This window comes from Streptomyces sp. NPDC045022, from assembly GCF_056432605.1.
In genome coordinates, this window is the sequence record NZ_JBWKIR010000001.1 from 1 (window position 1) to 54,304 (window position 54,304).

The window sequence follows — 54,304 nt, forward strand, 5'->3', positions numbered from 1 at the left end:
GCCGCTCAAACGGGCCGAGCACCGCAACCGGACACCACCCGCACGGAACACCGTGACCATCACCCGACAAGGCACAACCTAAGTCACCGGCATTGGGCCTAGCCGGAACCCCGCCTCGCGCAGGGCGGCGACCGGGTCCCGGGACAGGTGACAGCCGCCGTTCAGCACGGGCCACAGGGTGCGGTCCAGGGCCTGCTGGGTCAGCGTCATCGCCCGGCCGCCGCCCCGCCCGTGCTCGAAGAACCGCACCTCGCCACCCGGCCGGAGCACCCGCCGTACCTCGCCCAGCGCCCGCGCCACGTCCCGCACGCTGCACAGCACCAGCGACAGCACGGCCGCGTCGAAGGCCTCGCTCTTGACGGGCAGTGCCTCCGCCGCACCCGGCGCCACGTCCACCGGCACCTGGGCCCGCAGCGCGGACTCCAGCGCCAACTGCCGCAAGCGCGGCTCCGGTTCGATCGCGACCACCTCCGCGACAGCGCCGGGATAGTGCCCGAAGTTCAGCCCGTTGCCCGCGCCGATCTCGATGACCCGCCCGGACAGCCCGGCGAGCAGCCGCTCACGCACCCCGGCCATGCCCAGCCGGGTCTCGGCACCGACGCTGAGCCGGGCGTAGTAACGCGCGAACAGCGGGTGGTGGACGGGACCGCGCGCCACCGTGCCGGAACCGGTCGACAACAACCGCATGGCAGCCTCCCCGCACCGTTCGAACCTACGGTGATTGTCCCCCGTACGGCCCCGCCGAACGCCTCCCGCGAGGAAGTCGGGCGGCTGCGCGGCCGGCACAGGGCTCCCGGGACCGGTCAGTCGCCCGTGACCTCGACAGGATCCGGGGCCGGCGGACAGGTGGCGGGCGCCTTCCACCCGGGGCGGCAGAAGCCTTGGCACGCTCTGCCGCGCCAGGCCGGACAGGTGTCAGGGCGCCTCCCGGACACGGAACGCCTCCGCGTCCCAGGTTCCGTCCAGCCGCGGCGCCAGCCAACTCGGCGCCGCCGCGCGGAAGCCGGCCGGAGGCAGTGCCCCGGCCCCGGCGGGCAGCGCGCCGAGCAGCGGGGCGTCGGCGACCTCCGGGAGGTCGGCGACATTGCAGCGCGAGGCGAGGTCCGGGTCGCCGGGCCAGCTGCCGATCACCACACCCGCCAACTCCAGGTCGCGCCGCCGTAGTTCGCGGGCCGTCAGTTCGGTGGCGTTCAGGGTGCCCAGGCCGGCCGGGGCGACGACCAGTACCGGCGCGTTCAGCAACCGGGCAGTGTCGGCCAGCGTGCCGCCCGCCGCGTCGAACCGGACGAGCAGCCCGCCCGCCCCCTCGACCAGCACCAGATCGTGCTCGGTGGCCAGCTTGGCGGCCCGGTCGGCCACCTCGTGCGGGTGCACCGGCGCCATGCCCGCCCGCCTGGCCGCCGTACCCGGCGCCAAGGGCTCGGGATAGCGGGCCAGTTCGGTGGCCGTGACCGGCCCCGCGAGCCGTGCGACCTCGTCCGCGTCTCCGCGCTCGTCCGGTCGTACCCCTGTCTGGGCGGCCTTCAGTACCGCCACCGAGCGCCCGGCCGCCAGGGCCGCGGCGGCGACGGCGGCGGTGGTGACGGTCTTGCCGACCTCCGTGCCCGTCCCCGTGATCACCAGTACCGGCATCTCATCCCTCCCGCGCCGCGGCGCACACCGCGCGCGCGATCCGTGCCACGTCCTCGTCCGAGGTGACGTACGGCGGCATCGTGTAGATCAGGTCGCGGAAGGGGCGCAGCCACACGCCCGCCCGTACGGCCGCCCGGGTCGCGGCGGCCATGTCGACCTCGTGGTCGAGCTGGACGACCCCGATGGCGCCCAGCACGCGGACGTCCCGCACCCCGGGCAGGTCCGCGGCCGGCGCCAGCCCCTCGCGCAGCCCGGCCTCGATCCGCTTGACCTCCGACAGCCAGTCCTGGCCCAGCAGCAGGCCCAGGGAGGCGCAGGCCACGGCCGCCGCCAGCGGGTTGCCCATGAACGTCGGGCCGTGCGCGAGCACCGGCACGGCGCCCCGCGAGATGCCGTCGGCGACCCGCGCGGTGCACAAGGTGGCCGCCATCGTCAGATAGCCGCCGGTCAGCGCCTTGCCCACGCACATCACGTCAGGGGTGACGGCCGCGTGGTCCGCCGCGAAGAGCGCGCCGGTGCGGCCGAAGCCGGTGGCGATCTCGTCGAACACCAGAAGTACGTCGTGCGCGTCACACGCCTCGCGCAGCACCCGCAGATAGGCGGGGGAGTGGAAGCGCATGCCGCCCGCGCCCTGGACCACCGGCTCCACGATCACCGCGGCCAGCTCGTCCGCGTGCCGTGCGATCAGCTCGCGCAGATGCTCCGCGTACGACTCCTCGAACTGCGCCGGCGGCGCGTCCGCGAAGACCTGGCGCGGAAGCACGCCGGTCCACAGCTCGTGCATCCCGCCCTCGGGGTCGCACACCGACATCGGGTTCCAGGTGTCGCCGTGGTACCCGCCACGCCAGGTCAGGAGCCGCCGCTTGCCCGGCCGGCCGAGCGAGCGCCAGTACTGGAGGCACATCTTCACGGCGACCTCGACCGACACCGACCCCGAGTCGGTCAGGAAGACGTGCTCCAGGCCGTCGGGCGAGATGTCGACAAGGAGTTTCGCGAGCCGTACGGCGGGCTCGTGCGTGAGCCCGCCGAACATCACGTGGCTCATCCGGCCCAGCTGCTCGCGCGCCGCCTCGTCGAGGACCGGGTGCTGGTAGCCGTGGATGGCCGACCACCACGACGACATCCCGTCGACCAGCTCGCCCGAGCCGTCCGCGAGCCGCAGCCGGACCCCGCTCGCCGACTCCACGACGAGCGGTTCGACGCGTCCGGGCATCGGCCCGTAGGGATGCCAGACGTGCCGCCGGTCCAGCTCCAGCAGCTCCGGCACGCTCAGGGGGGCCAGGTCAGGCATTGGGGGCGAGGTCCGTTCCGGCGCCCCGGCGGCGGACGGCGACGAGATCGGGGCGCGCCTCCTGCGCGGCAGACGCGGACGGCACGGCCGCCGTACCGCACACCCCGCCACCGGCGTGGGACCCGCACCCGGCCTCGGCGTGCGAGCCGCAGCCCGCCTCCGCGTGAGACCCGCATCCGGCGCTTTCGTGCGACCCGCACCCGCCGCCCGCGGCGGCCGTGGCCCGGTGCTCCGGCAGCGTGATCTGCCCGGCGCCCTCCACCTCGAACCCGGCGTCCGCGATCATCTCCAGGTCGGCCTTGCCGGCCTGGCCCTCGCTGGTCAGGTAGTCGCCGAGGAAGATGGAGTTGGCCAGGTGCAGCGCGAGTGGCTGCATCGTGCGCAGATGGACTTCACGGCCGCCCGCGATGCGGACCTCCACGTCCGGGCAGACGAAGCGGACCATCGCGAGGATGCGCAGGCAGCGCTGCGGGGTGAGGTTCCATTCCTTGGCGAGCGGGGTGCCCTCGAACGGGATCAGGAAGTTCACCGGCACCGAGTCCGGGTCCAGTTCGCGCAGCGAGTAGACGACGTCGACCAGGTCCTCGTCGCTCTCGCCCATGCCCGCGATCAGACCGGAGCAGGCGGACAGACCGGCCGCGTGCGCCTTGTGCACCGTGTCCACCCGGTCGGCGTACGTGTGGGTGGTCGTGATGTCCCCGTACGTTCCCTCGGACGTGTTGAGGTTGTGGTTGTAGGCGTCCGCGCCCGCCTCGCGCAGCCGTTCGGCCTGGCCGTCGGAGAGCAGACCGAGGCAGGCGCACACCTCGACGCCCTCGTTCTGCTCCTTGATCGCCTTGATGGTGTCCGACACCCGGTCCACGTCCCGGTCCGTCGGGCCGCGCCCACTGGCGACCAGGCAGACGCGTTTGGCGCCTCCCGCCAGACCGGCGGCGGCCGCCTCGGAGGCCTCGTCGGGCTTGAGCCAGGTGTACTTCAGGATCTCGGCCTTGGAGCCCAGCCGCTGGGAGCAGTAGGAGCAGTCCTCGGGGCACAGCCCGGACTTGAGGTTGACCAGATAGTTGAGTTTCACCCGGCGCCCGAACCAGTGGCGGCGTACCTTTCCGGCCGCGGCCACCACATCGAGCAGGTCGTCGTCGGAGGTGGCCAGAACGGCGAGTGCTTCCTCGCGGGTCGGCAGCTCGCGCCGAAGCCCCTTGTCCACCAGCGTGTTCAGCAGGTCCATGAGGTCCGATCCTGTCCTACGGGACGCCTTGGGGCCAAGGTGAGATCGCACAACGGAGACCGTTCACCGTGTGGGTATTGCCACACCCTGGGTGGCCGGCCGTGCCGCTAGGGTCTGTCCGCTACCTACAAAAGCACCGGAGGACCCATGGCGTTCGGCTGGATCGACGAGCAGGCCGAGGCGCGCCGCCGCGCCGGACTCGTGCGTACCCTGCGCCCGCGCCCCGCCGACTCGCCGCTGCTGGACCTGGCGAGCAATGACTACCTGGGCCTCGCGCACCACCCGGAGATCACCGAAGGGGCGGCGCGGGCCGCCCGGACCTGGGGTGGCGGCTCCACCGGCTCCCGGCTGGTCACCGGCACCACCGAGCTGCACACCGAGCTGGAGCGCGAGCTGGCCGCCTTCTGCGGCTTCGAGGCCGCCCTGGTCTTCTCCTCCGGTTACGCCGCCAACCTGGCCGCGGTCACCGCGCTCGGCCCGCACGGCTCCCTGATCGTCTCCGACGCGGGCAACCACGCCTCGCTCATCGACGGCTGCCGGCTCGCCCGGGGTGACGTCCAGGTCGTCGGCCACGCCGACCCCCAGGCGGTGCGCAAGGCCCTGGCCACGCACGAGGAAGCGGCGATCGTCGTCTCCGACACGGTCTTCTCGGTCGACGGGGACATGGCACCGCTGGCCGCCTTGGCCGAGGCGTGCCGCGAGCACGGCGCGGGCCTGGTCGTGGACGACGCCCACGGTCTCGGCGTGCTGGGCGACGGCGGCCGGGGCGCGCCGTACGCGGCCGGGCTGGCGGGCGCCGACGACGTGGTCGTCACGGCCACTCTGTCGAAGTCGCTGGGCAGCCAGGGCGGTGTGGTGCTCGGCCCGGCCCGGGTGATCGACCATCTGGTCAACGCGGCCCGGACGTTCATCTTCGACACGGGTCTGGCTCCGGCGGCGGCCGGGGCCGCCCTGGCCGCGCTGCGGCTGCTCGTGCGCGAACCGCAGCGGGCGGCGCGGGCCCGTGAGGTGGCCGCGGAGCTGCACGCACGGCTGACCGCCGCGGGTCTGGAGGCGGTGCGTCCGGACGCCGCGGTGGTCTCCGTGCGGGCTCCGTCCCCGGAGCAGGCGGTGCGCTGGGCGGCCGACTGCCGTACGGCGGGGCTGGCCGTGGGCTGCTTCCGTCCCCCTTCCGTGCCCGACGGCATCTCACGGTTGAGGCTGACCGCCCGTGCGGACCTCTCCGGGGCCGAGATCGAACGCGCTGTACATGTGATCGGCGAGACGCGACCATGAGTCGGCGTGACACGGCCGTGTCGAGATTTGACCGGATCTGGTCAGTGATCGGTCGGGTGGGAGGGGAGCGTGGTCACCGCAGCGCGGTCACGAACCCCGCCCAGCTCTCCGGGGAGAAGAGCAGCGCGGGTCCGGCCGGGGCCTTCGAGTCGCGCACGGCGAGCAGTCCGGCCGAGGGTCCGGAGTGCGGCCGGGCCGTCTCCACACAGTTGTTGGCTCCCGTGCTGTAGCTGCTGCGCAGCCAGTGCACGTCGTGCAGGTCGGTACTGGCAGGGACGTTCCGAGGCAGTGCTGACATGGTGCCTCCTTACGCGCCGTCACCTATTCCGGCGATGTAGTCCAACGAGTCATGGGGTGAAAGGGCGTGCAGCTGAAGAGTGGTGAAGGCCTCGGAGTAGGCCAACAGGTCTTCTTTCCGTTCGAGGTAGAGGCTACTCGTCAACTGGTCGAGAACAACCACATCTAGATCAGAAGTGCTCGGAAATGAGAAGATAACGAAAGGTCCGGTGAGGCCGACATGCGCTCCGGCGGTGTACGGCAGCACCTGGAGCCGTACTTGGGGCAGCCGGGCGGCCTCCAGCAGCCGCTCCAGCTGCCGGGCCATCACCTCGGGACCGCCGACCTCACGCCGCAGCACCGCCTCGTCGAGCACGGCGCACAGCCGCAGCGGCGGGTTCGAACGCAGCACGTCCTGCCTGGCCAGCCGCACCTCGACCAGCGCGTCCAGGCGTTCCTCGTCCAGATCCTTCACGGCCGCCCGGGTCACCGCGCGGGCGTACTCGGCCGTCTGCAGCAGGCCGGGCACGACCGTGGTCTCCAGGGTGCGCATCGCGCTCGCCTGCGACTCCAGGCTGATGAAATCCCGGTACGTGGGGGGCAGTACCCCACGATAGGCGTGCCACCAGCGGTCCTGGCCACCCGCGTCCTCGGACCCCGCCAGCATCAGCAGCAACTCGCGCAGGTGCCCGTCCCGCACCCCGTAGGCGTCCAGCAGTAACCGCAGGTCGGCCGGTTTCACCCCGCTGGCGCCGGTCTCGATGCGGCTCACCTTCGACTGGTGCCAGCCGACCAGCTGGGCCGCCTCGCCGCTCGTGAGCCCGGTTCCGGTACGCAGCGTGCGCAGTTCGGCGCCCAGTTTGCGACGGCGCACCGCCGGCCCGTTCTGCATGGGCTGCTCCCTACTCCTTCCGGGCCGCCCCAACACGGTCTCGCGTCGCAGAGTTCACCGCATCGAGCGACAGATATATGCACATCTTGGTGGATCGCTCCCCGTGACCGGCCCGGTGATGGCAGTCTGGCGACGAAGCACCAGTCCGGGACCGTACTCGAACCTTCCGCTCCATGTCGGACTGCGGCCCCGTGGGAAAGGGACGACGTCGCCATGGCAGACCATCTGGAAGCATCCGTCACTCTGCCGAGCGATCCCGCCTCGGTCTCCGCTGCCCGCACCTACGTGGTGGGGACCCTCGCGGAGTGGGGCCTGCCGTCGGACACCGAGGTGGCCGACACCGTGCGGCTCATCGTCTCCGAACTCGCCACGAACGCCGTACAGCACACCTTCGGACAGTCACCCACCTTCACGGTCGACCTCGCGCTGGACCGCGACGAACACCTGCGCATCGGTGTCACGGACAGTCATCCCCGCTTCCCCAAGAGACTGCCCGCCGCCGTCCAGCAGGACAACGGGCGCGGCATGGTCATCATCCGCTTTCTCACCGCGGAGTGCGGCGGCAGACTCCGCGTCCGCCCCACCCGCGAGGGCGGCAAGACGGTCTCCATCGAACTGCCCTGGACGATGCCGGCCGAGCCGGTCACGCCGGCGGGGCAGCAGGAGCCGTGACCCCGGACCCGCCTCATGGGTCCTGACCCCGGGTTCCCGTACTCCGCCCCGCCCGGCCGAAGGCTCCCCGCAGCAGGGCCCGGAACGCGTCCGCGGCCGGAGAGGTCTCGGCAGTGCGGTGGGCCACCGAGATCGTGCGGCGCAGACGGCCGTCGGCCAAGGGGCGCACGCCGACCGGTGTGGTCGCGGTGCGCGCCACCATCTCCGGTACGACGGCCACCCCGAGCCCGGCGCTGACGAGCGCGCACACCGCGGCGTACCCGGGACGGCACCAGCAGCGCCGGTGCGGCCCCGGCCCCGGCCGGCAGGGCCTCGAAACTCCCGCCGGGCCGGATGCTGTGGCGCCATGCTGATCAGCGGCTGCCCGGCCGGCTCCGCGAGCGGCAGCCGGGCGGAGGCGCTGCTCAGGGCGTGCCCCGGCGCGGTCACCAGCACCAGTTCCTCTTCCAGGACCGGATCCAGACACACCGCGGACGGCACGGGCACGGGCTCGGCCGGGTGGTAGGTGTGGGGCAGCGCCGGATCCACCTCGCCGGCCGCCACCGCCGTCACCCCGGCCGGTGGATCCCGGCGCCGACTTCCCCGTGGTGGTCCGCAACGCGCTCGTTCCAGGTGGTCGCCCTGCTGGTGGACCGGCTCGGCCGATGGCTGCGCCGGCCCCGGGCCGCCCGTGGGCTCCAGGCGGGCACCGGGGTGGCGCTGACGGTGCGGGGAGCGGCCCTGCTGCTGGAGCCGCTCCTGCCCTGAGGGCCGGTCAGCTGACCCGGCCGTACCAGACGCTCTTGGTCCAGATCTTCTGGAGCCGCACCACGTCACCGGTCCTGGGGGCGTGCCAGATCTTGCCGTGACCGGCGTAGATGCCGACGTGGTAGACGCTGGAACCCGAGTGGAAGAACACCAGATCGCCGGCCTTGCGGCTCCGGGCGGAGATGTGGTGCGTCTTGTTGTACTGCTGAGCGGCGGTGCGCGGCAGTTTCTTGCCCGCCTTCTTGAACGAGTAGAGCGTCAGCCCAGAGCAGTCGAACCGGCGCGGCCCGGTGGCCCCGTAGCTGTACGGAGCGCCCTTCTTGGAGGCCGCGATCTGCAGTGCTTTCGTGGCCGTGGCCGCGGCCGAGGCGTCGGTGGCGAGACCCGGTACCGCGATCGAGCCGCCCACGGCGGCGAGGGTGAGTGCCGAGGCCGTGCCGGCCCGGGCCATCAGTGACGGGACGCGATTGAGCGCAGTCATGCGCAACCCTTCGTCAGCCGCCTGTGAAGGATGACCTGTCGGATTCGGGCTGGCGAAGTTGCCCGGCCGCGTTGCCGCGGCTTCACCCCAAGGGCTGCTCGGAACGTCCGGCCGTCTGCGACGAGCAGACGAACATCCGTACCGGCGACCCGCCTTGCCTGGGTCCTCCACTCCTGCCGATCCACTCCTGTCGACCGGGCATCCGGGCGGCGGCAGGACTCGGCGTCCGCCCGGATCGCCCCGCCGCTGTGGCGGGGGCTTGTCGTCAGTCAGGGATCTTCACTCACCGCTGTCCGAAAATCCCAATGAAACCGGGGTTTTGTGGCGTTACTCACCACTCACCCGTTCGGGTGGACAGTGCTGTGTTCGAGGCGCCGTCAGGTCCCGGGCGTAGCCCCGGACCTGGGGCGGAATGCCTCTTGGTGCGCCATGGACGGTCCTCGCGCGCAAGTCGGGAGGCCCGGAAATCGATCTGGATGTACACCGGTCGGCGGTACGCCGTTCGGGCCGTTTCAACTACGGCCCGAACGACGCGTCGACGCCGTGGCCCGTGCCGGGCCGGACGCGTGTCCCGGTCAGCCGACGCAGTCGGGCGGGAGCACGACGCGCGCAGTACGGCGTTCACCGTCCAGCACCCGCAAGGCCCGTGCCAGCGTGTCCCCGTGCAGCTCCGTCTCGCCCCGCTGATGCATCAGCACGAGGGCGTCGCGCAACTCCGCCGCCTTGCGCACCAGAGCCTGCGCCGCGCGCAGCCCGCGGTAGGTGTCCCCGTCCCGGGCCGGGTTGATCCTGCCGAGCAGGTCGACCGCCTCCAGGTATCGGTCGATCAACTCACCCTCGGCGCGCGTCAGCGCGGGCAGCGGCGGCAGTTCCGGCGGCAGCATCCCGGGCTCACCCGCCATCCGGGGCGCCCGACATGGTCCGGCGGCTGGGCACGACGCCGTCCACCAGGCCGTAGGCCAGCGCTCCGGGCGCGTCCAGGACCAAGTCCCGCTCCAGGTCCCGGTGCACCTGCTCCGCCGTGCGCCCCGTGTGCCGTACGAGCATCTGTTCCGTCAGCGCGCGGGCGCGGGCCAACTCGTCGGCCTGGATCACCAGGTCACTGGGCTGGCCGCGCACCGGCTCGGGGAGTGCGGGCTGTTCGAGCACCATGCGTGCGCCCGGGAGCGTGAACCGCTTGCCCGGGGTGCCGGCCGCGAGCAGCACCGCGGCGACGGACACGGCCTGTCCCAGGCAGTACGTCGCCACGTCGCAACCGACGTACCGCATCGTGTCGTAGATCGCCGTAAGCGCGTCGAACGAGCCGCCCGGCGAGTTGATGTAGAGCGTGATGTCCCGGTCGGGGGCCGCGTGTTCGAGGTACATGAACTGCGCCGTGACGTCGTTCGCCGCGGCGTCGTCGACCGGCGTCCCCAGGAAGACGACCCGGTCCTCGAAGAGCCTCCCGTAGGGATCGAGCGTGCGCGCACCCGTCCCCGTGCGCTCGGTGAACTCGGGCAGGACATGACGGGCGGACGGTCGGGACATGGACATACCCCTCCTCAAGGCGCGGCCCCCTGTGGGGCTCGACTTCTGTAAAAAATGTACAGGACGTACGTGACGTTATGATGGGGGCATGGCCTACGAGATTCCGGTGACCCAAGCCAGGGCTGAGCTCGCCGACCTGATCAACCGGGTGGTGTACGGCGGTGAGCGCGTCGTCGTGACGCGGCACGGCAAGCCTCTGGTCGCGCTGGTCTCCGCCGCCGATCTGGAGCGGCTCGACGCGCTCGACGAGCCGGCCGAGGAGCAGATCGTCAGCACGGTGTCGGGGGTCCGTGAGACCGGTTCCGCCAATGAACAGCGCCGGTTCGGGATCGCGGCCGAGCATCGCGGGCCCGGCGCGTCGTGAGCCGGTCCGGTATGCGGGCGGCCATCGCACGGTCATGAGTGGATCAAGGTCTGGTTAACGTCGCTGAAACTCCGGCGTTCTAGCCTGCCGATCCATGCCACCAGGGGTTATTTCTGCCCGGGTTGACGATGATCCCGGGGATTTGTCTGCGTGTTACACCTATCCCCGTCGCGGTGGCTGCGGCAACCGGACCCCGCACGGTCCGGAGCAAGGACGGTGAGGTGGGACGTGCAACTGACCCCGCACGAGCAGGAGAGGCTGCTGATCCATGTGGCGGCCGACGTGGCCGAGAAGCGCAGGGCCCGCGGGCTGAGGCTCAACCACCCGGAAGCGGTCGCCCTCATCACGTCGCACATCCTCGAGGGCGCCCGGGACGGCCGTACCGTCGCCGAACTGATGTCCTCCGGTCGCAAGATCCTCACCAGGGACGACGTCATGGACGGGGTCCCGGAGATGATCCACGACGTCCAGGTGGAGGCCACCTTCCCGGACGGCACCAAGCTCGTCACCGTCCACGAGCCGATCATCTGAGGGGCCCGCGATGATTCCCGGAGAGATCCTGTTCGCTGACGACCCCGTCCTGTGCAACGAGGACCGCGAGGTCACCCGCCTGACCGTCCTCAACGCCGCCGACCGGCCCGTCCAGGTCGGCTCCCACTACCACTTCGCCGAGGCCAACCCCGGCCTGCGGTTCGACCGCGCCGCCGCACGCGGCAAGCGGCTGAACGTCGCCGCCGGTACCGCAGTCCGCTTCGAGCCCGGCATCCCCGCCGACGTCGAACTCGTGCCCCTCGCCGGCGCCCGGATCGTGCCGGGCCTGCGCGCAGAGACCGGAGGCGCTCTCGATGCCTGAGATCTCCCGCGCCGCCTACGCCGACCTGTTCGGCCCGACCACCGGTGACCGTATCCGGCTCGCCGACACCGATCTGCTGATCGAGATCGAGGAGGACCGCTCCGGCGGCCCCGGGGCCTCCGGCGACGAGGCCGTCTTCGGCGGCGGCAAGGTCATCCGCGAGTCCATGGGCCAGTCCCGGGCCACCCGGGCCGAGGGCACCCCCGACACCGTGATCACCGGTGTCGTCATCGTCGACCACTGGGGCATCGTCAAGGCCGACGTCGGCATCCGCGACGGCCGGATCACCGCCCTCGGCAAGGCCGGCAACCCCGACACCATGGACGGCGTCCACCCCGACCTGGTCATCGGACCGGAAACCGAGATCGTCGCGGGCAACGGGCGGATCCTCACCGCCGGCGCCATCGACGCGCACGTCCACTTCATCTGCCCCCAGGTCGCCGACGAGGCGTTGGCCTCCGGCATCACCACCCTGGTCGGCGGCGGCACCGGCCCCGCCGAAGGATCCAAGGCGACCACCGTGACGCCCGGCCCCTGGCACCTGGCCCGCATGCTGGAGGCGATGGAGGCCTACCCGGTCAACGTCGGCCTCCTCGGCAAGGGCAACACCGTCTCGCACGAGGCGATGCTCTCCCAGATCCGCGGCGGCGCCGTGGGCCTCAAGCTGCACGAGGACTGGGGCTCCACCCCGGCCGTCATCGACGCCGCGCTCACCGTCGCCGACCGCACCGGCATCCAGGTCGCCATCCACACGGACACCCTCAACGAGGCGGGGTTCGTCGGCGACACCCTCGCCGCGATCGCGGGCCGGGGCATCCACTCGTACCACACCGAGGGTGCGGGCGGCGGGCACGCGCCGGACATCATGACCGTGGTCGCCCAACCGAACGTGCTGCCCAGCTCCACCAATCCGACCCGGCCGTTCACCGTCAACACCGCCGAGGAACACCTCGACATGCTGATGGTGTGCCACCACCTCAACCCGGCGGTCCCGGAGGACCTCGCGTTCGCCGAGTCCCGCATCCGGCCGTCCACCATCGGCGCGGAGGACATCCTCCACGACCTCGGCGCGATCTCGATCATCTCCTCCGACTCCCAGGCCATGGGCCGCGTCGGGGAGGTCGTCCTGCGCACCTGGCAGACGGCCCATGTGATGAAACGCCGCCGCGGGGCACTGCCGGGCGACGGCCGGGCGGACAACCACCGGGTACGGCGCTATGTCGCCAAGTACACGATCAACCCGGCGCTCGCCCAGGGCCTCGCCGCCGAGACCGGCTCCGTCGAGCCCGGCAAGCTGGCCGACCTGGTGCTGTGGGAGCCCGCGTTCTTCGGGGTCAAACCGCTCCTCGTCATCAAGGGCGGGCAGATCGCGTACGCGCAGATGGGCGACGCCAACGCCTCCATCCCCACCCCGCAGCCGATCCTGCCCCGCCCCATGTACGGTGCGATCGGCCGGGCCCCGGCCGCCAACTCCGTCAACTTCGTGGCACACGCGGCGATCGAGGACGGGCTGCCGGAGCGGCTGCGGCTGGGCAAGCGGTTCGTGGCGATCGAGTCGACGCGCGCGGTCACCAAGGCCGACATGCGGGAGAACGACGCCCGGCCGGACGTCCGGATCGACCCCGACAGCTTCGCCGTGCACATCGACGGCGAGCTGGTGGAGGCGGCTCCGGCCGCCGAACTGCCCATGGCCCAGCGTTACTTCCTCTTCTGATGTCCAGGGCAGCACTGCTCGTCCTGGCCGACGGCCGTTTCCCCGCCGGAGGGCACGCGCACTCCGGCGGGGCGGAGGCCGCCGTCAAGGCGGGCCGCATCACGTCCGCCGCGAGCCTGGAGGACTTCTGCCGGGGCCGGTTGCACACCACCGGTCTGGTCGCGGCGGCGCTGGCGGCGGCGGCCGTACTCGGCTTCGACCCGCGCGAGTTGGACGCGGCGGCGGATGCCCGTACGCCATCGCCCGCACTGCGGGCCGCCGCGCGCCGGCTCGGGCGGCAGCTGATGCGGGCGGCACGGGCGAGCTGGCCTTCGGCCGAACTCGACGTCGTGGCACGGGAATTCCCCAAGGGAGTGCACCAGCCGGTCGTCCTCGGCCTCGCCGCCCGGGCGGCCGGGCTGGGGCCCGAGGACGCGGCCTACTGCGCGGTGTACGAGAGTGTGAGCGGGCCGGCCACGGCCACGGTCCGCCTGCTCAGCCTCGACCCGTTCGACGCGACCGGCGTACTGGCCCGGCTGGCGCCGGAGCTGGACCGGGTGGCGGATGCGGCGGTCGAGGCGGCCCGCGGAACGCTCGATGGGGGAGCCGACGCCCTGCCCGCCGCGTCGGGGCCCCTGCTCGAGGTCGGTGCCGAGTGGCATGCGGCCTGGCCCGTGCGGCTGTTCGCGTCGTAGATACGCCCACCCACCCGTCCGACCCGGTCGGACGCGAAGTTCTCGATACCGGAGCCGTACATGCACCTCGACCACACCCACCCCGGTCCCGCCGCCCTCAGCGCGGACGCCCACCGGCCCGACGGAAACCGGCGGGCCCTGCGCATCGGCCTCGGCGGGCCGGTCGGATCGGGCAAGACCGCCACCGTCGCCGCGCTCTGCCGGGCGCTGCGCGAACACCTGTCCCTCGCGGTCGTCACCAACGACATCTACACCCGTGAGGACGCCGAGTTCCTGCTCCGGGAGGCCGTCCTGCCGCCCGAGCGGATCACCGCCGTGGAGACCGGCGCCTGCCCGCACACCGCGATCCGGGACGACATCTCCGCCAACCTCGAAGCCGTCGAGGACCTGGAGGACGCGGTCGGCCCGCTGGACCTGATCCTCGTCGAGTCCGGCGGCGACAACCTGACCGCGACCTTCTCGAGAGGGCTCGTGGACGCGCAGATCTTCGTGATCGACGTGGCCGGCGGCGACGACATCCCACGCAAGGGCGGGCCCGGCGTCACCACCGCCGACCTGCTCGTCGTCAACAAGACCGACCTCGCCCCGTACGTCGGCTCCGACCTCGCCCGGATGGCCGCCGACGCCAAGGCGCAGCGAGCGGAACTCCCGGTCGTCTTCCAGTCGTTGCGCGGCGGCACCGGGGTCGCCGACGTGGCCGCGTGGGTGCGTCAGCGGCTCGCCGCGTGGACGGCATGACGGCCACCGGCGTCCGGGCCGGCGCGCGGATCGTCGCCCGCGCCGACGGACGCGGCGGTACGGCGCTGCCCGTGCTGGACGGCGAGGGGCCGCTGGCACTGCGCCGCACCCGGGCGACCGGCGCCGAGGCGAAGGTCATGGTCGTCGGCGCGATGAGCGGCCCGCTCGGCGGCGACCGCTTCACGCTGGCCGCGCGGGTGGAGGAAGGTGCTCGGCTGCACGTCGGCTCGGCCGCCGCCACCATCGCGCTGCCGGGCCAGGCCAAGGGCGAGGCCCGCTACGACGTACGGCTCGACGTGGCCGACGGCGCCGAACTGCACTGGCTGCCGGAGCAGTTGATCTCGGCCGGCGGCAGCGACCTGTACGTCACCACGCGGGCCGAACTCGGTGCCGGGGCGCGGCTCGTGCTGCGCGAGGAGCAGGTGCTCGGGCGGACCGGGGAGGAACCCGGGCGGCTCACCAGCCGGATGACCGTACGGGTCGCCGGACGGACCGTGCTGGACCAGGCGCTGGCCTGCGGACCCGGCGCGCCAGGGGGCTGGGACGGTCCCGCCGTGCTGGCCGGTCACCGTGCTGTGGGCCAACTGGTCGTCGCTCGGCCCGAGTTCGCCGAGCAACCGGCTGCCGCCCGGATGCTGGGGGAGTGTGCCGCACTGATGCCGCTCGCCGGGCCCGCCGTCCTGGTCAGCGCGGTGGCCCCCGACGCGTTGCGGCTTCGGCGGCTGCTGGACGAGGCGCTGGCACTGCTCGGCCGGTGAACCTCGCCCCGTTCAGCGGGACATGATCGTCCGGTTATCGGATTGGTAAAGAAGGGTGGCGCCCCCTGTTCCCGGACAGCTCACAGCCGAGAGGATCCCCGCCTGACCACTCGCAGCGAAATACGGGGAGGGGCCCCCTTGAGGGAGAACAGACCGAAGAGCCGTCTGCTGGCGCTCGGTTCGGCCGGAGCACTCGTCACCGCCACCCTGATCGCCGGCGCGCTGGCCGCGCCCGCGGCCGGCGCCGACAGCCGGTACGGCCAGGACCGGGAGGCCAAGGGCGCCGCGACAGCCGCCGCCCGGGCCGCCAAGGCCGGCATCCACTGGCAGGACTGCCCGGCCGACTGGGGGCTGGAGAAGCCCATCCAGTGCGGCTGGGTCAGCGTGCCGCTCGACTACGCCCACCCCTACGGCAAGCAGATCAAGCTCGCCGTGGACCGCATCGGCAACACCGGTACCAAGAAGGAGCGTCAGGGCGCGCTCATCTACAACCCGGGCGGCCCCGGCGGCTCCGGCCTGCGCTTCCCGCGCCGGGTCACCACCAAGAACGCCATCTGGGCGAACGTCGCCAAGGCCTACGACTTCGTCGGCTTCGACCCGCGCGGCGTCGGCCACTCGGCGCCCATCTCCTGCGTCGACCCGCAGGAGTTCGTCAAGGCGCCCAAGGCCGACCCGGTGCCCGACACCGAGGCCGACAAGAGCGCGCAGCGCAAGCTGGCCCGTGAGTACGCGGAAGGATGCGCCGAGCGCAGCGGCGCGATGCTGCCGCACATGACCACGCCGAACACCGCCCGCGACCTCGACGTCATCCGCGCCGCGCTGGGCGAGAAGAAGCTCAACTACCTCGGCGTCTCCTACGGCACCTACCTCGGCGCCGTCTACGGCACCCTCTTCCCGGGCCACCTGCGCCGCATGATCGTCGACAGCGTGGTCAACCCCTCGCGGGAGAAGATCTGGTACCAGGCCAACCTGGACCAGGACGTCGCCTTCGAGGGCCGCTGGAAGGACTGGGAGGACTGGGTCGCCGCGAACGACGCCGCCTTCCACCTCGGCACCACCCGCGCCGCCGTCCAGGCCAAGTGGCTCCAGCTGCGCGCCACCGCCAAGAAGAACCCCATCGGCGGAGTCGCCGGCCCGGCCGAGCTGATCTCCTTCTTCCAGAGCGCGCCGTACTACGACTCCTCGTGGGTGCCGGTCGCTGCGGCCTTCAGCAAGTACTACGCCGGTGACCCCCAGCCGCTCATCGACGCGGCCACCCCGGACCTCACGGACACCGCGGGCAACGCGGCGGCGGAGAACAGCAACGCGGTCTACACGGCCGTCGAGTGCACCGACGCCAAGTGGCCCACCAGCTGGCGCAAGTGGGACCGGGACAACACCCGGCTCAACACGAACTACCCGTTCATGACCTGGGCCAACGCCTGGATGAACCTGCCGTGCGCCACCTGGCCGGCCAAGCAGCGGACCCCGGTCGAGGTCAAGACCCACAAGGGCCTGCCGAAGGTGCTGATCGTGCAGTCCACCCGGGACGCCGCCACCCCGTACGACGGCGCCGTCGAACTGCACAAGCGCTTCAAGGGCTCCCGCCTGATCACCGAGAAGGACGCGGGCTCTCACGGCGTGACCGGCCTGGTCAACCCCTGCATCAACCAGCGCGTCGACGCCTACCTGCTCGACGGCGAGCTGGACGGCAAGGACGTGACCTGCGGCCCGCACGCCACACCCCAGCCGTAACCCTCCGGTACGGCGACGAGGGGCGGCCGGACTTCCGGCCGCCCCTCGCTCATGCCCGCAGCCAGGCGTCCTCCGCCGCGTAGTCGAACAGGTCGCCGTAGGCCCGGACCATCTTCGGGTACGCCGCCCGCCAGTCCCCTCCGGCAAGCTGCCGTTCGATCCACGCGACGGTCTCCGGCAGTGACTCGGCGTACCGGACCACCGGGCGGTAGCCCAGCTCGCGCTCCGCCGCCGACATGTCGACGACGACCGGGTGCGGCACCGACCACGGGGTCTCGCCCACCCGGGGTGCCGGGGGAGGGCCGTCGACCAGCACCGTCTCGTTCTCCACGCCCATCACGGCGTCGATCGCCGCGGCGATCCCGGCGACCGTGGGCGCCTCGGCGTCGCAGGCGTTCAGGACCCGCGAGCCGGGGCGCGCGGCCGCCAGGCGGATCAGTTCCGCGATGTTGTGCGCACTCGCCGGATGGAAACGGCTCTCGCCGCGGTAGGCGAGCACGCGCCTGCCCCGCCCGTCCAGGTTCCGCTTGACGAAGTACAGCTCGCGCGGGCTGCGGCAGTACGGCCCGTGGACCGCGCCCGCCCGCAGCAGGGTGGCCGGGAACCGGTCGCCCGCGGCGAGGAGCGCACGCTCCAGAGCGACCTTGCGGGTGCTGTACGTGGCCTCGCCGGGGGCCACTGTCGGCTGGGTCTCCGGCACGGGCACCGGGTACTCGGGGAAGCCGTCCGGCTGGTCCTGGGTGTCGAAGCCGCGGCCCTTGCCGTCCTCGTACACCGACACACTGGAGACCACGACGGCCGATCCGACCCGGTCGGCGAGAGAGGTCAACTGCCGGGCGTGTTCCGGTCCGTAGGCGACGATGTCGACCAGCACGTCACATCCGTCGCCCACCACCTCCGCCAGGGCCCGCCCGTCCTCCCGGTCGAGCCGCACCGCCCGCACCTCCGCGGGCCAGCTCTCGTCCCGGCCCCCGCCGTGCGAGGCGGCCGTCACCTCCCAGCCGTCCCGCGCCAGCGCGTTCACCGCCGGACGCCCGATCTGCCCGGTCGCTCCGATCACCACAGCACGCTTCATGCCGCGACCGTACGGCCACCGGGGTGCCCCCGCCACGGTGTTCTGCTGCCGGCAGAGGAGGTCACCCGAGGGGTGCCCGCGGGAACCTGCGCCCCTTCCCGACCTTCTCCGCCGCCTGCCGTTCCTTGACGACGGCCGCGTACTCGTCGACGTACTCCTGCTCGGACAGTGTCAGGATCGCGTAGATGATCTCGTCGGTGACGGCCCGCAGGACCGCCTTCTCGCTCTCCATCCCGGCGTAGCGGGAGAAGTCGAGTGCCTTGCCGAAGCGGATGGTGACCGGGTGGATCCGCGGGAGCTTCCTGCCGGGCGGCTGCGCCTCGAACGTCCCGATCATCGCGCAGGGCACGACCGGCACCCCCGCCTTCAACGCCATCACGGCGACGCCCACCTTGCCTTTGTACAGCCGGCCGTCATGCGAGCGGGTGCCCTCCGGATAGATGCCCAGCAACTCGCCCTTGCCCAGCACCCCGAGGCCCTCGCGGATCGCGTCCTGCCCCGCTTCCTTGCCGGAGCGGTCCACCGGGATCTGCCCGGCGCTGCGGAAGAAGAACGCGGTGAGCCGTCCCTTGACGCCCCCTCCGGTGAAGTACTCCGCCTTGGCGAGGAAGGTGATGCGTCGCTTCAGCATCGCCGGCATCAGGAAGTGGTCGGAGAAGGACAGATGGTTGCCGGCGACGATCGCGGGACCCTCGGCGGGAACGTTGTCGAGGCCTTCGATCCGGGGCCGGAAGAACAGTCTGAGCAGGGGGCCCAGCAGCACGTACTTGAGCAGGTAGTAGAACACGGCTCGCTCCTCACGTAACCAGCTTCCCCGCGGGACCGGCTTTTCCCCGGGGCAGGGTAAGGACCACGGAAACGGACTGATGCGCACTGTGGTCATCTGTAGCCACGTTCAGCCGGTCTCATGCTGACCCCGTACCGACGGTTAGTCAGGCGTGGACGCCGCACCTGGGCAGCCGGAGAGCGGCGGCCGCTGTTCGGGGCGCCCCAGGATCGCAACGGCTACCTGCACGGTGCCGCACCCGACGCCGGCTTCACGGCTGTCGCTCCTCTGCCGCGGCGATCCCAACTGTGCTCGCTTACCACCCGAGCCTGCTGAGGCCACCTGAGCGTGGTCCCGGCTCTTCGGGCGACAGGGGCGAGCCGCCTACTGCTCGGGCGCGGGTTGCTCTCCGGAGCCTCGGACGATCAGGCGGGTCGGGACGGTGATCGTGCGGGCCCGCGAGCGGTCGCCGTCGAGGCGGGCCAGGGCGGTGGCGGCGGCAGAGCGGCCGATTTCCTCGGGATCCTGGGCCACGACGGTCAGGGCCGGTTCCAGCGCCTCGGCGAGCGATACGTCGTCGAAGGCGACGAGGGCCACGTCCTTGCGCTTGCTGCGGGCGAGCTCGGCGACGATTCCGAGCGCCATGATGTTGTTGCCGGCGAACAGGGCGGTGGGGGGATCGGCCAGGTCGAGCAGCTTCGACGCCGCGGCCTCGGCCCCCTGCTGGTCGTGCGCGCCGACGACGAGCGAGCGGTCGTAGGGGAGGTCCGCTTCCCGCAGGGCCTCGCGATATCCGGCGAAACGTTCGCGGCGGGTGTAGAGCTTTGTGGGCAGGTCGCCGAGGAAGCCGATGCGCCGGTGCCCGTGGGCGATGAGGTGGGCGACGCCGTCGTGGGCGCCTGCTCGGTTGGAGCTGACGATGCTGTCCGTGGCCAGGCCGACTCCGGGTCGGTCGAGGAAGACCACGGGCAGCCCCGCCGTGCGGTGTGGCTTGAGATGGGAGTGGTCGGCACCGACGGACGGCACGACGATCAGGATGCTCACACGTCGGGCGAGGAACTTGTCCGTCAGCGCGCGTTCCCGGTGGGCGTCGTCTGCGGAGGAGCCCATGAGCAGGGTCAGGCCGCGATCGCGGACCGTGTCCTCGATGGCGCGGGCCACGGCTCCGAAGAAGGGGTTGCCCAGGTCGGGAATGACCAGGCCGACGGTGGTGTCCGGGCCGCCGACGCGGATGTTGCGTGCCATGAGGTTCGGCTGGAAGCCGAGCTTGGCCACTGCGGCGAGAACCTGCTCCCTGGTCTCCGCCGAGACGGGGCCGTCCTCGTTGAGGACGCGGGAGACCGTCTTGGCGCTGACGCCCACTTCGCGGGCGACGTCGGCCAGGGTGGGGCGGCGGTTCGCTGCCATGGGGGAAACATCTCCTGTGCTCGTCGGTTCCGGCCGCGGCCTCGGCCGGAAACTGCGAGAGCTGGGTTGTGTTGTCAGGTGGCCTGGACTCCGGCGGCCTTCGCGGCATCCGAATCCGCGACGACAGTACCTCCGGCTTCGTCCAGGGTGAGGGCGCCGGTCATGATGGCGACGACCTCCGCCATGGAGTAGTCCGACGGCTTGATCAGAGCGGCCCGCCGACCCAGCCGGTGGACGTGGATCCGGTCGGCGATCTCGAAGACATGGGGCATGTTGTGGCTGATCAACACGACCGGCATACCCTTGTCGCGGACGCGGCGGATGAGGTCCAGCACCTGACCGGACTCCTTGACTCCGAGGGCCGCGGTGGGTTCGTCCATGACGACGACACTGCGTGCCCAGGCGACGGAGCGGGCCACCGCCACGGCCTGCCGCTGCCCACCGGAGAGCGTCTCCACCGCCTGCGACAGCGAACGCAGCCCGATCTTCAGGTCGGCCATGTGTTCGGCGGCCTCCTGACGCATGCGCTTCTTGTCGAGCATGCGGAAGACGTTGCCGAGGACGCCCGGGCGGCGCAGCTCGCGCCCGAGGAACATGTTCGAGGCGATGTCCATGGAGGCCGCCACGGCGAGGTCCTGGTACACCGTCTCGATGCCATGGGCGCGTGCGCTCTGCGGGCTGGAGAAGGTGATGGGCTCCCCGTTCAGGCGTATCTCGCCCGCGTCCGGTACCAGAGCCCCGGTAAGGGCCTTGATCAGGCTGGTCTTGCCGGCTCCGTTGTCGCCGATGACGGCGAGCACCTCGCCGGGCAGCAGGTCGAAGTCGGCGCCGTCGATGGCGGTGACGTGGCCATAGCGCTTGACCAGACCGCGGGCCTGCAGGACAGGAGTGGGGGAAGTGGTGGCGGTCATCGGGCCCTCTTCCGGGAGATCTGGTCGACGGTCACCGCGAGGATCACCAGGACGCCGGTGATCAGGGTCTGGTAGATGGAGGCGACGCCCATCAGCTGCAGGCCGTTGCGGAAGACGCCGACGATGAGGACGCCGATGAAGGTGCCCAGGACCGATCCGCGTCCGCCGAAGAGGCTGGTGCCGCCGAGGACCACGGCGGTGATGCTGTCGAGGTTCTCGGTCTGGCCCGCCTGCGGGTCGCCGACTCCGGTGCGCGAGATGAGCAGCAGGGCTGCGATGCCGTACAGCAGTCCGGCCACGGTGTAGATGCCGATGGTCAGGCGGGAGGTGCGGATGCCGTTGAGTCGCGCCGCCTCCTGGCTGTTGCCCAGGGCGTAGACGTGCCGGCCCCAACCGGTGCTGCTCAGCGCGTACGCGAGGAGAAGGAACAGGACGATGGTGACAAGGGAGCCGTAGGTGATGTCGGTGTGGCCGAGCGGGAAGGTCTGCCCGAGGGCCGTCAGTGGCCCGGGCAGGCTGGTGACGGTCTGCTCCCCGGAGTAGATGTGGGTCAGCGCGAAGGCCACGTTGAGCATGCCGAGGGTGACGATGAACGGGGGCAGCGGGATCTTCTGCACCAGCAGCCCGTTGAGCAGGCCGAAGCCGCCGCAGACCGCCAGGCCCAGCGCGACGGCGAGGAGCGGGGGCAGGGTTCCCTCGGCCGCCATCCTGGCCATCATGATGCTGCCGAAGGCCATCACGGCCCCGCACGACAGGTCGATGCCCGCGGTGAGGATGATCAGTGTCTGGCCGATGGCGAGGGTGCCGACGACCATGACCTGCTGCACGATGAGCGAAAAGTTGCCGCCCGTGAGGAACTGGTCGGTCGAGAGCGAGAAGAAGGCACAGGCCAGGAGGAGGGCGACCAACGGGCCGGTGGTTGGCGCCGTGAGCAGTCTGCGGGCCGTGGTCGGCGCTTTGAGCCCGGCGTACGGCGTTGTGGTCGTGGCTGTCATACGGAGTCCTTGTCGGAAGACAGATGTGCTTGTCCGTCCTCGTAGCAGAGTCGGAGGACAAGGAGACGAGGGGGCGGCCGTCCCTGGTCGGGGAGGAGGGGCCGGCCGCCCCGCTGAGGGGGAGAGGCGGAGTCGTACGGTCCTGGGGGGCGGCTCAGCCCCAGCAGTTCTGCAGGCCGAACGCGGTCTCCTTGGACGTGACTCCGGCCTGCGCCTTGGCGGTGATCAGGTTGACGCCCGTGTCGGTGTAACCGGACGCCTTCTTGCCTTTCTTGGCGTACGTCACCACGGCCTTGACGCCCTCGGCGGCCATCTTCAGCGGGTACTGCTGTGAAGTCGCGGCGATCTTCCCGTCCTTGACCGCCTGGGTACCGGTGCAGCCGCCGTCGACCGAGACGATCAGGACGTCCTTCTCCCGGCCCTTGGCCTTCAGTGCGGTGTACGCGCCCAGGGCGGCCGGCTCGTTGATCGTGTAGACGAGGTTGATGCCGGGGTCCTTCTGGAGGCAGTTCTCCATCGCCGTCTGGCCCTTGGCCTGGTCGCCGCCGGTGTCCTGGGCGCAGGCGACGTCCTTGTCGGTGGCGCCGAAACCCTTCAGGAACCCGTTGTGCCGCTGCACGCCCACGGAGACGCCCGGCGCGAGGTCGAGGGTGGCTATCTTCGCCGTCTTGCCCTTCATGGCGGCCTTCGCGTACTCGCCGATCAGCTCGCCGGCGTTGAGGTTGTCGGTGGCGAAGAGGGCGTCGACCGCGCTCTGCGGTTCGGTCGGGGTGTCCAGGGCGATGACCAGGACCCCCTTGGCGCGGGCCTTCTGGACCGCGGGCACGATCGCCTTGGAGTCGCTCGGGGTGATGAGGATGCCCTTCACCCCGGCGGCCACCATGTTCTCGATGGCGGTGACCTGACCGGCGTTGTCACCGTCGAACTTGCCCGCGGCGGTCATCAGTTGGACGCCGTCCGTCTTGGCGGCCTTCTCCGCGCCCTCCTTCATCTTCACGAAGAACGGGTTGGTGTCCGTCTTGGTGATCAGTCCGACCTTGATGCTGCCCGGGCCGGAGCCCGAGGAGCCCGATCCGGAGCCGGAGCCGCAGGCCGTCAGCGTGAGGGCCGCGACGCCTGTGACCGCGGCGGCTCTGAGCAGGGAGGAGGACAGACGAGTGGTGCGAGGCATGATCGACTCCTGTGGGATAGCGAGCGGCACGGTGTTCAGAAACAAGCCGCCCGGTCGTGTCATCGTTGACTTATGTCAACGTTGACACCGCCTGGCGAGGATGATGGACTCCGAATCCCGGCAACGTCAATGCCTTCCACTCGTCACGAATCGGCAACGTCCGTGACTGCCGGCCCGCGTAGCTGATCAGCGGCTGTGCCGCGACGCGCCCTCTGCACCCGTACTTCTCGAGAGAAGAGCAGCCCATGAGCCCGCGCCAGATCACCGTCCTGGGAGAGTGCGTCGCCGACGCCTTCACCGAACCCGCAAGTGCCTTGGACGAACTCACGCTTCGGGTGCTGCCAGGCGGCGGGCCGGCGAATACGGCGGTGGCTCTGGCCCGGCTGGGCACCCCGGCCCGCTTCCTGGCGCGCCTGTCCGCCGACGTCTTCGGGCGCCTGTTCCGGGCCCACCTCGAAGCGTCCGGCGTGGACCTGTCGTACGCCGTCGCGGCCGCCGAGCCCAGCACGCTGGCCGTGGCGGAGCTGGACGCCCAGGGGCAGGCTGCGTTCTCGTTCCACGCGCAGAACACGGCCGACTGGCAGTGGACTTCAGAGGAACTGGCGCGGGTGGATCTGTCTGTGTCGGCCTGTGTGCACACCGGTTCCCTGGCGCTGGTCCGTGAACCCGGCGGGGCGGTGGTGGAGGAGTTCCTGGCGGCGGCCGCACCGCGCGCCACCATCAGCATCGATCCCAACGTCCGGCCGCTGCTGGTCGGCGTCGACGCCTACCGGGAAGGGCTGGCGCACTGGTGCCGCCTCGCCGACATCCTCCGGCTGAGCCAGGACGACCTGGAGCTTCTCCTGCCGGGTACGCCGCCCGAGCAGGCGTGCGACAACTGGCACGCCGCAGGGGCGCGGCTCGTCGTGATCACGCTTGGCGCCGACGGTGCTCTGGCCTCGCTCGACGGCGAGCGTCTGCACGTGCCGGCTGTGGCCACGCGGGTCGTCGACACGGTCGGCGCGGGGGACTCCTTCACCGCCGGGCTGCTGCACCACCTCGGTGCCCGCGGCCTTCTCGGTGGCCGACTGACCGGCCTCGACCTCGACGCTGTCGCGGAAGCATGCCGGTTCGCCACTCGGGTCGCGGCCCTGACCTGCTCGGTTGCCGGCCCCAACCCGCCATTGCAGAGGCAGTTGGCCGCGGCACAGGAACTCCTGCCGCGACTGACCCCGACCACGGAGGAGATCACATCGTGAGCAAGACCCTGCTCGCCGAGTTCACCGCCCGCGAGGGAGCGGAGGACGAGGTCGCCCGTCTCATCCTGGACTACGCCAAGAAGGTGCGTGAGGAGGACGGCAACCTCGCCTTCGACGTCTACAGCAAGGCGTCCCACCCGCGCGCCTACTGGATCTTCGAGGTGTACCGGGACGAGGACGCGTTCCAAGCCCACCTGAAGGCCCCGTACGGCGGCCCGTTCAACGGGGCACTCGCCCCACTGATCGAGGAGGATGCCTCGGTGCTGACCTTCCTCGATCCGGTGACCTGACGTCCCCGCTCCGGTGACCGACATCGACCGGACCCGCTCCCGAGGGCCCGGTCCTACCTGTGGCCGGTTCACCGGGGCGTCGCGGGCATGAGCGCGCCCGGCGCCCGCGCGCCGGATCCCCGACGAGGGCGCCCGGGCCGTCCCGGCCGTCCGGACGGTGAGCCCCGGACGGTCGGCGACACCCGTTCTCGTACGATGTCCCCCATGCTCAGCACCCCACGGCACGCCCCGCGACCGCCCCAGCGGCGGCACCGCGCGCTGCTCGTGCTGACGGTGCTGGCCGGGCTGCTGGGCATGCACGCCCTCGCGCCCGGCGGAGGCATGGGACACCCGGAGCACACCCGCTCCGCGCACAGGGCCGTCGCCGTCGCCATGTACGACGACTGTCCCGGTGGCGACGGTCACTGCGGCGGCCACCAGCCGCACCACGCCGACCCGACCTGCGCGTCGGGCGCGGTGAACGGCGGCCCGCAGCCGCCCGCCCTGTTCCCGGACCCCGTCGCCGTCCCCGTACCGGCGCACCTCGCACGCTCCCGTACGGCCACGGCGCCGGAGGGCGCCCGCGCCCCGCCCTCCCTGGCCGAACTCCAGCTCCTGCGGATCTAGAGGCCGCCACGGCCCCGGACAGCCCCTTTCGGCGGAACGTCCGCAGCCGTGCCCACGCGTGCCCGAAATCAACCGAGACCAGCAGGAGCCCGAAGCATGACCACCCGTACCTCAACGCGCCGTGCCGCCCTCGTCGCGGCCACCGCCGCCGCCGCCCTCCTCCTCGCCGCCTGCGGAGGCGACAAGGACAGCCATGGCAGCCACGCGCCCGCCGCCCCGAGCGCGTCCCCCACCGCCGACGCCACGGCCACCGCCCACAACGCCCAGGACGTCGCCTTCGCGCAGGGCATGGTCCCGCACCACCGGCAGGCCCTGGAGATGGCGCGGCTCGCCGCCGACCGGGCCTCCTCGGCCCGGGTGAAGGACCTCGCCACCCGCATCGAGAAGGCGCAGGACCCCGAGATCAGCACCATGACCGGCTGGCTCAAGGCATGGGGCGAGCAGCTCCCCATGGCCGGCATGGACCACTCGGGTCACGCCGGCATGTCCGGGATGATGAGCGACGGTGACATGGCGGCCCTGAAGAAGGCCACCGGCAAGGAATTCGACACCACGTTCCTGTCCCTGATGGTCGAACACCACCAGGGCGCCGTCGACATGGCCCGCACGGAGCGGGACAAGGGCGCGTACGGACCTGCCAAGCGCATGGCGGGCGATATCGTCACCGCGCAGAACGCCGAGATCAAGGAGATGAAGCAGCTCCTCGGCACCAGCTGACGACGCGAGCGGGGGCCGGTGCCCACGGCACCGGCCCCCGCCCACGGATCCTCAGGCCAGCACCTTCTCCAGCGCCGCCAGCGCGGAGCGCAGTTCCTCCGCCGTGATGGTCAGCGGAGGCGCCAGCCGGATCGTGGAACCATGGGTGTCCTTGACCAGGACCCCCTCCCGCATGAGGCGCTCACTGACCTCGCGGCCGGTGCCGATCGCCGGGTCGACGTCGACGCCGGCCCACAGCCCACGGGAGCGGAAGCCGAGCACACCCCTGCCGACCAGCTCGGTCAGCCCGTCCCGCAGGAGCACGCCCAGCTCGGCGGCCCGGCGCTGGAACTCACCGGTCTCCAGCAGCTCGACCACGGCCGTGCCCACCGCGGCGGCGAGCGGGTTGCCACCGAACGTGGAGCCGTGCTCGCCCGGACGCAGCACGCCCAGCACCTCACGCCGGGCCACCACCGCCGACACCGGCACGATGCCGCCGCCGAGCGCCTTGCCGAGCAGCAGCACGTCCGGGACGACGTCCTCGTGCTCGACGGCGAGGGTGCGGCCGGTGCGGCCGAGGCCCGACTGGATCTCGTCGGCGATGAACAGACAGCCCTTGCGCCGGGTCAGCTCGCGCACCCCGGCGAGATAGCCGTCGTCCGGGATGAGCACCCCCGCCTCGCCCTGGATGGGCTCGAGCAGCACCGCCGCCGTCGTCTCGTCGACGGCTTCCTCCAGGGCGGCCAGGTCGTTGTACGGCACGATCCGGAAGCCGGGGGTGAACGGGCCGAAGCCCGCGCGGGCCGTCTCGTCGGTGGAGAAGCTGACGATGGTCGTCGTGCGGCCGTGGAAGTTCTCCGCGGCGACGACGATCGTCGCCCGGTCGGCCGGGACGCCCTTCACGTCGTACGCCCACTTGCGGGCCACCTTGATGCCGCTCTCCACCGCCTCCGCGCCGGTGTTCATCGGCAGCACCATGTCCAGCCCGGTCAGCTCCGCGAGCCGCTCCGCGAACCCGGCGAGCCGGTCGTTGTGGAAGGCGCGGGAGGTGAGCGTCAGCAGGTCCAGCTGGCGGTGCGCGGCCTCGATCAGCGCCGGGTGCCGATGACCGAAGTTGAGCGCCGAGTATCCGGCGAGCATGTCGAGGTAGCGGTTGCCCTCGACATCCTCCACCCACGTGCCCTCGGCCCGGGCCACCACCACGGGCAACGGGTGGTAGTTGTGCGCGAGGACGGGCTCCTCCGCACGGATCAGGTCGTCGGACGTACGCGTGCGCGCGGGTGCGGTCATCAGCGGATCTCCTGGGTGCAGCACTTGATGCCGCCGCCTGCCTTGTGGAACTCGGACAGGTCGACGGGGACGGGGGTGTAGCCGTGGTCGGCGAGGCGCTCGGCGAGGGCCTCGGCGCGGGGTGCGATGAAGACGTTACGGCCGTCGGACACGGAGTTCAGGCCGAAGGCCATCGCGTCGTCCCGGGTGGCGAGCACCGCGTCCGGGTACAGGCGCCGCAGCACCTCCCGGCTGCCCGCCGAGAACGCCTCCGGGTAGTAACAGACGTTGTCGTCGTCCAGCACGAACAGCGCCGTGTCCAGGTGGTAGAAGTACGGGTCCACCAGGGTCAGGCCGATCACCGGGTGGCCGAGGAACTCCTGGGCCTCCCGGTGTGCCTCGCGGGTGGTGCGGAACCCGGTGCCGGCGAGTACGTACCGGCCCGTCCACACCAGGTCGCCCTCGCCCTCGGACACCGACTCGGGGCGGTACACGTCGTAGCCGGCCGACTTGAACCAGGTGTCGTAGTGCACGGACTCCGGGCGCCGCTCCGGCGCGTGGAAGAGCGAACCGAACACCCGGCCGTCCACCACGAACGCCGCGTTCGCGGAGAAGACCATGTCCGGCAGGCCGGGGACCGGCTCGACCGACTCGACGGAGTGACCGTGGGTGCGGTAGGCGCGGATCAGCGCCTGCCACTGGTCCCGGGCGAGATCCACGTCGACAGGACGGTCGGGATGCATCCAGGGATTGATCGCGTACTGCACCGCGAAATGTCTGGGTTCACAGACGAGGAAGCGCCGAGGGCGCGGCACACGGCTTTCGGACACAGAGGGTTTCCTCCGTTTTCCTGTGTGTCACTGCTGGGTGACACCACGGTAGGAAGGGAGGGAGGCGGACGACAAGAACGAAAGGCTGCGTGCATGCGCAGCATCACTGCGTTGTCCGAGCCCGACACGCACGACTCCTGCGCATAGTCGCGTCATTCCGGAGCTGCGTGGGTGGCGCCGGCTTCCGGGCTTTCCGGGAGAAGGTGGGACAGCACCATCACACTGATCGTCTTCCGGATGAACGGCTCGGCGCGAATGCGCTCCAGCACCTCCTCGAAGTGCTCCACGTCCCGTGCCCGCACATGCAGCAGCGCGTCTGCGCCGCCGGTCACCGTCATGGCCGCCGTGATCTCCGGATGGTTGCGGACGACCTCCGCCAGCCGCCGGGGCGGGGCCGCGCCCTCGCAGTAGACCTCGATGTACGCCTCGGTGCGCCAGCCGAGCGCGGAGGGCTTCACGGTCGCCGTGAACCCGGTGATCACCCCGGTCTCCCGCAGCCGGTCCACGCGTCGCTTGACCGCGGTCGCGGACAGCCCCACGCCCGCGCCGATCTCGGCGAAGCTGGTCCGGGCGTTCGCCATGAGCGCGGTGATGATCTTGCGGTCGAGGTCGTCGAACGAGGGCGTCCTGCTGTTCATGCGGGCACTGTAGTCACCGGCGCCCCCGCCGGAGGACTCACGACTGGGTGACGACCATGGCGACCGTCAGCAGGCCCAGCACCACCCAGCCGAACCACAGCCAGCCGTTGCTGCCGAGCGCGGCGGTGTAGGCGGTCACGACGACGAGCCCGCCGACCGTGAGTGCTCCCATCGCCTTGGTGGAACCGTTCGTGGAACCGGGCATCGCGACACCCTCCTCATGGTCCGTCCATGACCATGGTGCCCCGATTCCCGCCCGGACGGGATAGGCGGATCAGCCTTCGCGTGCGTTGAGCGAGGCCAGATAGGCGTTGTACGCCTCCAGCTCCTTGTCGCCGTCCCGGTCGGCGGCCCGGTCCTTGCGCTTGGCCTGCCGCTGCTCGGAGCCGTACCACTGGAACAGCAGCGCGATCAGCACCAGCACGGACGGGATCTCGCTGAACGCCCACGCGATGCCACCGGCCGCGTTCTGGTCGGTCAGCGCGTCGATGCCGAGCGAGGCCGGCGGGTCGCGGAACGTCTCCACCATCGGCGTCGACGCCATCATCAGCGCGATGCCGAAGAACGCGTGGAACGGCATGCCCGCGAACAGCTCCAGCATCCGCATCAGGTACCCGGGCCGGTGCGGACCCGGGTCCACGCCGATGATCGGCCAGAAGAACACCACACCCACCGCGAGGAAGTGCACCATCATCGCCAGGTGCCCGGCCTTCGAACCCATCAGGAAGTCGAAGATCGGCGTGAAGTACAGCGCGTACAAGCTCGCGATGAACAGCGGGATCGTGAACGCCGGGTGGGTGACGACCCGCATGTACCGGCTGTGCAGCAGCGCCAGCAGCAGCTCACGGGGACCCTTGCGGCCCTTCCCGGCGGCCGGCAGCGCGCGCAGCGCCAGGGTCACCGGGGCGCCGAGCAGGATCAGGATCGGCGACAGCATGCTGATCACCATGTGCTGCACCATGTGCACGCTGAACATGACCATGCCGTAGTCGTTCAGCCTGGTGCACATCACCAGCGCGATGGTGAGGACACCGACGACATACGAGACGGTACGGCTCACCGGCCAGGCGTCCCCGCGCCGCCGCAGCCGTACGACCCCCCACCCGTACAGCCCCAGCCCCACCAGGCAGCCGGCCAGGAAGAACGGGTCGGCGGACCACTCGAGCCCCCGCCCCAGCGTGAACGGCGGCAGATCCATGGTCATGCCGTGCCCGCTGTGATCCATCCGACGGCTCCTGTTTCGTGGGGGTTGTGCGATTCTGTCCGCCCCAAGAGTAGAGCTGTCCCCGGTCACCTCTTCGACCGGGGGCGGCAACTCAGAGCACGCACTCCGCCTCGTCGTACCGCTCGGAAGGCACCGTCTTCAGCGTCTCCACCGCCTCCGCCAGCGACACCATCGCGATGTCGGTGCCGCGAAGGGCCGTCATCTTCCCGAACTCGCCGCGGTGCACGGCCTCCACCGCATGCCACCCGAACCGGGTGGCGAGCACCCGGTCGTACGCCGTCGGCGTGCCACCACGCTGCACATGACCCAGGATCACCGGCCGCGCCTCCTTGCCCAGACGCTGCTCCAGCTCGATCGACAGCTGCCGCGCGATCCCCGCGAAGCGCTCGTGGCCGTAGACGTCCTTGCCGCCCTCGTCGAACTCCATGGAGCCCGGCCGCGGCTTGGCCCCCTCCGCGGCGACCACGATGGCGAACCGCTTGCCCGCCTCGAACCGCTCGCCGACCTTCCTCGTCAGCTCGTCGATGTCGAAAGGCCGTTCCGGTACGACGACGGCGTGGGCGCCCGCCGCCATGCCGGAGTGCAGCGCGATCCAGCCGGTGTGGCGGCCCATGACCTCCACGATCAGCACGCGCTGGTGCGACTCGGCGGTCGTCTTCAGCCGGTCGAGCGCCTCCGTCGCCACGGTCACCGCGGTGTCGAAACCGAAGGTGACGTCCGTGACGGCGATGTCGTTGTCGATGGTCTTGGGCACACCCACGATGGGCAGCCCGTTGTCCGACAGCAGCCGGGCCGCCTTCAGCGTGCCTTCACCGCCGATCGGGATGATCGCGTCCAGACCGAGTTCCGCGACATGGCCCCTGGCCCGCTCCACACCGTCCCGCAGATGTTCCGGGCGGACCCGGGAGGAGCCGAGGATGGTCCCGCCGCGAGCCAGGATGCCGGCCACGGCGTCGAGGTCGAGCTTGAGGTAGTCGCACTCCAGGAGGCCTTTCCAGCCGTCCCGGAAACCGATGACCTCGTCGCCGTGGTCGACGACGGCACGGTGCACGACGGACCGGATGACGGCGTTCAGGCCGGGGCAGTCGCCGCCGGACGTGAGGACACCAATGCGCATAGCCCGATATACCTTCTCAACGTGGGCCGGGAGACCGGACCACGTTGTCCGGCGGATTCCCGGCCACCCTACCGGCGTGACCGGGGGGCTCCGTAGCGGGCGTCCGCCTGCTGGACGCGCCCGCACATGTGAGCGGACGGCCCGTCAGGCGGGGGCCCTGTTGAGTGTCTGAGCGGGCTGCTGCGCAGCGGTTCTACGCAGGCTGCTGCGCAGCGGTTCTACGCAGGCTGCTGCGCAGCCGCGATGCGCTCGTTGCGGAGGGCCTCGTACCAGCGGTCGTCGATCGGCGGCAGCGCGTTGACGTCGAGCGCCAGCTTGAGCAGCAGGTCGGCGATCAGCGGGTTACGGGCGAGGACCGGCCCGTGCATGTACGTGCCGAAGACGGTCCCGTTGTACGCGCCCTCCGTGCCGTCCCCGGTGCCGTTGCCCTTGCCGATCTGCACCCGCGCGAACGGGCGGGCGGTCGGACCGAGGTGGGTGACGCCCTGGTGGTTCTCGAAACCGGTCAGCTGAGGCAAGCCGAGCTGCGGGTCGATGTCGCCGAGGACGTCGCCGACGCAGCGCTCGCCCTCGCCGCGCACCGACACCACGTCGAGCAGACCGAGGCCCGGCTCGCGCTGGCCGAGGTCGTTGATGAACTCGTGGCCGAGAATCTGGTAGCCGGCGCACACGGAGAAGACGATGGCGCCGTTCTGCACCGCCCGCTGCAGATGCCCGTCGCGGCGCAGCCGCTCGGCCGCGAGCCGCTGCGGACGGTCCTCGCCGCCACCGATCAGATAGATGTCACCGGAGGTCGGGATCGGCTGGTCGCTGCGCACGTCGAGCCGGGCCACGTCCAGGCCGCGCTGCCGGGCCCGGCGCTCCACGACGAGGGCGTTGCCCTGGTCGCCGTAGGTGCTCAGCAGGTCCGGGTAGATCCACACCAGCCGCAGTTGGTTGTCACTCATGAGGTGATCGCCCTTCGAAGATCAGTTGCCGACGCGGCGGCGCAGGTCCTGGAACGCGGTGTAGTTCGCGATGACCTCGATGCGTCCCGGCGGGGCCGTCTGCACGGCCTGGTCGAGGTTCTCGCAGACCTGGAAGTGCTGGTTCGCGACTTCCAGACGGACGGCGAGGTCCAGCTTGCGGTCACCGATGACGAAGATCGGGTGGCCGGTCAGCCGGGTGTAGTCGACGTCCCACAGCCAGGAGGTGTCGGTGCCGTCGGCCCCGCGCGCGTTCACGGAGAGGATCACCGGGGTGGGCGGCGGGTCGATCAGGGAGAAGGTCTCCAGCCAGCCGGCCGGGTTCTTGGCCAGCAGCAGCCGCAGGTCACGGTTGAGGAACTGGACGACGTCGTACCGTCCGGCCACTGCCTGCACCTGGTACATCCGCTCCAGGGCGACCTGGGGCGGCACCCCGAAGACGGCCGCGACGGCCGCGGAGCTGGCCGCGTTCGCCTTGTTGGCGCGGCCCGGCAGCTGCAGATGGATCGGCCAGGCGGACCCGTGCGGGTCCAGGACGTGATCCCCGGACAGCGCCCAGCTCGGCGTGGGCCGGCGGAAGCCGCACTCGCCGCAGAACCAGTCGTCGCCGGGGCGCTGCATCACACCACCGCACGACGGGCAGGACCAGGCGTCGTCCTTCCACATCTGGCCGGCCGCGACCCAGATCACATTCGGGGAGGAGGATGCGGCCCACACCACCAGCGGGTCGTCGCAGTTGGCGACGATCACGGCCTTGGACCCGGCCAGGCCCTCACGCCAGTTCTCGGCGAGCATCCGGGTCTCGGCGGCGCGGTCGAGCTGGTCGCGGGAGAGGTTCAGCAGGGCGATGCACTTGGGGCTGGTGTCCCGCGCCACACCGGCCAGGTACTTCTCGTCCACCTCGATGACACCGAACTTGGCGTCCGAGCCGCCCGCGAGCGCGGAGGTGATACCGGCCGGCATGTTGGCGCCGAGCGCGTTCGACACGACCGGGCCCGCGGCGCGCAGCGCCTCCGCGATGAGCCGGGTGGTCGTGGTCTTGCCGTTGGTCGCCGACACCAGGACGACGTCCAGGTTCTGGGCGAGCCGGGCGAGCAGGTCGGGGTCGAGTCTGAGCGCGACTTTGCCACCGATCACCGACCCGCTGCCGCGTCCCGCGGCCCGCGATGCCGCAGCGACCGCCTTGCCCGCGGTCACGGCCAGCTTGGCCCGCGGCGAGAGCGGGTCCGAGTTGCCTGCCATCAGTTCTCGATCCTCCTTGCGTACGCGCCGCGCCTGGGGCCATCCGGCAACGTGGTGTGGACCTCAGCCTATCGAGATCCGTTCGCACACCCGAATCCCGGGCCATGCCTGCGCGCGGGCATGAGCTGAACGAACCGTACCCTTGCCGCCATGCGACACGGCTCGATCCCGGGCGCCCACGGGCGCGTCCGGCCCCTTTCCCTGCTCGGAGACGAGGCGCTGCGCGAGCAATGCCGGGAAGTCACCGACTTCGGCCCCGATCTGGCAGCGCTCGTGGAGGACTTGTTCGCCACGATGTACGCGGCGCGGGGGGTGGGCCTGGCCGCGAATCAGATCGGCGTCCCTTTGCGGGTGTTCGTATACGACTGTCCGGACGACGAGGACGTGCGTCACCTCGGCCATGTGGTGAACCCGCGGCTGGTGGAGACGGACGGTGTGGTGATCCGGGGCCCGGAGGGCTGCCTGTCCCTGCCGGGCCTGGAGGCGGGGACGGAGCGGTACGACCACGCGGTGGTCGAGGGCTGCACGGTGACGGGGGAGCCGGTCACCGTGCACGGCACCGGCTTCTTCGCACGGTGCCTGCAGCACGAGTGCGACCACCTGGCGGGCACGGTGTACGCCGATCACCTCGGGGGCTGGCGCAAGCGGCGGCTGACGAGGCAGATCGGGCGAGCCCCTTGGAGCCGGGCGGGCCGTCCCGTCTGAGGGGCGCGGGGCCGTGTCTCATGTGCGGCTGCGCCGTGTGAGCGCGACAGGCCCACGGCGACCCGCATTCGCCGGCGAGCCCCCTAGGGTCTCTCGTTGGATCATGCCGGGCTCGCGGGGCCTGGCGCCGCACCTCGCCGCGTTGTCGTCGGTTGCCATGGCTCCGCCATGACGCCCTCCTCCGCCTTGCGATGCACGGCGCCAGGCCCCGCTCCCTGATCCGGCATGAGCCAAACGAAAGGGCCTAGAACCCCGGGCCTCCGATTTTGTCCCCGGCCGCGGCCAGCCGCCCCCACAGCAGATCCGCCAGAGACCGCACCAACTCGGCCCGGGAGCAGGGTCGTTCGCCCAGCCACCAGTCACCCGCCGCATGCATCATGCCGACGATGCCGTGTCCCCAGACCCGGGCGAGCTGCTGACTCCCCGGCCCCAGATCCACTCGCTCCTCGATGACCTGAGCCAGCTCCTCGCCCATCCGCCGGAGCAGCGGGGCGCTGTGCTTGCCGACGTCGAACCCCTGGTCGCCACCGGTGCTGCCCTCCGCCGGGTGCATCAGGAACCGGTACACCTGAGGCCGCGCCTCGATCGCCGCGAGGTAGGTGTCGAGGGTGGACTCGACGCGCTCCCGCCGGTCCGCCGGGGCGTCCAGCGCCGCCCGCAGCGAGTCCAGCAGGGCGTCGGTGTGCCGCGTGGCCAAGGCCGCGTAAAGCCCGCCCTTGTCGCCGAAGTGGCGGTAGAGGATCGGCTTCGTGATACCCGCCTCCGCCGCGATCGCGTTCATCGACGCCTGCGGGCCGTCGCGCAGCACCACCCGGTCGGCGGCCTCCAGCAACTCGCGCCGTCGGCGGTCGGCGGACCGCTGCTGGTCGGTCCGCTGCGTGGTGTCCATGTGCTCTCCCCACCCGTGCTGATTCGGTGACGCCTGCGCAAACTAACACTGACTGTGCCCCTGACATCGCACGGGATCCCGGGGCGTCATCAGCGGTTGACTTTCCCTACCCGCCAGTAACAGACTCGGGTTACCGCTAGTAACATCGCACCGCCCGCCGCTGGAGGGGACATGGCAGAGTTCACCATGGAGCTGAACGACGAACAGAAGGAAGTCCGGGACTGGCTCCATGGCTTCGCAGCCGATGTGATCCGCCCCGCGGCCGCCGAGTGGGACGAGCGCGAGGAGACTCCCTGGCCGGTCATCCAGGAGGCCGCGAAGGTCGGCATCTACTCCCTCGACTTCTACGCGCAGCAGTACTTCGACCCCACCGGCCTCGGTATCCCGATGGCCATGGAGGAACTGTTCTGGGGCGACGCGGGCATCGCCCTCTCCATTGTGGGCACGGGCCTGGCCGCCGTGGGCGTCCTCGCCAACGGGACCGAGGAACAGATCGGCACCTGGATCCCGCAGATGTACGGCGACCAGAACGATGTGAAGGTGGCCGCCTTCTGCTCCTCGGAGCCCGACGCCGGCTCCGACGTGGCCTCCATGCGCACGCGGGCCGTGTACGACGAGGCCACGGACGAGTGGGTGATCAACGGCACGAAGACCTGGGCGACGAACGGCGGCATCGCCAACGTCCACGTCGTCGTCGCGGTGGTCGACCCGGAGCTGGGTTCCAAGGGCCACGCGTCCTTCATCGTCCCGCCGGGCACGCCGGGTCTCGCACAGGGCCAGAAGTTCAAGAAGCACGGCATCCGTGCCTCGCACACCGCCGAGGTCATCCTCGACGACGTCCGCGTTCCCGGTTCCTGCCTGCTCGGCGGCAAGGAGAAGCTGGACGAGCGGCTCGCCCGGGCCCGGGAGAAGGCCAAGGCCCTCGGTGGCGAGCGCGTGAAGAACGCGGCGATGGTGACGTTCGAGGCGAGCCGCCCCGCGGTGGGCGCCATGGCGGTCGGTACCGCCCGGGCGGCTTATGAAGTCGCGCTCGACTACGCCAGGACCCGTGAGCAGTTCGGTCGGCCGATCATCGACAACCAGGGGGTCGCCTTCCAGCTCGCGGACATGCGGACGCAGATCGACGCGGCCCGGCTGCTGGTGTGGCGGGCGTCCTGGATGGCGGTCAACGGCAAGCCGTTCACCGCGGCCGAGGGCTCCATGTCGAAGCTGTTCGCCAGCGAGACGGCGAAGAAGGTGACCGCACAGGCGATCCAGATCCTGGGCGGCAACGGGTACACGCGTGAGTACCCGGTGGAGCGGATGCACCGGGACTCGGCCATCTACACGATCTTCGAGGGGACGAGCGAGATCCAGCGGCTCGTCATCGCGCGGACCTTGGCGGGGATGCCGATCCGGTAGCGAGTGAGGGCCGCGGGTGCGCTGCGGCCGGCCGCCTCCGGCCGGCTGCCGGCGCACCCGCGCCCCTTCGGGCCGGCACGGTCACCTGTGCCGCAGAGGTGTGAGCTGTTCGATGTCGTAGCGCCTCCGGAGCTGTTCGATCGCCTCGCGGTCCGGTGGACCGCCGTCGCGGAGGATCTCCAGCAACTCCTCGAAATAGCGCTCGTGATCCGGTGGCGGACTCGCCTGGAAGAACATCCTGGCCGGGGTGTCCGTCGGGTTGGCGAACGCGTGCGGGCAGCCGGGGGGTACGACGATCACCGTGCCCGGGGTCGCACGGACCACCCTGCTGCCCGAACTCGACTCCCACTTCCGCCAGTTGTCGGGGGTGCGGACGCGGGGCTCGAAGGCGAGCACGTCCAGCTCGCCATCGAGGACGTAGAACAACTCCTCGCTGCGCGTGTGCACATGCGCGCCGACGTCGAAGCCCGGCGGGACCTCCACCTCGAAGGTGGAGGCCATCCGCGAGTGGGTGCCGGTGACCTTGAACGTCACCCGCTGGGCGGGCGTCTCCACGACGCGGCCGTGTCCCGGCGGTACGAGGAGCCCTTCGGTCGGCGCCATCTCCCGGGGCGGCGCGTCCGCCTGGGACGGCGCCACCCCACGGGCCGCGGGCCCTTCGGGTGCTGTCAGCCCTTCGGTCGTCGTCATCTGCCGCTCACCACATCACGGGCAGGGCCTCGGGCCCCCGGATCAACGCGCCCTTCCGGAAGGGCACCTGGTCCGGCGGCACGGCCAGCTTCAGGCCTGGTATCCGGTCCAGCAGCGCTTCGACCAGCAGTTCCGACTCCAGCCGGGCCAGCATGCCGCCGGGGCAGTAGTGCGGGCCGAAGCCGAACGCCACGTGCGGGTTCGGGCTGCGGGTGAAGTCGATGGTCTCCGGGTCCGGAAAGACGTCCGGGTCCCGGTTGGCGGCCAGGTAGGAGACGTAGACCGGGTCACCGGCGCGGATGCGGACGCCGCTGATCTCCACGTCCTCCAGGGCGATCCGGGACAGCCCGACCGCGTTGCGGTGCGGGATGTAGCGCAGGAGTTCGTCGATGCCCCTCCGGCGGATCGCCGGCTCGTCGCGCAGCCGTTCCGCCAGGTCGGGGCGGGTCAGCAGCAGGTAGAACATCTGCCCGCTGTTGTTGGTGACCGCCTCACCGCCGATCTGGAGCAGCACGGCGAGGCCGACGGCCTCCTCCAGCGTGACCTCGTCCCGGCCCACGGCGGCACCCAGTAGCGAGGTGACGTCCTCGGCCGTGCTGTTCCCGCGCCGCCCGATCAGGTCCGAGAAGTAGGCGCTCATCTCGCGCTTCGCCCTCTCGCTGACCTCCTTTCCGTGGGCCGAGGACAGGATCAGCTGGGTCCAGGTGTGCATGTCGTGCCGGTCACCGGCCGGGACGCCCATCAGCTCGCAGATCACCGCGATGGGGAACGGGCTGAGAATCGCCGCTGTGAGATCGGCGGGCGGGCCGTCCCGGAGGAGTGCGCCGACCAGCTCGTCCAGCATGCCGCGCGCCTTGTCGCGGACGCGCTCCACGCCCTTCGCGGTGAAGGCGGCGGCCACCGAGCGGCGCAGCCGGTTGTGGTCGGGCGGGTCGAGGAAGCCGACCGCGCCCCGGTCGGGGATGAAGTGCGGGGCGAGCCGGGTGACCGGCTTGTCCATCACCGCCTCACGGCTGAAACGGGGGTCGTTGGCCACCTGCCGCACGTCGTCGTACCGGGTGACCAGCCAGGCCCACCCCTCGCCGTTGGGCAGCTGGATGCGGGTGACCGGGCCCTCGCGTATCAGCTCGGTCAGCACCGGGTCGAAGTCGGCCCCGGTCAGGTCGAGCGCCGGCCACTGCCGGACCGGGGGCAGGGTCTCGGTGAGCGTCTCACCGGCGGTCATCGCCCGTCTCCGTTCGAGGAGACCCAGCGGCCCACCGTCATCTCGGCGGTGATGCCGGGTCCGAACCCGGCGAGCAGTCCGCGCGCCCGGTCCTCGGCGCCGCCCTCGTCGAACAGCCGGCGCAGCGCGTCCAGGACGACGGCGCTGGCGATGTTGCCGTACTCGGTGAGCGTGGCCCGGCTGAACCGGAACGCATGCGGTTCGACCTCCAGGAACTTGCTGAGGTCGTCGAGTATTCGGGGACCGCCGGCGTGGATGATGTAGAAGTCCAGGTCGGCCGCGTCCCAGCCGTGCGTGCCGGCCAGGTCCTTCAGCGCCGGGGCGAGCGGCTCCATGGTCGTCGGCACCCGCTTGTCGAGCAGGAAGTGGAAGCCGGTCGCCCGGACGTCGTAGGCGATCCAGTCCTCCGTCTTCGGGATGAGGTACGAGCCGTTGCGCTCGAGCCGGACGCCCGTGCCGCCGTGCCCGCGCACCACGGCGGCGGCGATGCCGTCACCGAACAGGCCGTTGGAGAGCAGCGAGCCGATGCCGAGGTCGGTGGGCTGGTAGCACAGCGAGCAGAACTCGCAGGCCACGATCAGCGCGTTGGCGTTCGGGTAGGCCGAGCAGAAGTCGTGGGCCCGGTTGATCGCCGCGCCGCCGGCCGCGCAGCCGAGCTGGGCGATGGGGAGCTGACGGGTGGTGCTGTCGAAGTCCATCTCGTTGATCAGCCACGCCGTGAGCGAGGGCATCATGAAGCCCGTGCACGACACGTAGATGATCACGTCGATGTCGCTGGTGAGCACCTCGGCGTCGTCGAGCGCTCGCTGGATCACCGCGGGGACCCGGGCCTTGGCCTCGGCCTCGTAGAGCTTGTTGCGGTCCTCGAAGCCCGGGTGCTTGAGGGTCTCCTCGATGGGCTGCACGATGTGCCGGGTCTTCACGCCCGTGTTCTCGATCAGCCGCAGCGCGAGGGGCAGTTGAGGGTGGTCCGCGTGGCGGGAGCGCGCCAGCTCCAGCGTCTCCTCCATCGTGATCACGTGCTCCGGGACCGACACCGAGGGTCTGCACAAAGTCGCCATGAACCGTCCCTGCTTTCCGATTCCCAGCGGGCCTTCGCCCACCGGCCAGAAGGTGGTTCACCTCAGGGGGTGCTCCATCCACGGTCACCCGAGAGGGCGATGATCTCGCGTTGGGTTACTCCGAATCGGGGACCCCGGGTCAGGCTCGAAGGGCCACTTATGCCGCCGGACGAGGGAAAACACCATGACGGCTGTTACGGCGTGGGATCGGCTGTCTCGGCGAAGGGCGGCGGTTACGGCGTAGGATCGGCTGTCACGGCGACGCGGCTGGGCCGCGTGGGTGCGGCAAGCCACCGCGCACCCGCACAGCACCGTGCGCCGAAGCTCCTACGGCGCCCCACTGCTGTGCGCGATGCAGGCGACGTCGATACGGTCCGCCAGCTTGGCCAGCTCGATGGTCAACGCGGCAACCGTGTCCTCGTCCAGCGCCTGGTCCCCGGCCTCGACCAGGTGCAGCCACCGCCCACCCACGGTCCGCAACAACTTACTCACGTCGGCCGCGGCCACCTGCAAGGTACCGCGGTCGTCGACGATCAGAGGCAGGGTCACTTCGCGGTTCACAAACGGGATGGTAGCCGCGCAGCACTCACGCACCCTGCCAAACCGTGGTGATGTTGCAGAACTCGCGGATTCCGTGCCCGGACAGCTCACGCCCGTACCCCGACCGCTTCACGCCGCCGAACGGGAAGGCCGGATGCGATGCGGTCATGCCGTTGACGTACACGGAACCCGCCTCCAGGTCCCGCGCGAACCGCTCCACCTCATTCTCGTCCCGCGTCCACACGTTCGAACTCAGTCCGAACAGCGAGTCGTTGGCGATCAGGATCGCCTCGTCCAGGTCCCCGGCCCGGTACAGCGTGGCGACCGGCCCGAACGCCTCCTCGCGGTGGACGCGCATCTGCCGGGTGATGCCGGCGAGCACGGTCGGCGGGTAGTACCAGCCCGGCCCGTCCGGCCGCTCCCCGCCGCACAGCACCTCGGCCCCGCCGCGCTTCGCGTCGACGACCAGCTCCTCCAGATCGTCCCGCCCCCGCTCGCTGGCGAGCGGCCCGATCTCGGTGTCCTCCGCCAGCGGGTCGCCGATCTTCAGGGCCTTCATGCCCGCGGCGAACTTCTCGGCGAAGGCGTCGTAGACGTCGGTGTGCACGATGAACCGCTTGGCGGCGATGCAGGACTGCCCGTTGTTCTGCACCCGCGCGGTCACCGCGATCCGCGCCGCCCGGTCGAGGTCGGCGGACGGCATGACGATGTACGGATCACTGCCGCCCAGTTCCAGCACCGTCTTCTTGATCATCTCGCCGGCGGTGGAGGCGACTGCCCGTCCGGCGGGCTCGCTGCCCGTCAGCGTGGTGGCCTTCACCCGCTCGTCACGCAGGATGTCGTCCACCGCCCCCGAGCCGATCAGCAGGGTCTGGAAACAGCCCTCCTCGAAGCCCGCCCGGTGGAACAGGTCCTCCAAGTACAGGGCGGTCTGCGGGACGTTGGAGGCGTGTTTGAGCAGGCCCACATTGCCCGCCATCAGCGCGGGCGCGGCGAACCGGATCACCTGCCAGAGGGGGAAGTTCCAGGGCATCACGGCGAGGACGGGTCCGAGCGGCCGGTAACGGACCCGGACCCGGGAGGCGCCGGAGTCCTTCACGTCCGACTCGGCCGGCTCCTCGTCGGCCAGCAGCCCCTCGGCGTGTTCCGCGTACCAGCGCATCGCCTTGGCGCACTTCGCGGCCTCCGCCCGCGCCTGCTTGACCGGCTTGCCCATCTCGATGGTCATGACCCTGCCGATCTCCTGCTGGTCCTCGTCCAGCAGGTCGGCGGCCCTGTTCAGCAGCCGGGCACGTTCGGCGAACGTGGTCGTCCGGTACGTGCGGAACGTTGCCTCGGCGAGCTGGAGCCGGCGCTCCAGCTCCTCCTCGCCCATGGGCGCGTACGTCTTGAGTGTCTCGCCGTTCGCCGGGTTCACCGTCGCGATGGGCATGGCCGACCTCCCTGGGAGCGGGCTTGCTTCGACCTTCGCGCGCGGCACGGCCGATCGCAACGCGTGAGGTCCTGTTCAGCCCGAGTGCTCCGCCAGCCGGTCGAGAAACGCGGCCTGAGCCGGGATGATCACGTCATGGGCCCGGTCCAGACCGAGCCACGCCACCCGGTCCAGTTCGGGGAACTCCTGCCTCCGGCCGGACCTCGGCGGCCACTCCATGGTGAAGGTCCCGGGCTTGATCGACTCCGGGTCGAGGTCCGCCTCGACCGCCCATGCCGTGACGATCTTGCCGTTCGCCTGCACGACCTCGCCGAGGGGCACGGTCTCCCCGTCGGGCGGCGCGAGCCCCAGCTCCTCCTGGAACTCCCGCCGGGCCGCCTCCCAGGCCGGCTCGTCCGGCTCGTACTCGCCCTTGGGCACGGTCCACGCGCCCGCGTCCTTCTTCGCGAAGAACGGGCCGCCCATATGGCCGAGCAACACCTCCAGCCCCTCGTCGGTGTGCCGGAACAACAACAGACCCGCGCTGCGTTTCGTCGCACGCACCGTCACGGCTTGACCTCCGGGTGGGCCGCCAGCAGGGCCTCCACGGTATCGGCCTCCTCGGGCCGTTTGTCCTCGCGGTAGCGGATCACGCGGGCGAAACGGAGGGTGACGCCGGCCGGGTAGCGGGAGGAGCGCTGCAGACCGTCGTAGGCGATCTCCACGACGAGTTCGGGGCGGACCCGGACCACCCAGCCGTTGTCCTCGACCGCCAGTTCTCGCAGCCGCTCGGTCTGCCAGGCGAGCATGGCGTCCGTCATGCCCTTGAAGGTCTTGCCGAGCATCGCGAAGGTGCCGTCAGGGTTGCGGGCGCCGAGGTGGAGGTTGGAGAGCTTGCCGGTGCGGCGGCCGTGGCCCCACTCGGCGGCCAGCACGACCAGGTCGAGGGTGTGGACGGGTTTGACCTTCAGCCAGGAGGCACCGCGCCGGCCCGCGCTGTACGGCGCGTCCAGCGCCTTGACCACCACGCCCTCGTGGCCGCGGGCCAGGGTGTCGGCGAGGAACCGTTCGGCCTCCGGGATGTCCGGTGACCCGGAGGCCACGGTGCGCCGGACCCGCATCGGCTCGGGCACCAGCCGGGCCAGCTCCGCGTGCCGTTCGGTGAAGGGCAGGTCGAGGAGGTCGCGGCCGTCGACGGAGAGGGCGTCGAAGAAGACGGGGGAGACCGGCACCTCCTCGGCGGCCTTCGCCACGTCCGTCCGGGAACCGACCCGGCCCGCCGTCTCCTGGAAGGACCGGGGCCGGCCCGCGGCGTCGAAGGAGATCACCTCGCCGTCCAGGATGAAACGCTCGCCCCGCAACTCCAGCGCGGCGGCGGCCACTTCGGGGAGCCGGTCGGTGATGTCATCCAGGGTGCGGGTGTGGATGCGGATTGCGTCGCCGTCCCGGTGGACCTGGACCCGGATGCCGTCCAGCTTCTCCTCCACCGCGCAGGCGCCCAGCTTCTCCACCGCCTCGGCGACCGAGGAGGCGCTGTGCGCCAGCATCGGCAGCACCGGGCGGCCCACGGTGAGCCGGAACCGGTCCAGCGATCCGGGCCCCTCGCCGAGCAGGGCCTGGGCCACCGTCTGCAGTGACCCGGCCAGCATCACCGCCCGGCGTACGTCCGCCGGATCCGCGCCGGTCGCCTGCGCGAGCCCCTCCACGGCGACCGCGTCCAGCGCGCCCTGCCGGACCTCGCCGGTGAGCAGGCCGAGCAGGAAGCGCTGCTCCTCCTCGGTGGCCGCGCCCATCAGCTCGCCGACGATCCGGGCCCGCTCCACCTGGGAGCCGGGCCCGGCCACCTTGCCCAGCTCGGAGAGCCGGGCGTCGACCTCCCGGACGGTGAGACCGGGCTCGCCGGCGGGCGGCACCCGGCGGCCGAGCACCTTCCAGCCGACCCCGAGCCGGCCCTGCGGCAGCCGCCCGGCCAGATAGGGGATGACGATCGGCACGTCGTCCGCCTCCGCCTCCCGGAACAGCTCCGCGAGCAGCGCGGTCTTGCGGGACCGGGCCGCCGTGGCGGCCACCTCCCGGGACACCTGGGCGAGCCGGGTCAGCAGCATGCAGTCATCGTGCACCGGGGGCGCGGGGTTCACACCCCGCACGGCCGCGTCGAGGTGTCCGTTCCCGTACGGGCCGTGTCGAGGTGTTCGCGGTCGCAGGTCTGCGTTGAGGTGTTCGCGGTCGCACGGCTGCGAAGAGGCGTCCGTTTCCGCGCGGCCGGGACGCGGCGTTCACGGCTGTAGGTCGCGTGGGAGGGTCGGTGCCCGCGAGGCCGCGTCGACGTGTCCGTGCCGTGCGGCCGTGCCGGGGTGTCCGTTGCCGCGCGGCCCGGGACGCGGCGTTCACAGCGCGGCTGCGTGGGAGGGCGTCAGTGCCCGCACGGCGTGTCGAGGTGTCCGTGCGGCCGGGTGTCCGCTCCCGTACGGCCCCGCGCGAGGTCTACGCCCGGGCGGCCGTGTCCAGGTCGGCGAAGAGCAGCTCCCCGTTGATCGCGGCGCCCGGCCGGTAGCCCCGGCTGACCGCGGTCGCCCCTGCTCGGCGAACCCGCTCGCGTTGCCCGCCGCCCACAGCCCGGGCACGCTCGTCAGCCCCCGCTCGTCGATCACCGGGCAGGCGCCGAAGGGCGTCTCGGCCAGCTCCGCGCCCAGCCGGACGAGCAGGTCGTTGTTCGGTACGGCGCGTGGGGCGGCGTACAGCACCTCGCGATCGTGGACCGTGCCGTCCGCGAGCCGGACTCCGGGGAGCCGGTCGTCGGTGAGCCGGTCGTCGGTGACGACGAGTTCCGCGCCCCCGCTGCAGGTGAGTGGACGGCGCGTTGCGCGGCTCGCCCGCGTCGGCGACCAGCGTGCGACGCCGGGCCCGGCCCGGCACCAGGGCGGCGGACAGGCCGGCCGCGCCGCCTCCGACGACGACCACTTCACAGGTCTCGGCCATGGCGACCACCTCCGCTCCCGGCGGTTGCCCAGCCTCTGCCGTATTGACAAATGACTTTGCCGAACCTGCAATTCCGTCATGAGTACCGACGACGTCCTCGTGGAGGTGGGTCCACGGCTGCGGCGGATCCGGAAGGAGCGGGAGGTGACCCTGGCGGCACTGTCCGAGGCCACCGGCATCTCGGTCAGCACCCTGTCCCGGCTGGAGTCCGGCCTGCGCAAGCCCAGCCTGGAGCTGCTGCTGCCCATCGCCCAGGCCCATCAGGTCCCGCTCGACGAGCTGGTCGGTGCCCCTCCGGTCGGCGACCCCCGGGTGCGGGCCAAGCCCGTCCAGCGGCACGGCCGTACCTTCTGGCCGCTGACCCGCCAGCCCGGTGGCCTCCAGGCCTTCAAGGTTCTCGAACCGCGGCGCCAGGAGGAGCCGGAGCCGCGGAGCCACGAGGGCTACGAGTGGCTGTACGTGCTCTCGGGACGGCTGAGGGTCGTCCTCGGTGAGCACGACGTCGTGCTGTCGGCCGGGGAGGCGGCCGAGTTCGACACCCGGGTGCCGCACTGGTTCGGGTCCACGGGGGAGGGGCCGGTGGAGTTCCTGAGCCTGTTCGGACCGCAGGGGGAGAGGATGCACGTACGGGCGCGGCCGGCAACCGGGAAGGGCGCCGGGAAGTGACGCACGCGACGGTGGCCGGAACTCGGCAGACTGTTCCCTGATCGGCAAGCGACCGCTTAGTATGCCGTCGGACCCGGTCAGACGAAGCAGTCCCGTGGAGGCCCCGCATGCAGGCATGGCAAGTGCACGAGAACGGCGAGCCGAGCGAGGTGATGCGCCTGGCGGAGGTGGAGCGGCCCACGCCAGGTGACGGCCAGGTGCTGCTGCGCGTGCGTGCGGCCAACATCAATTTCCCGGACGCGCTGATGTGCCGGGGCCAGTACCAGGTACGTCCGCCGCTGCCCTTCACGCCGGGCGTGGAGATCTGCGGCGAGACCGAGGACGGCCGCCGGGTGCTCGCCAACCCCACGCTGCCGTACGGCGGCTTCGCCGAGTACGCCGTCGCGGACGCCCGCGCCCTGCTGCCCGCCCCCGAGTCGCTGGACGACGCGGAGGCCGCGGCGCTGCACATCGGCTACCAGACGGGCTGGTTCGGCCTGCACCGCCGGGCCCACCTGGAAGCGGGGGAGACGCTGCTCGTGCACGCCGCGGCCGGTGGTGTCGGCAGCGCGGCCGTGCAGCTCGGCAAGGCGGCCGGGGCCACCGTGATCGGCGTGGTCGGTGGCGCGGAGAAGGCCGCCGTCGCCCGGGAGCTGGGCTGCGACGTGGTGGTGGACCGCCGCTGCGAGGACGTGGTCGCGGCCGTGAAGGAGGCCACCGGCGGCCGGGGCGCCGATGTGATCTACGACCCCGTCGGCGGCGAGGCCTACGCCCAGTCCGCCAAGCTGGTCGCCTTCGAGGGCCGGATCGTCGTCGTCGGCTTCGCCAGCGGCACCATCCCGAGCCCCGCGCTGAACCACGCCCTGGTGAAGAACTACTCGATCGCGGGCCTCCACTGGGGCCTGTACAACACCAAGAACCCCAAGCTGGTTCTGCACTGTCACGAGCAGCTCACCGAGCTGGCCGCGCGGGGTGCGATCAAGCCGCTGGTGAGCGAGCGGGTGCCGCTGGGCGACGCCGCCGCGGCCGTACAGCGGGTCGCCGACGGCGTGACCACCGGCCGAGTGGCCGTCGTCCCGGAGAAGGGAGCCACCGCATGACCGACATCGAGGAACTGCGCAACCTCACAAGGGAGTTGCTCGCAGCGCACCCGCCCGCCGAGACGGACCACCTGGAGTTCCTTCAGGCCCGCTTCGACGCCGGCCTGGCCTGGGTGCACTACCCGGAGGGTCTCGGTGGCCTGGGTGTCCCGCGCTCCCTCCAGACCGCCGTGGACGCCGAGCTGGAGGCCGCGGGCGCGCCCGACAACGACCCCCGGCGCATCGGCATCGGCCTCGGCATGGCCGCGCCGACGATCCTGAAGTACGGCACACAGGAGCAGAAGCGGCGCTATCTGAGGCCCCTGTGGACGGGTGAGGAGGTCTGGTGCCAGCTCTTCAGCGAGCCGGGCGCCGGTTCCGACCTGGCCGCACTCCGTACCCGGGCCGTGCGTGAGGGCGACGACTGGGTGGTCAACGGGCAGAAGGTGTGGACGTCCAGCGCCCACGTCGCCCGCTGGGCCATCCTCATCGCCCGCACCGACCCGGACGTGCCCAAGCACGCCGGCATCACCTACTTCATCTGCGACATGACCGACCCCGGCGTCGAGGTACGGCCGCTGCGGCAGATCACCGGCGAGGCCGAGTTCAACGAGGTCTTCCTGACCGACGTCCGCATCCCCGACTCCCGCCGCCTCGGCGAGGTCGGCGACGGCTGGCGGGTCGCCCAGACCACGCTGATGAACGAGCGCGTCTCCATCGGCGGCATGCGGCTGCCCCGTGAAGGCGGCATGATCGGCCCGATCGCCGCGACCTGGCGGGAACGCCCCGACCTGCGCACCCACGACCTGCACCAGCGGCTGCTGAAGCTGTGGGTGGAGTCCGAGGTCTCCCGCCTCACCGCCGAACGCCTGCGCCAGCAGCTCGTCGCCGGGCAGCCCGGCTACGAGGGCTCCGGCATGAAGCTCTCCTTCGCCCGACTCAACCAGGAGATCAGCGGCCTGGAGGTCGAACTCCGCGGCGAGGAAGGCCTGTTGTACGACGACTGGACCATGCGCCGGCCCGAGCTGGTCGACTTCACCGGTCGTGACGCCGGCTACCGCTACCTGCGCTCCAAGGGCAACAGCATCGAGGGCGGGACCAACGAGGTCCTGCTGAACATCGTCGCCGAGCGCGTCCTGGGCCTGCCCGCCGAGCCGCGCACTGACAAGGACGTCGCCTGGAAGGACCTGGCCCGATGAGTGCACAGCCGGATCTGCTCTACTCCGAGGAGGAAGAGGCGCTGCGCGCCGCCGTCCGTGACCTGCTCACGGACCACTGCGCCGCCGCGGACGTCATCGCCCGCAGCGAGTCGGACGCCCCGCACGACCTCGCCCTGTGGAAGTCCCTCGCCGACGGTATGGGTCTCGCCGGGCTCCTTGTCCCCGAGGCGCAGGGCGGCCAGGGCGCGTCCCACCGTGAAGTGGCCGTGGTGCTGGAGGAGCTGGGGCGCGCGGTCGCCCCCGTGCCGTATCTCACCAGCGCCGTCGTGGCCACCGAGGCCCTGCTCGCCTGTGGCGACGAGGAGCTGCTCGGGCAGTTGGCCTCCGGGCGGACCATCGGCGCCCTCGCGGTGGGACTGCACCGTGCTCCCGGCGCCGCCTTCCCGGTCGTACGCGCCGAGAACGGCACCCTGCACGGCGAACTGACCGGCATCGCGGACGCCGCCGTCGCCGACGTCCTGCTCGTCCCGGCCCACGACGGCGGCCTGTACGCCGTGGCCGCCGCCGCCGTGACGGTCACCCCGCAGGTCTCCCTGGACCTGACCCGCCCGCTGGCCACCATCACCCTCGACGGTGCCGCCGCCCGCCGCGTCGGCGACGCCGAACCCGCCGTACGCCGGGCCCTGCGCGCCGCCGCCGGACAGCTCGCCTCCGAGCAACTCGGCGTGGCCGACTGGGCGCTGACCGAGACGGTCCGGTACCTGAAGGACCGCAAGCAGTTCAACCGGCCGGTCGGCGGGTTCCAGGCGCTCAAGCACCGGCTCGCCCAGCTGTGGCTGGAGGTCGTCAACCTCCGGGCCGCCGCACGCGCGGCCGCCGACGCCCTTACGACGGGCGAGGACACCGAGACCACGGTGGCCGTCGCCCAGGCCTACGCGGCTCCCGTCGCCGTCCACGCCACCGAGGAGGCGGTGCAACTGCACGGCGGCATCGGCATGACCTGGGAACACCCGGCCCACCTGTATCTGAAGCGGGCCAAGGCCGACTCGATCGCCTACGGCACGGCGGGCGCCCACCGCGAGGCGCTGGCCCGGCTGGTCGATCTCCAGGCACCCTGACACACCACGATGAAGCCCGCCCCACCTGGGGCGGGCTTTTTCGTGTACCCGCTCCGGTGAAGTGAACAGAGGGCGGCGGTCCCGCCAACTCCACGTCCACGAGGGGTCGTTGGGCGGCAAGCGCACGCATACTCTCCCCGGTCCCATCCGGCACCTCAAGGGAGGCAGCGCATGGCCCTCACCACCCGCCGCAGAGCCCTCACCACCCTCGGCGCCGCCCTCGCCGGCACGGTCGTCCTGCCCGCCGCGCAGGCCCGGGCGGCCGGCAGCCACCGCGGCGGCCACCGCGGCGGACGCCCGTTGTGGCACGCCCACGCCCACAACGACTACGAGCACCCGCGCCCACTCTTCGACGCGCTCGACCACCGCTTCGGCAGCGTCGAGGCCGACATCTTCCTCGTCGGCGACCAGCTCCTCATCGGCCACGAGGCCGGCGAGCTGGACCCGGCCCGCACCCTGGAATCCCTCTACCTCGACCCGCTCGCCGCCCGCGTGAAGGCCCATCGCGGGTCGGTGTACCGGGGTTGGCGACGACCGCTGCAACTCCTCATCGACATCAAGACCGAGGGGTCGTCGACGTACCTGGAACTCGACCGCCACCTCAGGCGCTACCCGCACCTGTTCACCCGGTACGCGCACGGCCGCGTCCACCCCGGTCCGGTCACCGCCGTCGTCTCCGGCGACCGCGCGGCCCGTACGCCGATGGAGGCGCAGACCGAGCGCCGCGCCTTCTACGACGGCCGGCTCACCGACCTCGGCAGCGGCGCCCCCGCCTCCTTCGCCCCGCTGATCAGCGACAACTGGACGCTGAACTTCACCTGGCTGGGCGACGGGCCCTTCCCGGACGCGGAGCGGCAGAAGCTGCGTGGCACCACCGCCGCCGCCCATGCGCGGGGGCAGCGGATCCGCTTCTGGGCGACCCCGGACGCGGCCGGCCCGGCCCGGGACGCCCTGTGGGCGGAACTGCTCGCCGGGGGCGTCGACTACCTCAACACCGACGACCTCGCCGGACTCGGGGCCTTCCTCGACGCCCACCCCTCCGCGTAAGACCACACGATCGGAGGACACGTCAGCCGCCCGGCGGACCCCTCCGCTACGCCACACTTGCGGCCGAACGCCGCTCATGGGCGTGGCGGAGGAGGTTCCCGATGGCCATTTCCATCTCTGTGGTGCTGCTGCTCCTGATTCTGGCCGTGGTCTTCATGCGCAACGGCGCGCTGAAGATCTCCCACGCCGTGGTCTGCATGCTGCTCGGCTTCTATCTGGCCAGCACGAGCATGGCGCCCACCATCCACAGCGGGCTCACCGCGACCGCGGACCTGGTGAGCAGCCTGCGGCCCTGAGGCCGCAGGGCCGGATCAGCCGGCCGAGAAGACCCCGATACCGTTCGGTACCGGGCGCTCGGCGCCGCCGCTCGGATGGTTGCGGACCGTCACGGCGGTGGCGTCCGCGCCGCGGGTGACCAGCTCCGTGGAGCCGCCGCCGTCGAGGTTGAACGCGTCGGAGGCACCCAGCGTCCGCATCGTGTCCGCCTCCTCCGCGACGGTCATGCCGGACCGGTAGTCCACGGCCCCGTCCAGCGCCAGGATCAGCAGCTGCTGTCCGCCGCCCTTGAAGCCCACGACCGTGCGCACCGCCGAGGTGGCGTCGTCCAGGCCGGACAGCGGCTTGCCGCCGCGCACGACGGGGAAGCCGCCGATCGCGAACGCGTACGGCACCCCGGACGTGGCCGCCACCAGGGTGTGGGTGACGGTCACCGGGTCACCGGCCGAGAGTTCGCGCAGCTGCTGCGCGCCCTCCTCGCGACCCACCAGGACCGTGGTGTCCGCGGGGATCGGGCCGCTGCCCGGGGCGTCGGACACGGAGACCACCCGGCCGCCCCTCACCTTCACCTCGTAGGTGTCGGTGCTGCACGGTGCCGCCCGCTGGGTGTCGGTGCCGCAGACGGCGCGCTCCCGGGCGGCGCTGCCCCACTTCGCGGTGAAGGCGCCGACGGAGTTCACGGGGAGCGCGTACTGGTTGAGGCCCTTGAGGGGCAGCCGGCCCTCCGGAGTGCCGACGGAGCCGACGAGGGAGAGGCGGTCCAGGCGGGCCCGCCGGTCGGTGCCCACGCCGAAGACGTCCTGGGTGTTCGTTCCGGAGGGGAGTGCGGGCCCGAACCGCTGGCCCGTGGGCACCGCCGCCTTGAGCACCTGCCCGTCCGCGACGGCCGGCCCGACGGGCGCGCCGGTGGCCGCCACGCCCGGGTGCTGGGTCTCGGTGATGTTGAAGAAGTCACCGTTGACCCCCGCGACCGCCCCGGCCGAGTCCGCCAGCCCGGAGACGGTGGCCCGGGCCGCCACCGCACCGGGGTGCAGCAGGTCGACCCGGACATGCGGATTGCCCAGATCGACCGTGACGAGATGCGCGTGCGCGGTACCCGCGGCCGCGTCGATGTCGAACTGCCGGTAGGTGACGCCCGGCGCGATCCGCCGCCCTGCCGGTGCGGCACCGGCCGGTGCCGCACCCGCCAGGGCCGCACCGGCCAGCACACCGAACGCCGTGACCGCCGTGAGAACCGCTCTGCCCGCTGCCGCCCGCCTGCGACGTCTGGTCACCGTGCCCCCTGATGTCTCGTCAACTGCCCGTGCCCCTAAGGGCAGTGCACCAGACCACGGGGACCGATGGGCCGACTAGGCGTCGACTACGCGAGAACGGGTGAGAAAACGCACCCCCTCGGGTGCTTCCAGCGAGAAACCGCTGCCCCGTCCGGGTACGACGTCGATGATCAGCCGGGTGTGGCTCCACGCCTGGTACTGGCTCCGCGACATCCAGAAGGTGACGGGCTCCTCGACGCCCTCCACCGCCAGCTCCGCCAGCAGCACGTCGGAGCCGCCGGTGCGGAACTCGCCGTCCGGGTAGCACATGGGCGCGCTGCCGTCGCAGCAGCCGCCGGACTGGTGGAACATCAGCGGACCGTGCTCGGCGCGCAGCCGGCGCACCAGCTCCGCGGCCCGCGGGGTGAGTTCGACGCGGGGGACTACCTCTTCCATGTCACCGTCCTGGAGAGCGGGGGCCTTGGACCCGGTCCAGTCTCACGGACGGTCACGAACCCGTCCAGAAGGCGCCGTTGCTCGCCCTGACGGGTCAGCGATGGCTGAGCACGTTGACCACGCGGCCGCCCGGATCGACCTGTTCGCCGCACACTCGCTGCCGGCCAGCGAACGGGCGCTGGAACTGGCCGGCGTCGACGGACCGCGCGCCTTCGACCAGGGCTCGCAGATCGTCTGCGACAGCGACGGCCGGCCCACCGGGCTGCTGCTGGAGGACGCCGCCTGCGAACTCGTCGAGGCCGTCGCCCCCCGGCCCAGCGAGGCCCAGATACGCACCCGCACCGCTCAGGTGCTGAGTGCCATGGCCGCGTCCGGCCTCACCGGCGGGCACGCCATGGACGCCAACGGGGACCGCCTCGCCGTCTACGCCGCACTGGAGGCCGAGGACGCTCTGCCCCTGCGGCTGCGGATCGGCCCTGGTGCCGGCCCGAGGCGGACGACACCGCCGCCGACCTCGTCCGGCTGCAGGGCACCGGCGGCACGCTGTGGCGGGTGGCGGGCGTGAAGCTGTTCATGGACGGCACCACCGACAACGGCACCGCCTGGCTCGAAACGCCCGACTGCCACGGCGGTTCGGCCCACGCCTACTGGCCCGCCCCGCGGCGCTACACCCAGGTGATCGCGGCCCTGCACCACACCGGCGTGCCCACGGCCACCCACGCGATCGGCGACGCGGCGGTGCGCGTGTGCTCGACTCCGTCGAGCAGGCACAGACGGACGGCCCGGGAGCGGAGCGGGGAGCGGTACGCCATCGCGTCGAGCACATCGAGACCGTTCCCGACGACACCGTACGACGCTTCGCGCCGCTCGGGGTGGCGGCCTCCATGCAGCTCACCCACCGCTGCGAGTTCACCCGGGCGGCCCACCGGCAACTGGTCGCGCAGGCTAGGCGAGGAGCGGGCCGGGCGCGCGTTCCGCTGCCTGACCTGTGGGAGGCCGGAGCGCGCGTCGTCCTCGGCTCCGACTGGCCCATCGCCCCCTACCCGCCCCTCCAGGTCATGGCCGGCGCCCGGCACCGGCGCCCGGCCGGCCTCTCCCTGCTCCCGCACGGCCCTGACCAGGCCCTCACCGCCCTGCGGGCACTCCGGGGCATGACCGTGAACGCGGCCTGGGCCGCGGGGGGAGGAGCACCGGGCCAGGCTCGCCGTAGGCCACCGTGCCGACCTCACGGTGCTGGCCGAAGACCCGCCGGCCGTACCCGGCACCGACCTGGCCGAGCTGCCGGTCGTGCTCACGGTGGTGGGGGGGACGGGTGACCCACCGGGCGGCGGATCTGTAGCGCGCCGGGCCGGCCGTGCGCCGGGAGCGGGAGGGGCGGGCGGCTCACGGCGGGGACCGGACCGGCGGGCGGCTCAGGGCGGGGACCGGCGGTGTTCCCGGTGCGCGCGCCGGGCCTCTACCAGCAGCGGCAGCAGCGAGAGGACGACGACCGCGGCGACCAGCGGCAGCAGATAGTCGTCGACGTGCGGGACGGAGGCACCGAGGGTGTACCCGGCGAGGACCAGCGTCTGCGACCACAGGACGCCGCCCACGGCCTGCCAGAGCGTGAAGGTCCGGGTGGGCACGCGGAGCGCACCGGCCACGGGGTGCAGGACCGTCCGCAGCACCGGCACGAACCGGCCGATCACCAGCGCCTTGCCGTAGCCGTACCGGGCCAGCAGCTTTTCCGCCCGCACCGCCGCCTCACCCACCCGCCGGTGGGTCGTGCGCGCCAGCAGGGCCCGCCCGCCGTGCCGGCCGATCAGGTACCCCACCTGCGCACCGGCCACCGCTCCGACGGCCGCGCACACCAGCACCTGCCACAGCGACAGTCGCGGCGCCTGGTGAGCGCTCCCCGCGCACAGCACCCCGGCCGGGAACAGCAGCGTGTCACCGGGCAGGAAGAAGCCGACGACCAGCAGACCCGACTCCGCGAAGATCACCGCCAGGACGCCCAGCGCGCCGAACGCGGCCAGCACCGAGGCGCTGTCCATCGGGTTGACGGCGATCACCGGCCGAGCCTCCTGGCCTCCTCGCTGAGCTACTGGTTCCACCAGCATCGCGCGCCCGCGGAGAAACCGCCCGGCCGCTCGGGCGACCCGCTACGGTCTGCGTCGGCGGCCCGGCGCCCGTGAGGCCGGCTTGACCTCCTCCGGTGCGGTGCTCGCCTCCTCGGAGTCGAGTATGTGATCGCCGTACAGGTCCTGCAGCCAGTTGGACTGGTAGACGGTGTCGAGGTAGCGCTCGCCGAGATCCGGCGCGATGGCCACCGCGGTGAGCTCACCGCCGGCGTCATGCCGTGCCAGCCAGTCCGTCGCACCGCTGACCACCGTCCCGGTGGAGCCGCCGAACAGGAAACCACGCCGGGCCATGCGGTGGCAGGTGCGGATGGTGTCCGCCTCTTCCACCCGGATCACCTCGTCCACATAGGACTCGTCGAGCAGCGGCGGGCGCATGCTCATCCCCAGGCCGGGGATCATCCGGCGGCCGGGCTCGCCGCCGAAGGCCACCGAGCCCACGCTGTCCACGGCGACGATCCGCACCGGCCGGTGCCACTGCCGGAAGTAGCGTGCGCAACCCATCAGGGTTCCGGTGGTGCCCGTTCCGACGAAGAGGACGTCCAGTTCGGGGAATTTGCCGGCGATCTCCGGGGCCGTCGTGCGGTAATGCGCCCGCCAGTTGCCCGCATTGGTGTACTGGCTGAGCCAGACGTACCGCTCGTCGGACGCGCACAGTGCACGGACGTAGTCGATCCGCATGCCCAGGAAGCCGCCGTTGGAGTCCTGGTCGGCCACGACATGCACCTCGCTGCCGAGTGCCTCCATGAGCAGTCTGGTCGACAGGTTGCAACGGGAGTCCGTCACACACAGGAACCGGTAACCCTTGCTCGCGGCGATCATGCTGAGCGCCACGCCCAGGTTTCCGGACGAGGACTCGACGAGGATGGAATCCGGGGTCAGTACTCCCTCACGCTCGGCCGTCTCCACCATCTCGTTCGCGGCCTTCAGCTTGATGGAGCCGGCGAAGTTGAAGCCT

60 protein-coding genes and 2 pseudogenes (1 of these 62 cut by a window edge) are annotated in these 54,304 nt (G+C 71.6%); 25 read left to right on the forward strand and 37 right to left on the reverse strand.

Annotation, left to right across the window (positions count from 1 at the left end; all coding sequences use genetic code 11):
- Nucleotides 1-78: 78 nt before the first annotated feature.
- From AC07C1_RS00005 to bioB, 4 genes are all read right to left on the reverse strand, one after another.
- Complete coding sequence (locus AC07C1_RS00005; protein ID WP_478935828.1) at nt 79-687, reverse strand: class I SAM-dependent methyltransferase; 609 nt, start codon at nt 685-687, stop codon at nt 79-81.
- A gap of 228 nt (nt 688-915) precedes the next feature.
- Entirely contained in the window at nt 916-1,632 is a 717-nt protein-coding gene (gene bioD / locus AC07C1_RS00010; protein ID WP_478935829.1) for a dethiobiotin synthase, read from the reverse strand.
- Nucleotide 1,633: 1 nt separating this feature from the next.
- A complete protein-coding gene (locus AC07C1_RS00015) occupies nt 1,634-2,923 on the reverse strand; it encodes an adenosylmethionine--8-amino-7-oxononanoate transaminase (protein WP_478935831.1) in 1,290 nt (429 codons plus the stop codon).
- Nucleotides 2,916-4,148: a biotin synthase BioB gene (bioB, locus tag AC07C1_RS00020; RefSeq protein WP_478935832.1), complete on the reverse strand. Its 1,233-nt coding sequence runs from the start codon at nt 4,146-4,148 to the stop codon at nt 2,916-2,918. The genes AC07C1_RS00015 and bioB overlap by 8 nt, the downstream gene beginning before the upstream one ends.
- Nucleotides 4,149-4,295: 147 nt before the next feature.
- Between bioB and AC07C1_RS00025 the strand changes: the two genes are divergently transcribed.
- Nucleotides 4,296-5,423: an 8-amino-7-oxononanoate synthase gene (locus AC07C1_RS00025; protein ID WP_478935833.1), complete on the forward strand. Its 1,128-nt coding sequence runs from the start codon at nt 4,296-4,298 to the stop codon at nt 5,421-5,423.
- Nucleotides 5,424-5,496: 73 nt separating this feature from the next.
- Here the strand turns inward: AC07C1_RS00025 and AC07C1_RS00030 are convergent, their stop codons facing one another.
- Both AC07C1_RS00030 and AC07C1_RS00035 read right to left on the reverse strand, forming a co-directional pair.
- Nucleotides 5,497-5,721 carry a DUF397 domain-containing protein gene (locus tag AC07C1_RS00030; protein ID WP_478935834.1) on the reverse strand — a complete coding sequence of 75 codons (225 nt, stop codon included), beginning with the start codon at nt 5,719-5,721 and terminating at the stop codon, nt 5,497-5,499.
- 9 nt (nt 5,722-5,730) lie between these two features.
- Complete coding sequence (locus AC07C1_RS00035) at nt 5,731-6,591, reverse strand: helix-turn-helix domain-containing protein (RefSeq protein WP_478935836.1); 861 nt, start codon at nt 6,589-6,591, stop codon at nt 5,731-5,733.
- 213 nt (nt 6,592-6,804) lie between these two features.
- Between AC07C1_RS00035 and AC07C1_RS00040 the strand changes: the two genes are divergently transcribed.
- Entirely contained in the window at nt 6,805-7,263 is a 459-nt protein-coding gene (locus AC07C1_RS00040) for an ATP-binding protein (RefSeq protein WP_478935837.1), read from the forward strand.
- A 13-nt stretch (nt 7,264-7,276) separates the two neighbouring features.
- Here AC07C1_RS00040 and AC07C1_RS00045 read toward each other — a convergent pair whose 3' ends face one another.
- Entirely contained in the window at nt 7,277-7,513 is a 237-nt protein-coding gene (locus AC07C1_RS00045; RefSeq protein WP_478935838.1) for a LysR substrate-binding domain-containing protein, read from the reverse strand.
- A gap of 356 nt (nt 7,514-7,869) precedes the next feature.
- Between AC07C1_RS00045 and AC07C1_RS00050 the strand changes: the two are divergent.
- Nucleotides 7,870-8,010 (forward strand): annotated as a pseudogene (locus tag AC07C1_RS00050) (LysE family translocator); the annotation flags it as partial.
- 7 nt (nt 8,011-8,017) lie between these two features.
- On the opposite strand, the gene AC07C1_RS00055 reads toward AC07C1_RS00050, so the two are convergent.
- From AC07C1_RS00055 to AC07C1_RS00065, 3 genes are all read right to left on the reverse strand, one after another.
- Nucleotides 8,018-8,491, reverse strand: a complete 474-nt coding sequence (locus AC07C1_RS00055) for a C40 family peptidase (protein WP_478935839.1) — start codon at nt 8,489-8,491, stop codon at nt 8,018-8,020.
- Between the two features lie 575 nt (nt 8,492-9,066).
- Complete coding sequence (locus AC07C1_RS00060) at nt 9,067-9,375, reverse strand: hypothetical protein (RefSeq protein ID WP_478936551.1); 309 nt, start codon at nt 9,373-9,375, stop codon at nt 9,067-9,069.
- 7 nt (nt 9,376-9,382) lie between these two features.
- Nucleotides 9,383-10,018 (reverse strand): ATP-dependent Clp protease proteolytic subunit, encoded by a 636-nt coding sequence (locus AC07C1_RS00065; RefSeq protein WP_478935840.1) that lies wholly within the window; start codon nt 10,016-10,018, stop codon nt 9,383-9,385.
- An 88-nt stretch (nt 10,019-10,106) separates the two neighbouring features.
- Here AC07C1_RS00065 and AC07C1_RS00070 point away from each other — a divergent pair, with 88 nt between their 5' ends.
- From AC07C1_RS00070 to AC07C1_RS00105, 8 genes are all read left to right on the forward strand, one after another.
- Nucleotides 10,107-10,382: a type II toxin-antitoxin system Phd/YefM family antitoxin gene (locus tag AC07C1_RS00070; protein WP_478935841.1), complete on the forward strand. Its 276-nt coding sequence runs from the start codon at nt 10,107-10,109 to the stop codon at nt 10,380-10,382.
- 228 nt (nt 10,383-10,610) lie between these two features.
- Nucleotides 10,611-10,913 (forward strand): urease subunit gamma, encoded by a 303-nt coding sequence (locus AC07C1_RS00075; protein WP_030339960.1) that lies wholly within the window; start codon nt 10,611-10,613, stop codon nt 10,911-10,913.
- A gap of 10 nt (nt 10,914-10,923) precedes the next feature.
- Nucleotides 10,924-11,235 carry an urease subunit beta gene (locus tag AC07C1_RS00080; RefSeq protein ID WP_478935842.1) on the forward strand — a complete coding sequence of 104 codons (312 nt, stop codon included), beginning with the start codon at nt 10,924-10,926 and terminating at the stop codon, nt 11,233-11,235.
- A complete protein-coding gene (locus AC07C1_RS00085; RefSeq protein WP_478935843.1) occupies nt 11,228-12,949 on the forward strand; it encodes an urease subunit alpha in 1,722 nt (573 codons plus the stop codon). The genes AC07C1_RS00080 and AC07C1_RS00085 overlap by 8 nt, the downstream gene beginning before the upstream one ends.
- The gene (locus AC07C1_RS00090; protein ID WP_478935844.1) at nt 12,949-13,623 is read left to right on the forward strand and encodes an urease accessory protein UreF; all 675 of its coding nucleotides are present in this window, start codon (nt 12,949-12,951) and stop codon (nt 13,621-13,623) included. Before AC07C1_RS00085 ends, AC07C1_RS00090 begins: the two co-directional genes overlap by 1 nt.
- Before the next feature lie 60 nt (nt 13,624-13,683).
- Complete coding sequence (ureG, locus tag AC07C1_RS00095; RefSeq protein ID WP_478935846.1) at nt 13,684-14,361, forward strand: urease accessory protein UreG; 678 nt, start codon at nt 13,684-13,686, stop codon at nt 14,359-14,361.
- The gene (locus AC07C1_RS00100; RefSeq protein WP_478935847.1) at nt 14,358-15,119 is read left to right on the forward strand and encodes an urease accessory protein UreD; all 762 of its coding nucleotides are present in this window, start codon (nt 14,358-14,360) and stop codon (nt 15,117-15,119) included. Before ureG ends, AC07C1_RS00100 begins: the two co-directional genes overlap by 4 nt.
- A gap of 138 nt (nt 15,120-15,257) precedes the next feature.
- A complete protein-coding gene (locus AC07C1_RS00105) occupies nt 15,258-16,853 on the forward strand; it encodes an alpha/beta hydrolase (protein ID WP_478935849.1) in 1,596 nt (531 codons plus the stop codon).
- A 49-nt stretch (nt 16,854-16,902) separates the two neighbouring features.
- Here AC07C1_RS00105 and AC07C1_RS00110 read toward each other — a convergent pair whose 3' ends face one another.
- The 6 genes from AC07C1_RS00110 to AC07C1_RS00135 form a co-directional block, all read right to left on the reverse strand.
- Nucleotides 16,903-17,916, reverse strand: a complete 1,014-nt coding sequence (locus AC07C1_RS00110; protein WP_478936552.1) for an NAD-dependent epimerase/dehydratase family protein — start codon at nt 17,914-17,916, stop codon at nt 16,903-16,905.
- A 73-nt stretch (nt 17,917-17,989) separates the two neighbouring features.
- Nucleotides 17,990-18,715, reverse strand: coding sequence for a lysophospholipid acyltransferase family protein (locus AC07C1_RS00115; protein WP_478935851.1), 726 nt, complete (start codon nt 18,713-18,715; stop codon nt 17,990-17,992).
- Nucleotides 18,716-19,078: 363 nt separating this feature from the next.
- Nucleotides 19,079-20,101 (reverse strand): LacI family DNA-binding transcriptional regulator, encoded by a 1,023-nt coding sequence (locus AC07C1_RS00120; protein WP_478935853.1) that lies wholly within the window; start codon nt 20,099-20,101, stop codon nt 19,079-19,081.
- 74 nt (nt 20,102-20,175) lie between these two features.
- Nucleotides 20,176-21,012 carry an ATP-binding cassette domain-containing protein gene (locus AC07C1_RS00125; protein WP_478935854.1) on the reverse strand — a complete coding sequence of 279 codons (837 nt, stop codon included), beginning with the start codon at nt 21,010-21,012 and terminating at the stop codon, nt 20,176-20,178.
- The gene (locus AC07C1_RS00130) at nt 21,009-22,007 is read right to left on the reverse strand and encodes an ABC transporter permease (RefSeq protein WP_478935855.1); all 999 of its coding nucleotides are present in this window, start codon (nt 22,005-22,007) and stop codon (nt 21,009-21,011) included. Before AC07C1_RS00130 ends, AC07C1_RS00125 begins: the two co-directional genes overlap by 4 nt.
- 154 nt (nt 22,008-22,161) lie before the next feature.
- Nucleotides 22,162-23,178, reverse strand: a complete 1,017-nt coding sequence (locus AC07C1_RS00135) for a substrate-binding domain-containing protein (protein ID WP_478935856.1) — start codon at nt 23,176-23,178, stop codon at nt 22,162-22,164.
- 245 nt (nt 23,179-23,423) lie between these two features.
- Here AC07C1_RS00135 and AC07C1_RS00140 point away from each other — a divergent pair, with 245 nt between their 5' ends.
- From AC07C1_RS00140 to AC07C1_RS00155, 4 genes are all read left to right on the forward strand, one after another.
- A complete protein-coding gene (locus AC07C1_RS00140) occupies nt 23,424-24,416 on the forward strand; it encodes a carbohydrate kinase family protein (RefSeq protein ID WP_478935857.1) in 993 nt (330 codons plus the stop codon).
- Nucleotides 24,413-24,706, forward strand: coding sequence for a putative quinol monooxygenase (locus AC07C1_RS00145; protein ID WP_478935858.1), 294 nt, complete (start codon nt 24,413-24,415; stop codon nt 24,704-24,706). The genes AC07C1_RS00140 and AC07C1_RS00145 overlap by 4 nt, the downstream gene beginning before the upstream one ends.
- A gap of 204 nt (nt 24,707-24,910) precedes the next feature.
- Nucleotides 24,911-25,312, forward strand: a complete 402-nt coding sequence (locus AC07C1_RS00150) for a DUF6153 family protein (RefSeq protein WP_478935860.1) — start codon at nt 24,911-24,913, stop codon at nt 25,310-25,312.
- 96 nt (nt 25,313-25,408) lie between these two features.
- Nucleotides 25,409-26,029, forward strand: coding sequence for a DUF305 domain-containing protein (locus tag AC07C1_RS00155; RefSeq protein WP_478935861.1), 621 nt, complete (start codon nt 25,409-25,411; stop codon nt 26,027-26,029).
- A gap of 51 nt (nt 26,030-26,080) precedes the next feature.
- Here AC07C1_RS00155 and rocD read toward each other — a convergent pair whose 3' ends face one another.
- The 8 genes from rocD to AC07C1_RS00195 form a co-directional block, all read right to left on the reverse strand.
- Entirely contained in the window at nt 26,081-27,298 is a 1,218-nt protein-coding gene (rocD, locus tag AC07C1_RS00160) for an ornithine--oxo-acid transaminase (RefSeq protein ID WP_478935863.1), read from the reverse strand.
- On the reverse strand, nt 27,298-28,107 hold the full coding sequence (ddaH, locus tag AC07C1_RS00165) for a dimethylargininase (RefSeq protein ID WP_478935864.1): 810 nt from the start codon (nt 28,105-28,107) through the stop codon (nt 27,298-27,300). Before ddaH ends, rocD begins: the two co-directional genes overlap by 1 nt.
- A 152-nt stretch (nt 28,108-28,259) precedes the next feature.
- On the reverse strand, nt 28,260-28,745 hold the full coding sequence (locus AC07C1_RS00170) for an Lrp/AsnC family transcriptional regulator (RefSeq protein ID WP_478935865.1): 486 nt from the start codon (nt 28,743-28,745) through the stop codon (nt 28,260-28,262).
- A gap of 37 nt (nt 28,746-28,782) precedes the next feature.
- Nucleotides 28,783-28,950 (reverse strand): hypothetical protein, encoded by a 168-nt coding sequence (locus AC07C1_RS00175; protein WP_478935866.1) that lies wholly within the window; start codon nt 28,948-28,950, stop codon nt 28,783-28,785.
- Nucleotides 28,951-29,019: 69 nt separating this feature from the next.
- The gene (locus AC07C1_RS00180; protein ID WP_478935868.1) at nt 29,020-29,970 is read right to left on the reverse strand and encodes a cytochrome c oxidase assembly protein; all 951 of its coding nucleotides are present in this window, start codon (nt 29,968-29,970) and stop codon (nt 29,020-29,022) included.
- 91 nt (nt 29,971-30,061) lie between these two features.
- Complete coding sequence (locus AC07C1_RS00185) at nt 30,062-31,087, reverse strand: 6-phosphofructokinase (protein WP_478935869.1); 1,026 nt, start codon at nt 31,085-31,087, stop codon at nt 30,062-30,064.
- 218 nt (nt 31,088-31,305) lie between these two features.
- Nucleotides 31,306-32,034: a type 1 glutamine amidotransferase gene (locus tag AC07C1_RS00190; RefSeq protein WP_478935870.1), complete on the reverse strand. Its 729-nt coding sequence runs from the start codon at nt 32,032-32,034 to the stop codon at nt 31,306-31,308.
- 21 nt (nt 32,035-32,055) lie between these two features.
- Entirely contained in the window at nt 32,056-33,294 is a 1,239-nt protein-coding gene (locus AC07C1_RS00195; RefSeq protein WP_478935871.1) for a DUF1727 domain-containing protein, read from the reverse strand.
- 150 nt (nt 33,295-33,444) lie between these two features.
- Between AC07C1_RS00195 and def the strand changes: the two genes are divergently transcribed.
- The gene (gene def / locus AC07C1_RS00200) at nt 33,445-33,999 is read left to right on the forward strand and encodes a peptide deformylase (RefSeq protein ID WP_478935872.1); all 555 of its coding nucleotides are present in this window, start codon (nt 33,445-33,447) and stop codon (nt 33,997-33,999) included.
- A gap of 244 nt (nt 34,000-34,243) precedes the next feature.
- Here def and AC07C1_RS00205 read toward each other — a convergent pair whose 3' ends face one another.
- The gene (locus AC07C1_RS00205) at nt 34,244-34,888 is read right to left on the reverse strand and encodes a TetR/AcrR family transcriptional regulator (RefSeq protein ID WP_478935873.1); all 645 of its coding nucleotides are present in this window, start codon (nt 34,886-34,888) and stop codon (nt 34,244-34,246) included.
- Nucleotides 34,889-35,059: 171 nt separating this feature from the next.
- Here AC07C1_RS00205 and AC07C1_RS00210 point away from each other — a divergent pair, with 171 nt between their 5' ends.
- Nucleotides 35,060-36,289 carry an acyl-CoA dehydrogenase family protein gene (locus AC07C1_RS00210; RefSeq protein WP_478935874.1) on the forward strand — a complete coding sequence of 410 codons (1,230 nt, stop codon included), beginning with the start codon at nt 35,060-35,062 and terminating at the stop codon, nt 36,287-36,289.
- Nucleotides 36,290-36,370: 81 nt separating this feature from the next.
- Here the strand turns inward: AC07C1_RS00210 and AC07C1_RS00215 are convergent, their stop codons facing one another.
- From AC07C1_RS00215 to AC07C1_RS00250, 8 genes and pseudogenes are all read right to left on the reverse strand, one after another.
- Nucleotides 36,371-36,892 carry a cupin domain-containing protein gene (locus AC07C1_RS00215; protein WP_478936554.1) on the reverse strand — a complete coding sequence of 174 codons (522 nt, stop codon included), beginning with the start codon at nt 36,890-36,892 and terminating at the stop codon, nt 36,371-36,373.
- A 94-nt stretch (nt 36,893-36,986) separates the two neighbouring features.
- A complete protein-coding gene (locus AC07C1_RS00220; protein ID WP_478935875.1) occupies nt 36,987-38,204 on the reverse strand; it encodes a cytochrome P450 in 1,218 nt (405 codons plus the stop codon).
- Nucleotides 38,201-39,265, reverse strand: a complete 1,065-nt coding sequence (locus AC07C1_RS00225) for a type III polyketide synthase (protein ID WP_478935877.1) — start codon at nt 39,263-39,265, stop codon at nt 38,201-38,203. The genes AC07C1_RS00220 and AC07C1_RS00225 overlap by 4 nt, the downstream gene beginning before the upstream one ends.
- Nucleotides 39,266-39,592: 327 nt before the next feature.
- Nucleotides 39,593-39,826: a DUF6213 family protein gene (locus tag AC07C1_RS00230; protein WP_478935878.1), complete on the reverse strand. Its 234-nt coding sequence runs from the start codon at nt 39,824-39,826 to the stop codon at nt 39,593-39,595.
- A 25-nt stretch (nt 39,827-39,851) separates the two neighbouring features.
- Nucleotides 39,852-41,237, reverse strand: coding sequence for an NADP-dependent succinic semialdehyde dehydrogenase (locus AC07C1_RS00235; RefSeq protein WP_478935879.1), 1,386 nt, complete (start codon nt 41,235-41,237; stop codon nt 39,852-39,854).
- 75 nt (nt 41,238-41,312) lie between these two features.
- Complete coding sequence (locus AC07C1_RS00240; protein WP_478935880.1) at nt 41,313-41,786, reverse strand: NUDIX hydrolase; 474 nt, start codon at nt 41,784-41,786, stop codon at nt 41,313-41,315.
- Nucleotides 41,783-43,321 (reverse strand): ATP-dependent DNA ligase, encoded by a 1,539-nt coding sequence (locus AC07C1_RS00245; protein WP_478935881.1) that lies wholly within the window; start codon nt 43,319-43,321, stop codon nt 41,783-41,785. Before AC07C1_RS00245 ends, AC07C1_RS00240 begins: the two co-directional genes overlap by 4 nt.
- Before the next feature lie 379 nt (nt 43,322-43,700).
- Nucleotides 43,701-44,195: pseudogene (locus tag AC07C1_RS00250) on the reverse strand (FAD-binding protein).
- 78 nt (nt 44,196-44,273) lie between these two features.
- Between AC07C1_RS00250 and AC07C1_RS00255 the strand changes: the two are divergent.
- From AC07C1_RS00255 to AC07C1_RS00280, 6 genes are all read left to right on the forward strand, one after another.
- Nucleotides 44,274-44,861 (forward strand): helix-turn-helix domain-containing protein, encoded by a 588-nt coding sequence (locus AC07C1_RS00255; RefSeq protein ID WP_478935882.1) that lies wholly within the window; start codon nt 44,274-44,276, stop codon nt 44,859-44,861.
- A 107-nt stretch (nt 44,862-44,968) separates the two neighbouring features.
- A complete protein-coding gene (locus AC07C1_RS00260) occupies nt 44,969-45,940 on the forward strand; it encodes an NADPH:quinone oxidoreductase family protein (RefSeq protein WP_478935883.1) in 972 nt (323 codons plus the stop codon).
- Nucleotides 45,937-47,118, forward strand: coding sequence for an acyl-CoA dehydrogenase family protein (locus AC07C1_RS00265; RefSeq protein WP_478935885.1), 1,182 nt, complete (start codon nt 45,937-45,939; stop codon nt 47,116-47,118). The genes AC07C1_RS00260 and AC07C1_RS00265 overlap by 4 nt, the downstream gene beginning before the upstream one ends.
- A complete protein-coding gene (locus AC07C1_RS00270; protein WP_478935886.1) occupies nt 47,115-48,197 on the forward strand; it encodes an acyl-CoA dehydrogenase family protein in 1,083 nt (360 codons plus the stop codon). The genes AC07C1_RS00265 and AC07C1_RS00270 overlap by 4 nt, the downstream gene beginning before the upstream one ends.
- A 171-nt stretch (nt 48,198-48,368) precedes the next feature.
- Nucleotides 48,369-49,244, forward strand: coding sequence for a phosphatidylinositol-specific phospholipase C/glycerophosphodiester phosphodiesterase family protein (locus AC07C1_RS00275; protein ID WP_478935887.1), 876 nt, complete (start codon nt 48,369-48,371; stop codon nt 49,242-49,244).
- A 101-nt stretch (nt 49,245-49,345) separates the two neighbouring features.
- On the forward strand, nt 49,346-49,540 hold the full coding sequence (locus AC07C1_RS00280) for a hypothetical protein (RefSeq protein ID WP_478935888.1): 195 nt from the start codon (nt 49,346-49,348) through the stop codon (nt 49,538-49,540).
- A gap of 15 nt (nt 49,541-49,555) precedes the next feature.
- On the opposite strand, the gene AC07C1_RS00285 is transcribed toward AC07C1_RS00280, so the two are convergent.
- Both AC07C1_RS00285 and AC07C1_RS00290 read right to left on the reverse strand, forming a co-directional pair.
- A complete protein-coding gene (locus AC07C1_RS00285) occupies nt 49,556-50,794 on the reverse strand; it encodes a phosphodiester glycosidase family protein (protein WP_478935890.1) in 1,239 nt (412 codons plus the stop codon).
- 75 nt (nt 50,795-50,869) lie between these two features.
- Nucleotides 50,870-51,229, reverse strand: coding sequence for a DUF779 domain-containing protein (locus AC07C1_RS00290; protein ID WP_478935891.1), 360 nt, complete (start codon nt 51,227-51,229; stop codon nt 50,870-50,872).
- Between the two features lie 100 nt (nt 51,230-51,329).
- Here AC07C1_RS00290 and AC07C1_RS00295 point away from each other — a divergent pair, with 100 nt between their 5' ends.
- Both AC07C1_RS00295 and AC07C1_RS00300 read left to right on the forward strand, forming a co-directional pair.
- On the forward strand, nt 51,330-51,794 hold the full coding sequence (locus tag AC07C1_RS00295) for an amidohydrolase family protein (RefSeq protein ID WP_478935893.1): 465 nt from the start codon (nt 51,330-51,332) through the stop codon (nt 51,792-51,794).
- A 181-nt stretch (nt 51,795-51,975) separates the two neighbouring features.
- Nucleotides 51,976-52,545, forward strand: coding sequence for an amidohydrolase family protein (locus tag AC07C1_RS00300; RefSeq protein ID WP_478935894.1), 570 nt, complete (start codon nt 51,976-51,978; stop codon nt 52,543-52,545).
- A 96-nt stretch (nt 52,546-52,641) separates the two neighbouring features.
- Here AC07C1_RS00300 and AC07C1_RS00305 read toward each other — a convergent pair whose 3' ends face one another.
- Nucleotides 52,642-53,280: a DedA family protein gene (locus AC07C1_RS00305; RefSeq protein WP_478935895.1), complete on the reverse strand. Its 639-nt coding sequence runs from the start codon at nt 53,278-53,280 to the stop codon at nt 52,642-52,644.
- A gap of 90 nt (nt 53,281-53,370) precedes the next feature.
- Nucleotides 53,371-54,304, reverse strand: the 3' portion of a protein-coding gene (gene sbnA / locus AC07C1_RS00310) for a 2,3-diaminopropionate biosynthesis protein SbnA (protein ID WP_478935896.1). It continues 95 nt past the right edge of the window; 934 of the gene's 1,029 nt are visible here — the last part of the coding sequence; its start codon lies off the right edge, out of view — the gene reads right to left on this strand; it ends in the stop codon at nt 53,371-53,373.

Bases quoted from the DNA above. Each gene is read 5' to 3' on its own strand.
- AC07C1_RS00225 (WP_478935877.1), bottom strand. From the start codon at position 39,265: ATGGCGACTTTGTGCAGACCCTCGGTGTCGGTCCCGGAGCACGTGATC.
- AC07C1_RS00205 (WP_478935873.1), bottom strand. From the start codon at position 34,888: ATGGACACCACGCAGCGGACCGACCAGCAGCGGTCCGCCGACCGCCGA.
- AC07C1_RS00195 (WP_478935871.1), bottom strand. From the start codon at position 33,294: ATGGCAGGCAACTCGGACCCGCTCTCGCCGCGGGCCAAGCTGGCCGTG.
- AC07C1_RS00030 (WP_478935834.1), bottom strand. From the start codon at position 5,721: ATGTCAGCACTGCCTCGGAACGTCCCTGCCAGTACCGACCTGCACGAC.
- AC07C1_RS00135 (WP_478935856.1), bottom strand. From the start codon at position 23,178: ATGCCTCGCACCACTCGTCTGTCCTCCTCCCTGCTCAGAGCCGCCGCG.
- rocD (WP_478935863.1), bottom strand. From the start codon at position 27,298: ATGACCGCACCCGCGCGCACGCGTACGTCCGACGACCTGATCCGTGCG.
- AC07C1_RS00100 (WP_478935847.1), top strand. From the start codon at position 14,358: ATGACGGCCACCGGCGTCCGGGCCGGCGCGCGGATCGTCGCCCGCGCC.
- AC07C1_RS00120 (WP_478935853.1), bottom strand. From the start codon at position 20,101: ATGGCAGCGAACCGCCGCCCCACCCTGGCCGACGTCGCCCGCGAAGTG.
- AC07C1_RS00265 (WP_478935885.1), top strand. From the start codon at position 45,937: ATGACCGACATCGAGGAACTGCGCAACCTCACAAGGGAGTTGCTCGCA.
- AC07C1_RS00065 (WP_478935840.1), bottom strand. From the start codon at position 10,018: ATGTCCCGACCGTCCGCCCGTCATGTCCTGCCCGAGTTCACCGAGCGC.
- AC07C1_RS00270 (WP_478935886.1), top strand. From the start codon at position 47,115: ATGAGTGCACAGCCGGATCTGCTCTACTCCGAGGAGGAAGAGGCGCTG.
- AC07C1_RS00290 (WP_478935891.1), bottom strand. From the start codon at position 51,229: ATGGAAGAGGTAGTCCCCCGCGTCGAACTCACCCCGCGGGCCGCGGAG.
- AC07C1_RS00080 (WP_478935842.1), top strand. From the start codon at position 10,924: ATGATTCCCGGAGAGATCCTGTTCGCTGACGACCCCGTCCTGTGCAAC.
- AC07C1_RS00260 (WP_478935883.1), top strand. From the start codon at position 44,969: ATGCAGGCATGGCAAGTGCACGAGAACGGCGAGCCGAGCGAGGTGATG.
- AC07C1_RS00220 (WP_478935875.1), bottom strand. From the start codon at position 38,204: ATGACCGCCGGTGAGACGCTCACCGAGACCCTGCCCCCGGTCCGGCAG.
- AC07C1_RS00090 (WP_478935844.1), top strand. From the start codon at position 12,949: ATGTCCAGGGCAGCACTGCTCGTCCTGGCCGACGGCCGTTTCCCCGCC.
- bioD (WP_478935829.1), bottom strand. From the start codon at position 1,632: ATGCCGGTACTGGTGATCACGGGGACGGGCACGGAGGTCGGCAAGACC.
- AC07C1_RS00275 (WP_478935887.1), top strand. From the start codon at position 48,369: ATGGCCCTCACCACCCGCCGCAGAGCCCTCACCACCCTCGGCGCCGCC.
- AC07C1_RS00175 (WP_478935866.1), bottom strand. From the start codon at position 28,950: ATGCCCGGTTCCACGAACGGTTCCACCAAGGCGATGGGAGCACTCACG.
- AC07C1_RS00040 (WP_478935837.1), top strand. From the start codon at position 6,805: ATGGCAGACCATCTGGAAGCATCCGTCACTCTGCCGAGCGATCCCGCC.
- AC07C1_RS00035 (WP_478935836.1), bottom strand. From the start codon at position 6,591: ATGCAGAACGGGCCGGCGGTGCGCCGTCGCAAACTGGGCGCCGAACTG.
- AC07C1_RS00070 (WP_478935841.1), top strand. From the start codon at position 10,107: ATGGCCTACGAGATTCCGGTGACCCAAGCCAGGGCTGAGCTCGCCGAC.
- AC07C1_RS00280 (WP_478935888.1), top strand. From the start codon at position 49,346: ATGGCCATTTCCATCTCTGTGGTGCTGCTGCTCCTGATTCTGGCCGTG.
- AC07C1_RS00055 (WP_478935839.1), bottom strand. From the start codon at position 8,491: ATGACTGCGCTCAATCGCGTCCCGTCACTGATGGCCCGGGCCGGCACG.
- AC07C1_RS00215 (WP_478936554.1), bottom strand. From the start codon at position 36,892: ATGGCGCCGACCGAAGGGCTCCTCGTACCGCCGGGACACGGCCGCGTC.
- AC07C1_RS00170 (WP_478935865.1), bottom strand. From the start codon at position 28,745: ATGAACAGCAGGACGCCCTCGTTCGACGACCTCGACCGCAAGATCATC.
- AC07C1_RS00295 (WP_478935893.1), top strand. From the start codon at position 51,330: ATGGCTGAGCACGTTGACCACGCGGCCGCCCGGATCGACCTGTTCGCC.
- AC07C1_RS00190 (WP_478935870.1), bottom strand. From the start codon at position 32,034: ATGAGTGACAACCAACTGCGGCTGGTGTGGATCTACCCGGACCTGCTG.
- bioB (WP_478935832.1), bottom strand. From the start codon at position 4,148: ATGGACCTGCTGAACACGCTGGTGGACAAGGGGCTTCGGCGCGAGCTG.
- ureG (WP_478935846.1), top strand. From the start codon at position 13,684: ATGCACCTCGACCACACCCACCCCGGTCCCGCCGCCCTCAGCGCGGAC.
- AC07C1_RS00140 (WP_478935857.1), top strand. From the start codon at position 23,424: ATGAGCCCGCGCCAGATCACCGTCCTGGGAGAGTGCGTCGCCGACGCC.
- AC07C1_RS00060 (WP_478936551.1), bottom strand. From the start codon at position 9,375: ATGCTGCCGCCGGAACTGCCGCCGCTGCCCGCGCTGACGCGCGCCGAG.
- AC07C1_RS00005 (WP_478935828.1), bottom strand. From the start codon at position 687: ATGCGGTTGTTGTCGACCGGTTCCGGCACGGTGGCGCGCGGTCCCGTC.
- AC07C1_RS00245 (WP_478935881.1), bottom strand. From the start codon at position 43,321: ATGCTGCTGACCCGGCTCGCCCAGGTGTCCCGGGAGGTGGCCGCCACG.
- AC07C1_RS00085 (WP_478935843.1), top strand. From the start codon at position 11,228: ATGCCTGAGATCTCCCGCGCCGCCTACGCCGACCTGTTCGGCCCGACC.
- AC07C1_RS00155 (WP_478935861.1), top strand. From the start codon at position 25,409: ATGACCACCCGTACCTCAACGCGCCGTGCCGCCCTCGTCGCGGCCACC.
- AC07C1_RS00235 (WP_478935879.1), bottom strand. From the start codon at position 41,237: ATGCCCATCGCGACGGTGAACCCGGCGAACGGCGAGACACTCAAGACG.
- def (WP_478935872.1), top strand. From the start codon at position 33,445: ATGCGACACGGCTCGATCCCGGGCGCCCACGGGCGCGTCCGGCCCCTT.
- AC07C1_RS00015 (WP_478935831.1), bottom strand. From the start codon at position 2,923: ATGCCTGACCTGGCCCCCCTGAGCGTGCCGGAGCTGCTGGAGCTGGAC.
- AC07C1_RS00125 (WP_478935854.1), bottom strand. From the start codon at position 21,012: ATGACCGCCACCACTTCCCCCACTCCTGTCCTGCAGGCCCGCGGTCTG.
- AC07C1_RS00255 (WP_478935882.1), top strand. From the start codon at position 44,274: ATGAGTACCGACGACGTCCTCGTGGAGGTGGGTCCACGGCTGCGGCGG.
- AC07C1_RS00210 (WP_478935874.1), top strand. From the start codon at position 35,060: ATGGCAGAGTTCACCATGGAGCTGAACGACGAACAGAAGGAAGTCCGG.
- AC07C1_RS00025 (WP_478935833.1), top strand. From the start codon at position 4,296: ATGGCGTTCGGCTGGATCGACGAGCAGGCCGAGGCGCGCCGCCGCGCC.
- AC07C1_RS00185 (WP_478935869.1), bottom strand. From the start codon at position 31,087: ATGCGCATTGGTGTCCTCACGTCCGGCGGCGACTGCCCCGGCCTGAAC.
- AC07C1_RS00130 (WP_478935855.1), bottom strand. From the start codon at position 22,007: ATGACAGCCACGACCACAACGCCGTACGCCGGGCTCAAAGCGCCGACC.
- AC07C1_RS00150 (WP_478935860.1), top strand. From the start codon at position 24,911: ATGCTCAGCACCCCACGGCACGCCCCGCGACCGCCCCAGCGGCGGCAC.
- AC07C1_RS00180 (WP_478935868.1), bottom strand. From the start codon at position 29,970: ATGGATCACAGCGGGCACGGCATGACCATGGATCTGCCGCCGTTCACG.